49 protein-coding genes (1 of these 49 only partly in view) are annotated in these 57,671 nt (G+C 62.9%); 24 read left to right on the forward strand and 25 right to left on the reverse strand.

Features of this window, described 5'->3' with window-relative positions:
* Positions 1-258 precede the first annotated feature (258 nt).
* The 6 genes from ccoG to B7O88_RS15365 all read left to right on the forward strand — a co-directional run bounded on the left by ccoG (position 259) and on the right by B7O88_RS15365 (position 7,291).
* On the forward strand, positions 259-1,641 hold the full coding sequence (gene ccoG / locus B7O88_RS15345; protein WP_088277237.1) for a cytochrome c oxidase accessory protein CcoG: 1,383 nt from the start codon (positions 259-261) through the stop codon (positions 1,639-1,641).
* 63 nt (positions 1,642-1,704) lie between these two features.
* Positions 1,705-3,114 (forward strand): GntR family transcriptional regulator MpaR, encoded by a 1,410-nt coding sequence (mapR, locus tag B7O88_RS15350; protein ID WP_088277239.1) that lies wholly within the window; start codon positions 1,705-1,707, stop codon positions 3,112-3,114.
* A 113-nt stretch (positions 3,115-3,227) separates the two neighbouring features.
* Positions 3,228-4,400 carry a 5-demethoxyubiquinol-8 5-hydroxylase UbiM gene (gene ubiM / locus B7O88_RS15355; protein WP_088277241.1) on the forward strand — a complete coding sequence of 391 codons (1,173 nt, stop codon included), beginning with the start codon at positions 3,228-3,230 and terminating at the stop codon, positions 4,398-4,400.
* A gap of 53 nt (positions 4,401-4,453) precedes the next feature.
* A complete protein-coding gene (locus B7O88_RS18010) occupies positions 4,454-4,600 on the forward strand; it encodes a hypothetical protein (protein WP_160003199.1) in 147 nt (48 codons plus the stop codon).
* 62 nt (positions 4,601-4,662) lie between these two features.
* Entirely contained in the window at positions 4,663-5,070 is a 408-nt protein-coding gene (locus B7O88_RS15360; protein WP_088277243.1) for a DUF2946 domain-containing protein, read from the forward strand.
* A 100-nt stretch (positions 5,071-5,170) separates the two neighbouring features.
* Positions 5,171-7,291 carry a TonB-dependent copper receptor gene (locus B7O88_RS15365; protein WP_412779079.1) on the forward strand — a complete coding sequence of 707 codons (2,121 nt, stop codon included), beginning with the start codon at positions 5,171-5,173 and terminating at the stop codon, positions 7,289-7,291.
* 56 nt (positions 7,292-7,347) lie between these two features.
* Here the strand turns inward: B7O88_RS15365 and B7O88_RS15370 are convergent, their stop codons facing one another.
* The 4 genes from B7O88_RS15370 to B7O88_RS15385 all read right to left on the reverse strand — a co-directional run bounded on the left by B7O88_RS15370 (position 7,348) and on the right by B7O88_RS15385 (position 10,650).
* Entirely contained in the window at positions 7,348-7,989 is a 642-nt protein-coding gene (locus B7O88_RS15370; RefSeq protein ID WP_088277247.1) for a DUF1826 domain-containing protein, read from the reverse strand.
* The gene (gene folE2 / locus B7O88_RS15375; protein ID WP_088277249.1) at positions 7,986-8,891 is read right to left on the reverse strand and encodes a GTP cyclohydrolase FolE2; all 906 of its coding nucleotides are present in this window, start codon (positions 8,889-8,891) and stop codon (positions 7,986-7,988) included. Before folE2 ends, B7O88_RS15370 begins: the two co-directional genes overlap by 4 nt.
* A 173-nt stretch (positions 8,892-9,064) precedes the next feature.
* Entirely contained in the window at positions 9,065-9,910 is an 846-nt protein-coding gene (gene yghU, locus B7O88_RS15380; RefSeq protein WP_088277251.1) for a glutathione-dependent disulfide-bond oxidoreductase, read from the reverse strand.
* A 128-nt stretch (positions 9,911-10,038) separates the two neighbouring features.
* Positions 10,039-10,650: a LysE family translocator gene (locus B7O88_RS15385; RefSeq protein ID WP_088277253.1), complete on the reverse strand. Its 612-nt coding sequence runs from the start codon at positions 10,648-10,650 to the stop codon at positions 10,039-10,041.
* 143 nt (positions 10,651-10,793) lie between these two features.
* On the opposite strand from B7O88_RS15385, the gene B7O88_RS15390 reads away from it, so the two are divergent.
* Positions 10,794-11,279 carry an Lrp/AsnC family transcriptional regulator gene (locus B7O88_RS15390; RefSeq protein WP_235005813.1) on the forward strand — a complete coding sequence of 162 codons (486 nt, stop codon included), beginning with the start codon at positions 10,794-10,796 and terminating at the stop codon, positions 11,277-11,279.
* A gap of 9 nt (positions 11,280-11,288) precedes the next feature.
* On the opposite strand, the gene B7O88_RS15395 is transcribed toward B7O88_RS15390, so the two are convergent.
* Positions 11,289-12,275, reverse strand: coding sequence for a bile acid:sodium symporter family protein (locus tag B7O88_RS15395; RefSeq protein WP_088277257.1), 987 nt, complete (start codon positions 12,273-12,275; stop codon positions 11,289-11,291).
* A gap of 94 nt (positions 12,276-12,369) precedes the next feature.
* Between B7O88_RS15395 and B7O88_RS15400 the strand changes: the two genes are divergently transcribed.
* Entirely contained in the window at positions 12,370-13,164 is a 795-nt protein-coding gene (locus tag B7O88_RS15400; RefSeq protein ID WP_088277259.1) for an AraC family transcriptional regulator, read from the forward strand.
* Positions 13,165-13,167: 3 nt separating this feature from the next.
* Here the strand turns inward: B7O88_RS15400 and B7O88_RS15405 are convergent, their stop codons facing one another.
* Complete coding sequence (locus B7O88_RS15405; protein ID WP_065335883.1) at positions 13,168-13,566, reverse strand: nuclear transport factor 2 family protein; 399 nt, start codon at positions 13,564-13,566, stop codon at positions 13,168-13,170.
* Positions 13,567-13,743: 177 nt separating this feature from the next.
* Between B7O88_RS15405 and B7O88_RS15410 the strand changes: the two genes are divergently transcribed.
* From B7O88_RS15410 to B7O88_RS15425, 4 genes are read left to right on the forward strand one after another with little or no spacing between them, the layout of a single operon-like run.
* The gene (locus tag B7O88_RS15410; protein WP_088277262.1) at positions 13,744-14,931 is read left to right on the forward strand and encodes an ABC transporter substrate-binding protein; all 1,188 of its coding nucleotides are present in this window, start codon (positions 13,744-13,746) and stop codon (positions 14,929-14,931) included.
* A 51-nt stretch (positions 14,932-14,982) separates the two neighbouring features.
* Complete coding sequence (locus B7O88_RS15415) at positions 14,983-15,852, forward strand: branched-chain amino acid ABC transporter permease (RefSeq protein WP_088277264.1); 870 nt, start codon at positions 14,983-14,985, stop codon at positions 15,850-15,852.
* Positions 15,849-18,341, forward strand: a complete 2,493-nt coding sequence (locus B7O88_RS15420; protein WP_235005812.1) for a branched-chain amino acid ABC transporter ATP-binding protein/permease — start codon at positions 15,849-15,851, stop codon at positions 18,339-18,341. The genes B7O88_RS15415 and B7O88_RS15420 overlap by 4 nt, the downstream gene beginning before the upstream one ends.
* Positions 18,338-19,588, forward strand: coding sequence for an amidohydrolase family protein (locus B7O88_RS15425; RefSeq protein ID WP_088277266.1), 1,251 nt, complete (start codon positions 18,338-18,340; stop codon positions 19,586-19,588). The genes B7O88_RS15420 and B7O88_RS15425 overlap by 4 nt, the downstream gene beginning before the upstream one ends.
* Here B7O88_RS15425 and B7O88_RS15430 read toward each other — a convergent pair.
* Positions 19,562-20,257 carry a GntR family transcriptional regulator gene (locus B7O88_RS15430; RefSeq protein WP_088277268.1) on the reverse strand — a complete coding sequence of 232 codons (696 nt, stop codon included), beginning with the start codon at positions 20,255-20,257 and terminating at the stop codon, positions 19,562-19,564. The two genes, B7O88_RS15425 and B7O88_RS15430, sit on opposite strands and share 27 nt — an antisense overlap.
* A gap of 98 nt (positions 20,258-20,355) precedes the next feature.
* The gene (locus B7O88_RS15435) at positions 20,356-21,924 is read right to left on the reverse strand and encodes a gamma-glutamyltransferase family protein (protein WP_088277326.1); all 1,569 of its coding nucleotides are present in this window, start codon (positions 21,922-21,924) and stop codon (positions 20,356-20,358) included.
* Positions 21,925-22,231: 307 nt separating this feature from the next.
* Here B7O88_RS15435 and B7O88_RS15440 point away from each other — a divergent pair, with 307 nt between their 5' ends.
* The gene (locus tag B7O88_RS15440; protein WP_160003198.1) at positions 22,232-23,119 is read left to right on the forward strand and encodes a cache domain-containing protein; all 888 of its coding nucleotides are present in this window, start codon (positions 22,232-22,234) and stop codon (positions 23,117-23,119) included.
* Between the two features lie 41 nt (positions 23,120-23,160).
* Here the strand turns inward: B7O88_RS15440 and B7O88_RS15445 are convergent, their stop codons facing one another.
* From B7O88_RS15445 to B7O88_RS15460, 4 genes are read right to left on the reverse strand one after another with little or no spacing between them, the layout of a single operon-like run.
* The gene (locus B7O88_RS15445) at positions 23,161-23,427 is read right to left on the reverse strand and encodes a DksA/TraR family C4-type zinc finger protein (RefSeq protein WP_088277270.1); all 267 of its coding nucleotides are present in this window, start codon (positions 23,425-23,427) and stop codon (positions 23,161-23,163) included.
* Between the two features lie 13 nt (positions 23,428-23,440).
* Positions 23,441-24,202, reverse strand: a complete 762-nt coding sequence (locus B7O88_RS15450) for an SIR2 family NAD-dependent protein deacylase (RefSeq protein WP_088277272.1) — start codon at positions 24,200-24,202, stop codon at positions 23,441-23,443.
* A gap of 47 nt (positions 24,203-24,249) precedes the next feature.
* Entirely contained in the window at positions 24,250-25,062 is an 813-nt protein-coding gene (locus B7O88_RS15455) for a DODA-type extradiol aromatic ring-opening family dioxygenase (protein WP_328587512.1), read from the reverse strand.
* 22 nt (positions 25,063-25,084) lie between these two features.
* Positions 25,085-25,540, reverse strand: coding sequence for a DoxX family protein (locus B7O88_RS15460; protein ID WP_088277274.1), 456 nt, complete (start codon positions 25,538-25,540; stop codon positions 25,085-25,087).
* A gap of 86 nt (positions 25,541-25,626) precedes the next feature.
* Between B7O88_RS15460 and B7O88_RS15465 the strand changes: the two genes are divergently transcribed.
* From B7O88_RS15465 to B7O88_RS15475, 3 genes are all read left to right on the forward strand, one after another.
* A complete protein-coding gene (locus B7O88_RS15465) occupies positions 25,627-26,559 on the forward strand; it encodes a LysR family transcriptional regulator (RefSeq protein WP_088277276.1) in 933 nt (310 codons plus the stop codon).
* 64 nt (positions 26,560-26,623) lie between these two features.
* Positions 26,624-28,537, forward strand: coding sequence for a DUF294 nucleotidyltransferase-like domain-containing protein (locus B7O88_RS15470; protein WP_088277278.1), 1,914 nt, complete (start codon positions 26,624-26,626; stop codon positions 28,535-28,537).
* On the forward strand, positions 28,534-29,271 hold the full coding sequence (locus B7O88_RS15475; protein WP_088277280.1) for a 3'-5' exonuclease: 738 nt from the start codon (positions 28,534-28,536) through the stop codon (positions 29,269-29,271). Before B7O88_RS15470 ends, B7O88_RS15475 begins: the two co-directional genes overlap by 4 nt.
* 61 nt (positions 29,272-29,332) lie before the next feature.
* Here B7O88_RS15475 and B7O88_RS15480 read toward each other — a convergent pair whose 3' ends face one another.
* The 3 genes from B7O88_RS15480 to B7O88_RS15490 all read right to left on the reverse strand — a co-directional run bounded on the left by B7O88_RS15480 (position 29,333) and on the right by B7O88_RS15490 (position 32,122).
* Positions 29,333-31,000 (reverse strand): BCCT family transporter, encoded by a 1,668-nt coding sequence (locus tag B7O88_RS15480; protein WP_088277282.1) that lies wholly within the window; start codon positions 30,998-31,000, stop codon positions 29,333-29,335.
* 248 nt (positions 31,001-31,248) lie between these two features.
* Entirely contained in the window at positions 31,249-31,923 is a 675-nt protein-coding gene (locus B7O88_RS15485) for a TetR family transcriptional regulator (RefSeq protein WP_235005811.1), read from the reverse strand.
* A gap of 4 nt (positions 31,924-31,927) precedes the next feature.
* Complete coding sequence (locus B7O88_RS15490) at positions 31,928-32,122, reverse strand: hypothetical protein (RefSeq protein WP_088277286.1); 195 nt, start codon at positions 32,120-32,122, stop codon at positions 31,928-31,930.
* 105 nt (positions 32,123-32,227) lie between these two features.
* Between B7O88_RS15490 and B7O88_RS15495 the strand changes: the two genes are divergently transcribed.
* Positions 32,228-33,235, forward strand: a complete 1,008-nt coding sequence (locus tag B7O88_RS15495; RefSeq protein WP_088277288.1) for an amidoligase family protein — start codon at positions 32,228-32,230, stop codon at positions 33,233-33,235.
* Entirely contained in the window at positions 33,232-33,903 is a 672-nt protein-coding gene (locus tag B7O88_RS15500) for a gamma-glutamyl-gamma-aminobutyrate hydrolase family protein (RefSeq protein ID WP_088277290.1), read from the forward strand. Before B7O88_RS15495 ends, B7O88_RS15500 begins: the two co-directional genes overlap by 4 nt.
* Here B7O88_RS15500 and B7O88_RS15505 read toward each other — a convergent pair.
* Entirely contained in the window at positions 33,867-34,850 is a 984-nt protein-coding gene (locus B7O88_RS15505; RefSeq protein WP_088277292.1) for an AraC family transcriptional regulator ligand-binding domain-containing protein, read from the reverse strand. The two genes, B7O88_RS15500 and B7O88_RS15505, sit on opposite strands and share 37 nt — an antisense overlap.
* A gap of 70 nt (positions 34,851-34,920) precedes the next feature.
* On the opposite strand from B7O88_RS15505, the gene B7O88_RS15510 reads away from it, so the two are divergent.
* The 4 genes from B7O88_RS15510 (at position 34,921) to B7O88_RS15525 (ending at position 37,916) form a co-directional block, all read left to right on the forward strand.
* Positions 34,921-35,775, forward strand: coding sequence for a sterol desaturase family protein (locus tag B7O88_RS15510; protein WP_088277294.1), 855 nt, complete (start codon positions 34,921-34,923; stop codon positions 35,773-35,775).
* Positions 35,772-36,362, forward strand: a complete 591-nt coding sequence (locus tag B7O88_RS15515) for an NADPH-dependent FMN reductase (protein ID WP_088277296.1) — start codon at positions 35,772-35,774, stop codon at positions 36,360-36,362. The genes B7O88_RS15510 and B7O88_RS15515 overlap by 4 nt, the downstream gene beginning before the upstream one ends.
* A 97-nt stretch (positions 36,363-36,459) precedes the next feature.
* Positions 36,460-37,419 carry a hypothetical protein gene (locus B7O88_RS15520; RefSeq protein ID WP_088277298.1) on the forward strand — a complete coding sequence of 320 codons (960 nt, stop codon included), beginning with the start codon at positions 36,460-36,462 and terminating at the stop codon, positions 37,417-37,419.
* Positions 37,416-37,916: an NUDIX hydrolase gene (locus B7O88_RS15525; protein WP_088277300.1), complete on the forward strand. Its 501-nt coding sequence runs from the start codon at positions 37,416-37,418 to the stop codon at positions 37,914-37,916. Before B7O88_RS15520 ends, B7O88_RS15525 begins: the two co-directional genes overlap by 4 nt.
* Before the next feature lie 5 nt (positions 37,917-37,921).
* Here the strand turns inward: B7O88_RS15525 and recD are convergent, their stop codons facing one another.
* The 6 genes from recD to B7O88_RS15555 all read right to left on the reverse strand — a co-directional run bounded on the left by recD (position 37,922) and on the right by B7O88_RS15555 (position 51,039).
* Positions 37,922-39,976 carry an exodeoxyribonuclease V subunit alpha gene (recD, locus tag B7O88_RS15530; RefSeq protein WP_088277302.1) on the reverse strand — a complete coding sequence of 685 codons (2,055 nt, stop codon included), beginning with the start codon at positions 39,974-39,976 and terminating at the stop codon, positions 37,922-37,924.
* Complete coding sequence (gene recB / locus B7O88_RS15535) at positions 39,966-43,601, reverse strand: exodeoxyribonuclease V subunit beta (RefSeq protein ID WP_088277304.1); 3,636 nt, start codon at positions 43,599-43,601, stop codon at positions 39,966-39,968. The genes recD and recB overlap by 11 nt, the downstream gene beginning before the upstream one ends.
* Positions 43,598-47,080 (reverse strand): exodeoxyribonuclease V subunit gamma, encoded by a 3,483-nt coding sequence (gene recC / locus B7O88_RS15540; RefSeq protein ID WP_088277306.1) that lies wholly within the window; start codon positions 47,078-47,080, stop codon positions 43,598-43,600. Before recC ends, recB begins: the two co-directional genes overlap by 4 nt.
* Positions 47,081-47,151: 71 nt before the next feature.
* Positions 47,152-48,501, reverse strand: a complete 1,350-nt coding sequence (locus B7O88_RS15545; RefSeq protein ID WP_088277308.1) for a glutamine synthetase family protein — start codon at positions 48,499-48,501, stop codon at positions 47,152-47,154.
* 154 nt (positions 48,502-48,655) lie between these two features.
* The gene (locus tag B7O88_RS15550; protein ID WP_088277310.1) at positions 48,656-49,894 is read right to left on the reverse strand and encodes a saccharopine dehydrogenase family protein; all 1,239 of its coding nucleotides are present in this window, start codon (positions 49,892-49,894) and stop codon (positions 48,656-48,658) included.
* A gap of 47 nt (positions 49,895-49,941) precedes the next feature.
* Positions 49,942-51,039 carry a carboxynorspermidine decarboxylase gene (locus tag B7O88_RS15555; RefSeq protein WP_088277332.1) on the reverse strand — a complete coding sequence of 366 codons (1,098 nt, stop codon included), beginning with the start codon at positions 51,037-51,039 and terminating at the stop codon, positions 49,942-49,944.
* Positions 51,040-51,327: 288 nt separating this feature from the next.
* Between B7O88_RS15555 and B7O88_RS15560 the strand changes: the two genes are divergently transcribed.
* Positions 51,328-53,292, forward strand: coding sequence for an alkyl/aryl-sulfatase (locus tag B7O88_RS15560; protein ID WP_088277312.1), 1,965 nt, complete (start codon positions 51,328-51,330; stop codon positions 53,290-53,292).
* Positions 53,293-53,337: 45 nt separating this feature from the next.
* Here B7O88_RS15560 and B7O88_RS15565 read toward each other — a convergent pair whose 3' ends face one another.
* From B7O88_RS15565 to glnT, 3 genes are all read right to left on the reverse strand, one after another.
* On the reverse strand, positions 53,338-53,949 hold the full coding sequence (locus B7O88_RS15565) for a TetR family transcriptional regulator (RefSeq protein WP_088277314.1): 612 nt from the start codon (positions 53,947-53,949) through the stop codon (positions 53,338-53,340).
* A gap of 51 nt (positions 53,950-54,000) precedes the next feature.
* Positions 54,001-55,095: a putative urea ABC transporter substrate-binding protein gene (locus B7O88_RS15570; RefSeq protein WP_235005810.1), complete on the reverse strand. Its 1,095-nt coding sequence runs from the start codon at positions 55,093-55,095 to the stop codon at positions 54,001-54,003.
* A gap of 93 nt (positions 55,096-55,188) precedes the next feature.
* Positions 55,189-56,550 carry a type III glutamate--ammonia ligase gene (glnT, locus tag B7O88_RS15575; RefSeq protein ID WP_088277316.1) on the reverse strand — a complete coding sequence of 454 codons (1,362 nt, stop codon included), beginning with the start codon at positions 56,548-56,550 and terminating at the stop codon, positions 55,189-55,191.
* A gap of 151 nt (positions 56,551-56,701) precedes the next feature.
* On the opposite strand from glnT, the gene B7O88_RS15580 reads away from it, so the two are divergent.
* Positions 56,702-57,671, forward strand: partial view of an alpha/beta fold hydrolase gene (locus B7O88_RS15580; protein WP_088277318.1) — the 5' portion only. 56 nt of this gene lie beyond the right edge of the window; the window shows 970 of its 1,026 coding nt (coding positions 1-970); the start codon lies at positions 56,702-56,704; its stop codon lies off the right edge, out of view.

Consider the following 57,671-nt stretch of genomic DNA (forward strand, 5'->3'; position numbering starts at 1 on the left):
TAAAAGGCGAAACGCTGATCCGGCAACAGCTCAATGGACCGGTAAGCACCCTCTCCTGCTGAAAGCACACGCGGACACGCCTTTGGCTTAGTCCGCACTACGGCGACGTGCATGCGCAGAAATGGCAAACACGCCACGTCGGCCAGCGGAAAGAAATACTCCATCTGATATGGTTTTTCGCATCCAATCTGAATCTGTTACCGAAGCAGCTATCCCCGCATCATCGCCACAGCCTGAAAATCCAAGAGCCGTGATGCCATGACCAGCCATATTCCCCTGAAAGACCTGACGCCTGCCCAGCAGGGCGGACCCATTCATACCCGCAGCTTCAAGGGCCTGTACCGCAACTTGCGCCTGCTGGGAGCCGGTGGACTCATGCTGCTGTTCTTCGGTACCGCCTGGATCGACTGGAACGGTCAGCAGGCAGTGCTCTGGGACCTGAACAGCAAGCAGTTCCATATCTTCGGTGCGACTTTCTGGCCGCAGGACTTCATCCTGCTGTCGGCGATTCTGATGATTGCCGCCTTTGGCCTGTTCTTTATCACCGTGGTCGCCGGCCGGATCTGGTGCGGTTACAGCTGCCCGCAGAGCGTCTGGACCTGGATTTTCATGTGGGTGGAGAAAGTCACCGAAGGCGAGCGTCACCAGCGCATTCGTCTGGACGCCGCGCCCTGGTCACTGAACAAACTGCTGCGCCGCGGCGCCAAACACGGTCTCTGGCTGGCGATCAGCCTGGCTACCGCCATCGGCTTCATCGGTTACTTTACCCCGGTGCGCGATCTGGTCGGCGACCTGCTGAGCTGGCAGGTTGGCGCAACCACCGCGTTCTGGCTGCTGTGCTTTACCGCTGCCACCTACTTCAACGCCGGCTGGCTGCGCGAGAAGGTCTGCGTACACATGTGCCCGTATTCCCGGTTCCAGAGCGCGATGTTTGATGCCGACACTCAACTGGTGACCTACGACGCCGCACGCGGCGAAACCCGCGGCCCGCGCAAGAAAACCAGCGACCCGGCCGCCGCAGGGCTCGGCGACTGCATCGACTGTACTGTCTGTGTGCAGGTCTGCCCGACCGGCATCGACATCCGCGACGGCCTGCAAATCGACTGCATCAGCTGCGGCGCCTGCATCGACGCCTGCAACGGCGTCATGGATCAGATGGGCTATGCGCGCGGACTGATTCGCTACACCTCCGAGCGCGCGCTGGCCGGCGGCAAAACCCACTGGTTGCGCCCGCGTCTGGTCGGCTACGCCAGCGCCATGCTGCTGATGATCGGCGGACTGGTCTGGGGCCTGCAGGCGCGCCCGCTGATCGATCTGGATATCAGCCGCGACCGCAGCGTATTCCGCGCCAACAGCAATGGCGACATCGAGAACATCTACACCCTTAAGGTGCTGAACAAGACCCAGCAGCCCCGCGAATACAGCATCAACCTGGAAGGCGCCGAGCGGTTCAACACGCAAGGTCTGGACAACATCCAGGTCGCCGCTGGCGAAACCCGCACGGTTGCCGTGCGGGTCAGCCGCCGCGATCCGGCCGTTGCCGCTGGCAGCGAGCCACTGCAGTTTGTGGTGCAGGATCTGAACGATGCAACCAGCAAGGTCAGCGACGAGAGCACCTTCGTCTCGCCGCCGGTGCGTTGATATCGCATGAGCGCGCGTGATGGCCTACAGTGGCGCACACCACCATCAGAGTCGCAGGACCGGATGAAACGCTACGAAAAACTGGCCGACGACATCGCCGAGCTGATCCGCACCGGGGTCATCGCGCCGGGCGAAAAGGTCCCCTCGGTGCGGCACGCCAGCCGCACCTACGGGGTCAGCCCATCGACCGTGTTCCAGGCCTACTACCTGCTGGAGGATCGCGGCCTGATTCAGGCCAGACCCCGTTCGGGCTATTTTGTCCACGCGCTGGCCCGGCGTCAGTTGAGCGAGCCAAACATCAGCCCCTACGCCTCCAGCAGCGTCGATGTGGACGTCAGCGAACTGGTGTTCTCGGTGCTTGGCTCGCTCAAGGACCCGGAGATGGTCGCCTTCGGCTCGGCCTTCCCCAGTCCGGATCTGTTTCCGCTGGCGCGGCTGTCGCGCTCGCTGGCCAGCAGCGCACGTGACATGAAACCCCACTCGGTGATTGCCGACATGACCGCCGGCAACCCCGACCTGCGCCGCCAGATCGCCCTGCGCTATATGGTCAGCGGCATGCTGCTGCCGATGGACGAACTGGTGATCACCAATGGCGCGATGGAAGCGCTCAACCTGTGCCTGCAGTCGGTTACCCAGCCCGGCGACCTGGTCGCCATCGAAAGCCCGGCGTTTTACGCCACCTTGCAGGTGCTGGAGCGATTGCAGCTCAAGGCAGTCGAGATCCCGGTGCATCCACGCGAAGGGATCGACCTCGAAAGCCTCGCCGACAGCCTGCAACGCTTCCCGATCAAGGCCTGCTGGTTTATGAGCAGCCTGCAGAACCCGCTCGGCGCCAGTATGAGCGACGCCAAGAAAAAGCAGCTCTATACCCTGCTCAAGCAGCATCAGGTGCCGATGATCGAGGATGATGTCTACGCCGAACTGTACTTCAGCGCCAAGCCACCCAGACCGGTCAAAAGTTTCGACACCGACGGGCTGGTAATGCACTGCGGCTCGTTCTCCAAGTGCCTGGCACCCGGTTATCGGGTCGGCTGGGTAGCGGCCGGGCGCTTTGCCGAACAGGTCAGCCGTCTCAAGCTGATGACCACCATTTCCCCTTCAGTGCCTGCCCAGGCGGCCTTGGCCGACTACCTGCAGCACGGCGGCTACGACCGTCACCTGCGCAAGTTGCGCCATGCACTGGAGAGTCAGCAGCGCGCCATGCTGGCCTCGGCAGCGCGGCACTTCCCCCGTGAGACCCGGGTCAGCCGCCCCAATGGCGGGTACTTCCTGTGGTTCGAGTTTCCCGAACGGGTCGACTCGCTGCAGCTGTTCCAGCACGCGCTGGCGCAGGGCATCAGCCTGGCACCGGGGCCGATCTTCTCGGCCAACCGGCACTACCGCAACTGCGCCCGACTGAACTACGGGCACCCCTGGGATGAACCCAGCGAACAGGCCATGGCCACACTCGGGCGACTGATCGCCGCCTTCTGAGCCGCTGCGACAGCCAGCCGCAGTGCACCGGGGCGTCACACTGACCCAGAGCAATGTTCATTAAACAGGTCAGGCGCAGACTGGTGGCCTTTGTTCCCAGGGAGACGCTGCGCATGAACTGCGACATTGCCATTATCGGGGCAGGCCCAAGCGGCCTGTGCATCGCTCGCGCCTTGGCCGAAAGCGGCCTGAACATCGTGTTGATCGAGCGCCAGAGCGAGGCCAGCCTCGCCAACCCGGCGTTCGACGGCCGCGAGATTGCCCTGACCCATGCCTCCCAGGTACTGCTGGAGCAGCTCGATATCTGGCCCCGGTTGCCAGTTGAGGACGTTGCCCTGCTGCGCGATGCCAAGGTCATGAACGGCCCGTCACCCTTTGCCCTGCAGATTCAGGCACGCCACGCGGGCTCTGATCACCTCGGTCATCTGGTCGCCAACCGGGCCATCCGGCAAGCCGCCTGGCAGAGCCTGCAGGCAGCAGGCGGCGTCCACCTGATGTGCGAAACTCGACTGCGACAGGTGCATCAGCACAGCGGCGGCGTCGAACTGGTGATGAATAACGGTACCCGGCTGGAAACCCGCCTGCTGATCGCCGCCGACAGCCGCTTCTCGGAAACCCGAAGAATGCTGGGTATCGGTGCCCAGATGAAGGACTTCGGCAAAAGCATGCTGGTCTGCCGCATGAATCATGAAGCCGATCACCAGCAGGTTGCCTGGGAATGGTTCGGCTACGGTCAGACCCTCGCCCTGCTGCCGCTCAACGGCAAGCAGTCCTCGGTGGTGGTTACCCTGCCGCCAAGGGAAATCGAGCAGCTTCAGCAGCTTGATCCGCAGGCGTTTGCCCGCGAAATGGAAAGCCGTTTTGATCACCGGCTGGGCAATATGGAGCTGGTCAGCGAACGCCACGTCTATCCGCTGATCGGCGCCTACGCCCGCCGCCTGACGACTCACCGCGCCGCGCTGATCGGCGACGCCGCAGTCGGCATGCACCCGGTTACCGCCCACGGCTTCAACTTCGGCCTGGGCAGCGTGCAACGACTCAGTCGCCTGCTACTGGAAGCTCACCAGCAGAACCGCGATATCGGCTCGATCGCCCTGCTGGCACGCTACGAGCGCCGGCAGCGACTGGCAACCTGGCCGCTGTACCAGGCGACCAACCTGCTGGTCGAGTGCTACACCAACGACCAACTGCCGATGCGTCTGCTGCGCGGCGCGGCGCTGCGCGCTGCCCAGCAGCTGGCGCCGCTCAAGCGCGGCATTGCGCGACACCTGACCGCAGGCAACTGAAAAGCAGATGATCTAAGCTGTCTGCTGTCATTATCGATGAGTGGACCTGTGTCATGTTGCTGATCGAACTGGGAACACTGCTGATCGTCGTGGGTACCTATGTGGCGATCCATCTGTGTCTGGCCAACTACCGTGACAACGAGCTGGAACAGGCGGCGCAACTGCCGTTTGCCGAGGAGCCTGACCGCCTTGACGCCTGATGCGGCAATAAGCCACAGCTGCCGCAGCTCTGCGCCAGAACGTCGGTGCTAGAATTGCGCGCATGAATCTGACCCAAGACAACCGCCTTTCACTCACCCTGGTGCTCTATCTGTGCACTCTGGTGAGTCTGCTGACCTGCGGTTTCCATCAGGGTCAGATGAGCGGGCAGCATCTGAGCGGCGCCGGGGTAATGTTCTGCAACCTCGGCAGCGACAGCCTGGGGGTGGATCTGGAAGATCAGAAGCAGCACCAACTGAGTGACCTGCAGTCCGGCTGCCCGCTGTGCTCTTCCATCGGCCACGGCAGCGCGGTGGCCATGCATGGCTGGTCGCTCGACTACCTGCCCGCCAGCCCGGCCAGTGCGCCACCTAGCGGCCAATGGGCTCGCCCGCCTCCGCGCCATATCTGGCCCTCAATCAATCCCCGCGCCTCACCCTCCCCGCTCGACGCTGCGTCCCGCGCCGTCTGAGCCCCCCCTGCGGCCACCGGCCGTGCGTTGCGTCACACCCCACAACACCCTGATCTGATTTCGGCCCGGCGCCGACTGCGCCGCTTTGGCCACTGTGTGGATGACAACAATGCAACACGCCAACCGTTTTACCCGAACTCCTGTCAGCCTGCGCTGGCAAGCCGCCTTCGCCCTGCTGTTCACCAGCCTCGGCGCTACCGCCCAAAGCCACGAAGGCCATGACCATGAAAGCAGCAACGCTGCGCTGCAACTGGCGCCCGTGGTGGTGACCGCCGTTCAGCAAAGCTCGCCACTGACCATCGTTGCCGACCCCAAGGACGCCCGCCAGCCGGTGCCCGCCAGCGATGCCACCGACTATCTGAAGACCATTCCCGGGTTCTCGGCGATTCGCAGCGGCGGCAGCAACGGCGACCCGGTCCTGCGCGGCATGTTTGGCTCGCGCATCAACCTGCTGGCCAACGGCGGCCAGATGATCGGCGCCTGTCCCAACCGGATGGACGCGCCCAGCTCCTATATCGCACCGGAAACCTACGACCGCCTGACCGTCATCAAGGGTCCGCAGAGCGTACGCTGGGGGCCTGGGGCTTCGGCCGGCACCGTGCTGTTCGAACGTGAGCCGGAGCGTTTCGAGGAGCCGGGCAGCCGCGTGCATGCCAGCGTACTGGGTGGCAGCAATGGCCGCTTCGACAAGCTGCTCGATGCCGCCATCGGCAACCAGAACGGCTACCTGCGCTTCGCCGGCAACGACGCCCAGTCCGACGATTACGAAGATGGCAACGGCGATACCGTGCCGTCGCGCTGGAGCAAGTGGAACGGTGATATCGCCGCCGGCTGGACGCCCGATGCCGATACCCTGCTGGAATTCAGCGCCGGCAAGGGTGACGGTGAAGCGCGCTACGCCGGGCGCGGCATGGACGGCACCCAGTTCGCCCGCGAAAGCCTTGGCCTGCGCTTCGAGAAACTCAACCTCGGTCAGGTCAGCAAACTGGAGGCGCAGGTCTACTACAACTACGCCGACCACATCATGGACAACTTCCGCCTGCGCAGCCCCGATCCGACCAGCATGATGCCCATGCCGATGGCCTCGCAGGTGGATCGCCGTACGCTCGGCGGTCGCCTGGCGCTGAGCTTCGATTGGGACGCGGTCGAACTGGTATCCGGTATTGACGCCCAGCGCAGCGAGCACCGTGCCCGCAGGTCCAGTTACAGCATGATGACCGGCTATACCGATGCGGACGAGTTCGCCTGGGAAAAAGACGCAGTCATGCACAACTACGGACTGTTCAGCGAAGCCACCTGGCACCAGAGCGACCTGACCCGCTGGATCGGCGGCGCACGGCTGGACCGCGCCTCGGTCAAGGACTACCGGGTGGGTATTCGCAACATGATGGGCATGACCACGCCCAACCCGACCGCCGGCCAGAGCCGCAGCGACACCCTGCCAAGCGGCTTCGTCCGTTACGAACAGGATCTGACCGCCCTGCCGGCAACGGTCTACGCCGGCCTCGGCCACGCCGAACGCTTCCCCGACTACTGGGAGCTGTTCTCGGCCAGCCTGGCGCCAACCGGCGAGCTGAACGCCTTTGACGGCATCGAGCCGGAAAAAACCACCCAGCTGGACGTCGGCATCCAGTATCAGGACGCACGCCTGCAGGCATGGGCATCGGCCTACGCCGGCCAGGTCGACGACTTCATCCTGTTCCGCTACTCGACCATGATGGGCATGCGCCGCAGCCAGGCCTACAACGTCGACGCCCGCATTGCCGGTGGCGAGCTGGGCGTGGCATATGACCTGACCAGCAACTGGAAGACCGACGCCACGCTGGCCTACGCCTGGGGTGAGAACCGCAGCGACGGCCAGCCGCTGCCCCAGATGCCGCCGCTGGAAGCCCGCCTGGGTCTGAGCTACGAGCAGAACGACTGGAGTGCCGGCGCACTCTGGCGACTGGTCCGCGCGCAGAATCGGGTGGATGAAGGCGCCGGCAACGTGGTCGGCCAGGACATCGGCAGCAGCGCCGGCTTTGGCGTGTTCTCGCTCAACGGCGCCTGGCGCATGACCGAGCAGGTGAAGCTGAGCGTGGGTGTCGACAACCTGTTCGACAAGGCCTACGCCGAGCACCTGAACCTGGCCGGCAACTCGGCATTCGGCTTCCCCGCCGACCAGGTTGCCATCAACGAGCCAGGGCGCTCGCTCTGGGCCAAGGTCGATTTCGACTTCTGAACCGCGCCCGTTCTGCGCCCGGCCCAAACCGCGCGCAGAACGGCGTCCTCAGTCGCTCAAAAGCAGGGATCAAGGGTCAGCAACAGACGTTGCTGACCGTCCTTCAGGGCCGGACTGCGGTGCACGATGCCGCGCTCCTCGTTACCCAGCCAGCCGCTGCCCTTGAGCAGCGCCACATCCCCACAGCCCAACTGGCGGATTGCGCCAGGCTCGCGCACAGGATCAGGTTTGCCCACATCCGGCACCCCGAGACCGCCACGCTCAACCGCCGAATCCGGCAACCACTCGCTGCCGGGGCCGAGGTAGGTGGTCACCAGTCGCACCGGCAGGTTGTCGCAGTGAAAGCGCGGGCACATCGCCTTCTCCAGCATGCGCAAACGCACCGCCACCCGTTCGACACCAAACAGGCAAGCCGTCGCTTCTGCCAGCAGCTGCACATCCGCAACCAGTGGCCCTGCCTGGTCTGGCGCCGGCAACTGCACCGCCAGCTCACTGGCCAGCGTCTCGCCAGGAATACCTAGCCAGGCCACCTGCCAGCCACCGCTGCCGCCTTGCGCCAGCACACTGCTGCGCAGCGCCGGCCCAAGGCGTCGCTGCATCACCGCAAGACTGACGGCATCCTCAAAGATCGCTGCCAGTGCTCCGAGCTCGCTACCCATCGCCCAGTGTGCGGGCTCCGTCATCAGCGCGGCAGTCATGGGTGCGCTCCCACCGACGCGACCGCGTCATGCGGGTGCAGGCTTTCGATATGCCGAACATGGACCGCGGCATGCTGGGCACCGGCGGCACTCAATGCCGCCCCCAACCGCCGGGCGGCGTCCTCGACGAACATCAGATTGACCCCGTTAAGGGCGGCAAAGGCCTGCTCGTCCGCGCGCTTCACCGCAGTCTGTACCGGGGTCGCCAGCGCCTGCTCAATCCGGTCGATCAGCACCAGCAAACCCAGACCCTCCGCTGCTGCATTCAGGTCCACGGCAACCCGGGCTTCGCTGCGCTGGCTGTGCGGTGTTGCCAGACTCCCGTTGCGCCCGAGCCACTGGCTTACCGCGACCGGGTCGAGCCGCTGCTGACCGGCAAAGGCTCTATCGAAAGCGCTGACCAGCAGCTGCCGGCTGAGCGCGGCCGAGCACGGACAGGTCGAGGAATAGCTGACCGTCAGTTCGACGCGCGCTCTGAAACAGCCATCAACCAGCGTCGCCTCCAGCTTTACCGGGTAGGCTTTCCAGCCCGACAGCTGCGGCGTAACCAGTGCCGGTCGCCGACACAGCAGACTGAACTGCAGTACCAGCCGTGCATTGCGACTGCCGCAATCGGCATGGCTCTCGACCATTGCCTGCAACAGCGCTTGCAGCACGGTCGGCGCCAGCGCCCGATCCTGACCCAACCGGTCCAGCAAGGTGTAAAGGCGCGACATGTGGATACCCTTGACCTCGGGCCGCGGCAAGTCCACCTGCAGATCGGCACGGGCATGAACCGTCTGCCGCTGGCCGGTCTCATTCAGGGTAATCGGCAGATCAATCCCCTGCATACCAACCCAATCCAGCGCAGCAGGGTCAGCAGACAGGTCAGTCAGGGAAACATCGGGCAGCGCGGCAGTCATCGGCGAGTTCCATCAGCAGGCACATAAAAGGATGTTAAGAATGCATTATTGTTACGTTATAACAAATGAATGCACCTAACAATCCGTGCAGAGCCTGCGCGCAGGCAAAAAGAAGCCCGGCTGATGCCGGGCTTGGGATGCCAACGCGGGTGTGTGTCCCACCGGGCGCGGGATCAGACGTCGCTGATATCGCTGGCGTCGTGCCGTTCGGCCACCTGCAGGGCTTCGTCGCCCCACACGCGGTTGACCCGTCGACCACGCTGCACGGCAGGGCGTGCGGCGATCTCGGCCGCCCAGCGGCGCACATGTTCGTACTCGTGCACCGAGAGGAATTCAGCAGCGTCGTACAGAGCGCCTTCCACCAGCAGGCCGTACCACGGGTAGATCGCGATATCGGCGATGCTGTATTCGTCGCCCGCCATGTAGCGGTTGTCGGCCAGATGGCGATTGAGTACGTCCAGCTGGCGTTTCACTTCCATGGCGAAGCGATTGATCGGGTATTCGAACTTCTCCGGCGCGTAGGCGTAGAAGTGGCCAAAGCCGCCGCCCAGATACGGTGCCGAACCCATCTGCCAGAACAGCCAGTTCATTGCTTCGGTGCGCTTGCCCTGGTCAGTTGACAGCAGCGCGCCAAACTTTTCGGCCAGATACACCAGGATGGAGCCGGACTCGAATACCCGGGTCGGCGGGTTGGTGCCGTGATCCAGCAAAGCCGGAATCTTCGAGTTGGGGTTGATGGCAACAAAATCACTGCCGAACTGATCGCCTTCGTTGATGCGAATCAGCCAGGCATCGTATTCGGCATCCGCATGGCCCAGCGCCAGCAGCTCTTCGAACATGATGGTCGCCTTGACGCCGTTGGGCGTGGCCAGCGAATACAGCTGGAACGGGTGCTTGCCGACTGGCAGCGTCTTCTCGTGGGTCGGTCCGGCAATCGGGCGGTTGATGCTGGCGAACTTGCCGCCGTTCTCGCTATCCCAGGTCCAGACCTTGGGCGGTGTATAGCTGTTGTCACTCATGCGATGTCTTCCTGTGTTCTGAAACCAGACAGCAAAGGGTAGTTGACAGAGCATGTCGAGCCAGGCACACCGGGTCAATGCCGAATTCTCGCGCAGCGATGCCCGGAACTGCCGCCGCACTCCACCACCTAGAACATCAGCCGGGCACCAAAACCCACCAGCAGCGCACCAAATGTCCAGCGCTGCAGCTGTTGCAGGCGCGGCCGCTCGCGCAACATCCCCCCCATCAGCTTGCCGCCGGAGACGTAAAGCAGGTCAAAGCACACGCCCACCAACAGCACAATCAGCCCCAACAGCGTGAATTGCAGCGCGACGCTACCCGCCTGCGGGTGAATGAACTGTGGCAGCAGCACCGAACAGAACAGCAGCGCCTTGGGGTTGCTGATGTTGGTCAGCAACCCGCGCCGGAACGCCGCGAGCGCGGTCCGCGAACGCTTGGCGCAAGCGTGCTCCGGTACCAGCGATGACGCCCTCCAGATCGAGATGCCAAGCCAGATCAGATACCCGGCGCCAGACAGCCGCACCGCGTTGAAGGCCCAGGGCGCCGCCTGCAGCAGCGCCGCCAGCCCCAGCCCGGCCAGCGCCACGTGTGCCGCGCGGGCCAACGCCAGCCCGGCAATGGTTGCAGCGCTCTGCAGCCGCGAGTGGCTCGCTGCAGTCTGCAGCAACAGCAGCATGTCGGGCCCCGGCACGAGATAGGCCACCGCCAGGGCACCCACAAACATCCACAATTCGGTCATCTCAGGCGCACTCCGGCCGTGTCATCTCTCAACAACTATCCTAGGGCCGAATGGCGATACAGGTCATTGCGAGTTAGTGCGCCAAAGTTTGATTTATTGGCATAAACTGCCAGTGAAAAACCCGATAAATTGAGAATATGCCAATGCAATTGGACAACCTGGACAGACGCATCCTCGACGCCCTGCAGCGCAATGCCAAACTGAGCAACGTGCAACTGGCCGAAGAAGTCGGCCTGTCTCCTTCGCCGTGTTTACGCCGCGTGCGTCTGCTGGAAGAGGCAGGTGTGATTCGTGGCTACCACGCCGAGCTGGATCGAAGCAAAAGCGGTCTGGGGCTGACCGTGTTTGTCGGGGTCAAGGTCGAGCGGCACCACGACGCGTCGGCCAACGCCTTTCGCGCCGCAGTGATTGATCTGCCGGAGGTGATTTCCTGCCACGTGGTGTCAGGCGAGTCGGACTTTCTGCTGCAGGTGGTGCTGCCAGATCTGGCGTCCTACGAGGACTTTCTGTTCAGCACCCTGCTCAAGCTGCCCGGGGTCAGCGACATCCGCAGCAACTTCGCCATCTCGACCGTCAAGTCGCAGACGGCGCTGCCGCTCGATCATCTGCCGCAGGGCAGCCTGAGCTGACCCTCGCGCTCAGGCGACGTCTTCGATACCGGTCTCTTCGCGCCGACCGTAACGCTCGGCCAGTACCGCGCAGACCATCAGTTGAATCTGGTGGAACAGCATCAGCGGCAGGATCAGCGTACCCAGTGCGCCGCCGGCAAACAGCACCTGAGCCATCGGCACGCCGGTGGCCAGGCTCTTCTTGGAGCCGGCGAAGATAATGGTGATGCGGTCTTCGACGTTAAAGCCCAGACGGCGACCCAGCCAGGCGGTGAGCCCCAGCACCAGCGCCAGCAGCAGGCAGCAGGCAACCACCAGCCCCAGCAGGTCGTGCAGCGGCACGGTTTGCCAGATCCCCTCGACCACCGCATGGCTGAACGCGCCGAAGACCACCAACAAAATCGAGCCTTGATCCACACTCTTCAGCCAGCCCTTGTTGCGCGCCACCCAGTCGCCGATCCAGCGACGGGCAATCTGGCCGGCAATGAACGGCAGCAGCAGTTGCACGACAATCTTGCCGATCGCGTCCAGGGTGTTGGACTCACCGGCCTGTGCGCCCATCAGCAGCAGCACCAGCAGCGGCGTGACAAAAATCCCAACCAGGCTGGAAGTCGCCGCGCTGCAGACCGCCGCAGCCACGTTGCCGCGGGCAATCGAGGTAAAGGCAATCGCCGACTGCACGGTTGCCGGCAGCGCACAGAGGAACAGGATACCCAGATAGAGCTCATCCCCTACCAGCGGCACCAGCGCCGGTTTGAGCAATACGCCCAGCAGCGGAAACATGATGAAGGTGCAGGCAAATACCAGCAGGTGCAGGCGCCAGTGGGTCATGCCGGCAATGATCGCCTCACGCGACAGCTTGGCACCGTGCATAAAGAACAATAGCGCGATGGCGGCATTGGTCAGACCATCAAAGGCGACAGCAGCCTGCCCGTGCACGGGAAACAGGCTGGCGGCAATGACGACAGCGATAAGGCAGAGGGTCATGTTGTCAGGTAAAAAGCGTGGGCGTGCCATGGCAATGTCTCGTTTTTCGTTATCAATGTTGCGACGTGCAGGGGAGGAGTTTACTGTCTGGACAAACGACCGACTAACGCGATTGGATAGCACAATGTCGACAAACGGACAAAAGCGCCTGAATCACCGTGCCGTACCCGATCTGCCCGCCCTGCCGCGGCCGCTGTATGCTCGCAGCGAATCGCTGCAACGCGGCACCACCACGCTCTGGCACAGCCACCCGTGGGCACAGCTGTCCTACGCCATTTCCGGCGTGCTGTCGGTGCATACCCACAGCGGGCGTTTTCTGGCTCCGCCGCAGCGGGCGATTCTGGTGCCGCCCGACCTGCCCCACGCGGTCATCAGTTCGCCCGACACGGAGATGCGCAGCCTCTACATCGAACGCGACGCCATGCCGTGGCAGGCCGGACAGTGCGCGGTGCTGGAGATCAACCCGCTGACCCGCGAACTGATCAACCAGTTCGGTCGCATTCCGGTCGAGTACGACGAGAGCGGTGCCGACGGGCGACTGGTCGCGGTATTGCTGGACCAGTTGACCGCCGCCCGCGATACCGGCCTGTATCTGCCCTGGCCGGATGACTCACGTTTGCAGCAGGTCTGTCAGGCGCTGTTCGACAACCCGGAGCAGGGCCTGACGCTGGGCGACTGGAGTCGGCAACTGGGCTGTTCCGAGAAAACCCTGACCCGCCTGTTCCAGCGCGACACCGGCCTGAGCTTCCGGGCCTGGCGCCAGCGTTTGCGTCTGCTCAGCGCCTTGCCGATGCTGGAACGTGGCGAGCGGGTCACCGACATTGCGCTGGCCTGCGGCTACGACTCCACCTCGGCCTTTATCGCCGCCTTTCGCACGCAGATCGGCATGACACCCAGCCAGTTCGCCAGCCGTCAGTAACGTTCAGGGCTGGGCAATTTCCGGGCTGAGAATCCACTCGGCACTGTCATTCCAGACGTCCATGCGGGTGATCTTGCCGTCGCGCACCTCGAAACGGTCGAGATAACGGTTGCCACTGAAGGTGCGTCCGTCCGGCCATTCGCCGTACAGGGTGCCGTTGGAATAAACCACGGTGTGGTCGGCGTGCTCGGTCCAGTCAAACTGGCCCAGCTGCTTCTTGACCCAGTTGTAGCGACCGGCATTGAACGCGGTGATCTCATGGGCACTGGGCATCGCCCGGCCACCGGTAAAGGTGATGCGCACATCATCGGCCATAAAGGTTGCCGCCAACACCGGGTCCGGCGCCATGGATGCCGCCAGAAAATCGCTAACAATCTGTACAGCCTTATTCTCAAAACCCATTTCTCTTTCTCCAACAGAAGGTATAACCGGGTGCCTGCAATCAGTGCAAGGCGCACCCATAAAGTGCAAAACTCACCAGCATCAACCAGAAAAAGCCGCTATTTCAGCGGTCTGGAAACATGGTCTCCATTTTGCTAGCAAATATCATGCGAATGCTAGCCATCCTAGGAGAAGACCATGTTCAAGGCACTGAAACCCTTCCGGCGACTCTGGCCTCAGGCCGTCGCTGTCACCACCCTCGGTCTGCTGATGAGCAGTCCGGCACTCGCGGTCGAGCCGATCAAGATCGGTCTGGTAGCCGCGCTGTCCGGCCAGTCGGCCAAATCCGGTGAGGCGCTGACCCGCGGCCTGACCATTGCCATCGACGAGATCAACGCCGATGGCGGCATCCTCGGTCGCCCGGTCGAGCTGATCCGCCGCGACGATGAAAGCAACCCGGCCAAGGGCATGCTGGCCGCCCGCGAGCTGATTCAGCGCGAGAAGGTGACCGTGCTGTTTGGCGGCCTCGACACGCCTGTCTCACTGGCAATTGTGCCGCTGGCCAATCAGATGAAAGTGCCCTTTATGGGCGCCTGGGCCGCAGGCACCTCCATTACCCAAAATGGTGCCAGCGACAATTATGTGTTCCGCGTCTCGGCCATGGATGAAATCGTCGACGAAGCGCTGGTGCAGTACGGTATCGACGAGTACGGCATGCAAAAGCCGGGCATGCTGCTGATCAACAACCCCTGGGGTGAATCCAACGAAAAGGGCTTCCGCCACGCACTGGAACAGCGCGAGATGGAGTGGGCCGGCATCGAACGCATCGAAGGCAGCGACCTGGACGTCATCCCGCAGCTGACCCGCCTGAAGAATGCCGGTGCCGATACCCTGCTGATGGTTGGCAACGTCGGTCCCTCCGCACAGGTAGTGAAATCCCTCGACCGCATGGGTTGGGACGTGCCGGTGGTGTCCCATTGGGGCCCGGCGGGCGGCCGTTTCAGCGAGCTGGCCGGCCCCAACGCTGACCGCGTGCACTTTATCCAGACCTATGTGTTCACCGAGAACAACAGCGCCAAGGGCGATGAGGTGCTGAGCGCCCTGAAAGCCCGCTACCCGGAGATTCAGAGTCTGGCCGACATTACCCCGGCCGTGGGCATCGCCAACGCCTACGACGCCATGCACCTGAGCGCGCTCGCCATCGAGAAGGCCGGCAGCACCGACGGCACCGCGGTGCGTGACGGCTTCTATGCCATCGACAACTACGCCGGTCTGATCAAGGACTACAGCACGCCCTTCACCCCGGAGCAGCACGACGCGCTGGGCCCACAGGACTATGTATTCACCCACTTCGTGGACGGCAGCATCGTTCCGGTCAAACCCTGATCTGGCAGTAAGGCGATCCGCATCTGCGGGTCGCCGATAAGGAGTTAACGCATGATTACCGCCGCCCTGCTGACCGGCATTGGTCTAGGCAGCATGTACGCCCTGCTGGCGCTCGGTTTCCACATTACCTACGTGGTGTCGCGCACGGTCAACTTTGCCCAGGGCAGCGCCATGATGCTCGGCGCCGTGCTGGGTTACAGCTTCTGCATTACCTGGGGCTGGCCGATCTGGCTGGCGATCCCGGCGACGCTGACGCTGTCTGCTATCTATGGGCTGGCGGTAGAACGCTTTCTGGTGCGGCCCTTCAGCTCGCGCGGCTCGGACGCCTGGCTGATGGCGACCGTGGCCGCCGGGATCCTGGTCGACAACCTGGTGATGTTTACCTTCGGCAAGGAGCCGCGCCAGTTCACCAGTTCGCTGACCGAGAGTGCTTTCAGCCTGCTCGGTACGCAAGTGTCCCCGCTGCAATTGATGATTCCACTGATCGGCGCAGCCATCGCACTCGCACTGATGCTGGTGCGCCGCTACACCCGCCTCGGCAAGGTACTGGAAGCATGCGTGCAGAATCCTCGCGCAGCCATGCTGATGGGCATTCGGGTCAACTGGGTGGTCGCTATCGCCTTCGCGGTCTCGGCGGTGTTTGCCGCCATCGCCGGCATGCTGATCGCACCGCTGTTCAATGTCAGCGCCGAGATGGGCACGCTGTTCGGCCTCAAGGCCTTTGCGGTCGCCATCCTCGGCGGTATCGCCAGTGCTGGCGGCGTGTTCGCAGCCGGCCTGCTGTTCGGTCTGGTCGAGGCCATTGTCACCATCTACTTCGGCTCGGCCTTCACCCAGATATTTACCTTCGCGCTGGTCATCCTGGCGCTGGCACTACGTCCGGACGGCCTGTTCGGCAGCAAGACACTGGTGAAAGTATGATCAACAAGATGTCGCTGGCGAACCTGCTGGCTACCGCCGCACTGACCCTGGGCGGCGTGGCGCTGTCGTTTACCCTCGACAGCTATTCCCTGCTGGTGTTCAGCTTCTTCGCCCTGACCGTGGTGGTCGGCGCCGGGCTGAACATCCTGATCGGCCTGAGTGGCCAGATTTCCTTCGGTCACATCGCGTTCTATGCGATCGGCGCCTACGTCTGCGCCCTGCTGACCATGGCCGGTTGCCCGCTGGGTCTGGCGATGATCGCCGCCGCGCTGGTCAGCGGTGCGCTCGGTGCGCTGCTGGCGATCCCGGCGCTGCGGGTCGAAGGGCCCTATCTGGCCATGATTACCATCGCCTTTGCCCTGGTGGTGCATCACGGACTGGTGGAGTGGCGCGGCCTGACCGGCGGCGCCAACGGTCTGATGGGCATCCCCATGCCGCAACTGGGTGACATGGACCCGGCGGTGCTGATGGCGCTGCTCGCCAGCCTGCTGATGGGCGGCTCGCTGCTGTTCTACCAGCGCCTGCGCAGCAGCGGTTGGGGCACCGCCATGCGCGCGGTCAAGGCCTCAGACATCGCCGCCCGTTCGCTGGGTTTCAATCCGGTGCAGACCAAGACCCTGGCCTTTGGCCTGTCGGCACTGCTGACTGGTCTGGCCGGTTCGCTGGTTGCGCCACTGATGATGTTCATCAACCCGGCGTCGTTCCCGTTTTCGCAATCGATTCTGTTCGTGCTGGCGGTGATCGTTGGCGGCGCCGGCTCGGTGCTCGGCCCGGTGCTTGGCGCGCTGCTGATCGTGCTGCTGCCGGAGATGCTCTCCGACATGGCCGAATACCGCCTGCTGATGTTCTCCGGCCTGTTGCTTGGCGTGCTGTGGATTGCACCGCGGGGGCTGCTCGGCACAGCAGCCCGGCTGTGGATGCGGCCGCAAAACCTGCAGGCGCCAGCAGAACCGGACATGGCACGCATCCGCGAATTTATCGCCCGCCCGGCCAACAGCGCCGCGCTGGAGGTCAACGGCATCGGCATCAACTTCGGCGGCGTGCAGGCCGCGGCCAATGTCAGCCTGAGCGCCCGCCCCGGCAGCATTACCAGCATCATCGGCCCCAACGGCGCCGGCAAGACCACCGCGCTGAACATGATCAGCGGCTTCTACGCACCGGACAGCGGCAGCATTAGGCTGGACGGTGAACTGGCCGGCCTGCCCGCCTGGAAAGTTGCCCGAGCCGGTATTGCCCGCACCTATCAGACGACCCAGTTGTTCGGCGAACTCTCGGTACTCGACAACGTGCTAGCCGGCATGCAGCGTGGCCGACTGGGCCGCATTCTGTCAGCTGCCAGCAGCGCAGAACGCGACATCGCCATGCAGCTGCTCGCGCTTGTTGGCTATCAGGGCTCGGTCAATACCGCCGCCGATGAACTGCCCCACGTCGACCGCCGTCTGGTCGAAATTGCCCGCGCACTGGCGTCACGCCCCGCGGTGCTGCTGCTGGATGAACCGGCTGCCGGTCTCAGCCGCAGCGACACCGACCAGTTGGCCGCCCTGTTCCGCCAGTTGGCCGGATTCAACATCGCCGTGATGCTGGTGGAACACGACATGACGCTGGTCATGGGCGTCTCCGATCAGCTGCTGGTGCTGGACGCTGGCAAGCCGATCGCCTGGGGTGAGCCGGAAGAGGTACGCCAGTTACCGCACGTCATCGCCGCCTACCTCGGCGGCACCGAGTATCAGGCACCGCCGCGCGCAGAGCCGTGGGACGGCTCACGCGACGCCCGCCTGTTCATCAAGGACTTGGTACTCGACTACGGCGCGGCTCCGGTGGTCGACAAGGTCAATCTGGTGGTCAACCCCGGTGAGCTGATCGCCATTCTCGGTGCCAACGGCGCAGGCAAGTCGAGCATCTTGCAGTGTCTGGCCGGCCTGCACCCGGCGACCTCCGGCAGCATCCTGCTGGATAACGAAAGCATTCATCACAGCAACGCTGCCAGCATCGCCGCCCGCGGACTGGCACTGGTGCCGGAAGGGCGGCAGATGTTCCCGCAGCTGACGGTACGCGACAACCTGATGCTGGGCGCCTTTGCGCGCACCGACAAGGTGGATGTTGACGCCGAAATCGAAGCCATCCTGCGGCGCTTCCCGCGCTTGCGTGACCGCATCGACAGCCCGACCGGCCTGCTCTCCGGCGGCGAACAGCAGATGGTCGCCGTTGGCCGTGGCCTGATGGCCAAGCCCCGCATTCTGCTGCTTGACGAGCCGTCGCTGGGCCTGTCTCCAGCGATGATCGGCGAGTTGTACGACGCGCTCGCTGCGCTGCGCGATGAAGGCGTGACACTGCTGCTGGTCGACCAGATGGCCAACCTCGCCCTGCAGGTCGCCGACCGCGCCTACGTGCTGGAGACCGGCCGCATCGTCAAATCCGGCAGTGCCGAGGCGCTGCGTGGAGACCGCGAGCTGGAAGCCGCCTACCTGGGTGAAGGAGCGGTCGCATGAGCTGTCTGCACCTGCGCAACCTGCGTCTGCCGGGTCAAAGCGGCCTGCACGAACTGCTGATTGAAGACGGCTATTTTGTCAGCCAATTCAGCGGCCGCCAGCCGATCAGCCAGCGCGATCTGGCCGGACAGCTGGTGTTGCCGGGGCTGATTGAAACCCATATCCATCTGGACAAGGCCTGCATCATGAGCCGCTGCTGCCTGCAGCACGGTACCTTGGCCGAAGCCGTCGAGCAGACTCGTCAGGCCAAGGCCGGCTTTACCGAAGAAGACGTATACCGCCGCGGCGCACGGGTGCTGGAACAGGCCATAGTGCAGGGCACCACGCACATGCGCACCCACGTCGAGATTGACCCGCAGATCGGCCTGACCGGACTGCGTGCGGTGCAGCGCCTGCAAGCGGACTACGCCTGGGCGATCAGTCTGGAGATCTGCGTATTCCCGCAGGAGGGCATGCTGAACAACCCGGGCACCGAGGCGCTGCTGTGTCAGGCGCTGGAGTCCGGTGCTGACCTGCTGGGTGGCTGCCCCTACACCGACAGCGACCCGCAAGGGCAGATTCAGCGCCTGTTCGAGCTGGCGGTACGCTACGACTGCGACCTGGACTTTCATCTGGACTTCGACCTCAACCCCGAGGGCATGACCCTCGGCAGCGTGATCGAACAGACGCGCCTGCACAGCTGGCAAGGGCGGGTAGCCGTTGGCCACGCGACCAAGCTGTCCGCGCTGCCGCGCTCGGCGCTGGACGCCATGGCAAATGAGCTGGCCGAGGCTGGCGTCGCGGTGACCTGCCTGCCCTCGACCGACCTGTTTCTGACCGGGCGCGAGCACTTTCACAACAAGCCGCGCGGGCTGGCACCACTGGCGGCGCTGCACGCGCTCGGCGTGACCTGTTCGCTGTCGACCAATAACATCGACAACCCCTTCACGCCCTATGGTGATGCGTCGCTGATTCGCCAGGCCAACCTGTTCGCCAACGTCAGTCAGCTGGCGACCGAACAGGAGCTACTGGATTGCCTGGGCTGGGTATCGACCACCTCGGCGCAACTGCTGCGCCTGCCCGACTACGGTCTGACGCCCGGCTGCCGGGCGGACTTCGTGGTGTTTGATGCGCCGTCGGCGGCGGCGGTCGTGGCGCAGCTGAGCGCACCCTTGATGGGCTTTAAGGCAGGACAGCAGACATTTGAGCGCAGCTCTGCAAGGCTGCTGCGGGTGGCGCCGTCAGAGACCGTTCAACGCCTCGCGTAGGTCGACTTCCGGCGCGCTGTCGTCCTCCAGGTCGAGCTGGCTTTCCAGCTCGTCCAGGTGCGCGATCATCACCCGCACCGCACGGTCACGGTCACCTTCACTGAGGGCGTCGAGAATCTCTTCGTGCTCGTCTGACGCGCAGGAGGGCACATCATTACGCTGATACAGCGCGACGATCAGCGAACTGCGCACCATCAGGTTGGCGAGGATCTCGCTGAGCACCCGGTTGCCGCAGATATCCCCCAGCATCAGGTGAAACTCGCTCAGCTCACGGACAATCTCACGCCGATCCGTGGCGTTGGTGGCCTTGCGCTCATTGTGCACATGGGTGGTCACGCGCTGACGGTGACGGCGTATCGCCTCTGGAGTGATGCTCTCGACAATCCCGCGCTCAATCGCCCGACGCGCCGCAAACACATCGCGCGCCTCAGCCGCACTAGGCTGAGCCACCAGCGCGCCGCGGTTCGGCTCAATGGTGACGATACGTTGCAAAGCCAGGCGCTGCAGCGCCGCCTGAACGTGGTTGCGGTTGGCTTTCAGGGCATCAACGATCTGGGCTTCGACAAGACGGGTACCGGGACGCAGGCGATGCTGAGCAATGGCCCTGGACAGCGCGTCGATGATGCGCTGCACTTCTGCCTGCTTGCTGGTTTGCGGTTTACCGACCAAGGTGCCCTCTGCTTCGTCGTCTGGTGTGCCCACTCCGGCATGGGGTGCGGAGCAGCCGCATTATCGCTCTGCCAGCTGGCCATATACAACCGACCGGGTCACGCCTGTCCCAGTGCCACGCCCTGCCCGCGCGGATCATGCATCGCCTGCCGCCGCCCGTCCGGATGCAGCGCAATCGCCCCGGCCTGACCGGTAAACGGGCTGGCCGCCGGAATCATCTCGATATCATGCCCCATCGCTGCCAGTTGTTGCGCCACCTGCGGATCGATATCGGATTCCAGCTTGAGGTTATCGGTGCTGTCGAAAAAGCTGCGCCCAAGCAGAAAACGCGGCGTGCGCAGCGCCTGATCAATCGGCTTGGCAAAATCGACAAGCTGAGTCGCCAACACCATCTGCGTTTGCGGTTGACCGTCGCCGCCCTGGGTACCAAAAAACAGCTGGCGGCCGTCATCAGACAGATAGCAGGACGGATTGAGGGTATGCGCGGGCCGCTTGCCCGGCGCCCAGGCATTGGGGTGCGCTGGGTCGGCATTGAATCCGGCAGCGCGGTTCTGCCAGAGCACGCCGGTGTCGCCCAGCACACAGCCCGAGCCGAAATCATGAAACAGACTCTGAATCAGACAGGCCGTACGCCCTTCAGCGTCGGTTGCCGCCATCCACACGGTATCGGCCGGACGGCCCGGCTCGTTCCAGGCCGCCGCCTTGTGGTCGTCGATGATCGCGGCGTAGTCACGCCCGCAGCCTTCTGACAGGCTGGCACGGAAATCCCAGTCCGCAGAGGCCGGATCACAGAGTTCAGCGTTGCGCCGCAGCAGCCCCTGTTTAATCGCCTCGACCAGATAGTGGTAATAGCGCGCACTGCCATCGCCGCATGCACGCAGTGACTTGTTCTGCAGCGCGGCCATGGCCTGCAGGGTGTACAGCCCCTGACAGGGCGGTGCGACGTTGAACAAGGTGCCGTCCCGATAACGGATGGAGATCGGCTCGACCAGTTCGGCCCGGGTCGCCAGCAGATCGTCACGACTCAAGCCGCAGCCCAGCCGGGCAAAGGACTCGGCAAAGGCCACACCCAGTTCACCCTGATAAAAGTCCTGCACGCCATGACGCGCCAGTTGCTCCAGTGTGTCAGCCAACGCCGGCTGGCGCAGCAGGTCTCCCGTCTGCAGCCAGCGCCCCTGCTGCTGACACAGCGCCTTGAGGTCCGGCAGAGATTCGATCAGGTCGTGACGCTGCTGCTGCCAGAACAGCTGCGAGGCCGACACCTCGACACCGTCACGCGCCAGCACCGAAGCGTCTTCCAGCAGATCGCGCCAGCCGAGGCGCGAGCCCCACTGCTCGCGGCTGATCTTGCCTGCCAGCTCCCAGCTCGCCATGGCGCCAGCGGTGGTGGCCACCGACGCCGGGCCACGCAGGGTAATCCGGCCACCCTCAGGCAACTGCTGCCCGGCCTGGCCGATCCCCACAATGGTGCGTACCTGCCCGTCATGCAGCATCCAGAGTGCATCGCCGCCCAGACCGGTCATGTGCGGGTATACCGCCGCCAGCGCAGCACTGGCTGCCAGCATGGCATCAATAGCAGTGCCACCGGCCTCCAGCATGCGCATGCCGGCGGCGCTGGCATCATTGTGGGGGGTACAGATCACGCCGCGGCGGGATTCAGCCAACATGACAGGCTCCTCTTGTCTAGCCATCAGAAACAACATTGCTAGCAATGAAAGCAAGAAGTGTTCCGCCAGGCAAAACATCAGACCAATAATCATCAGCACCGAAATAGCAGCCTCACCGAGCGCTCGCAGCGGCGTCATGCCGCGCCTCAGAGCACTCGGACTTGGGTCAGCCAGTAAACTGGAGCGGCCAACTGATCTGATGTTGACCCCGGACAATATCAGCCCGCTCGACAGCCCCCAGTATCCACCTAAGCTGAGGAAGGACGATTGCGTCCAAGCGACAACAACATCCCGCAGAGGAATGCTTATGAACTTCAAGAATCCGGTCATGATTGCTGCTCTGACCATGGCAGCACTGTGCCCGCCGGCCTTCGCCACTTCACCCACTCCGCCCCCACCGTCGGCCGAACCAGGTTACGAACAGCAGGCAGCCAGCGCTGCCCAACTGCTGCAAAAGGCGATTGCTGCCTATCGCGAGGAAGGCAACGCGGCTTTTGCCCGTTTCAGCCGCCAGGGCGAATTTATCGATGGCGACCAGTACGTTTACGTGGTCGACGAGAACGGCTACATGCTGGCCAGTGGCGGCCCGTCGGCGGCCCTGATCGGTCGTGATATCACGCCGCTGCTGGACCCGGAACTGAAGGAAGCCTTCAACTCGGCTCTGCAGGCACCGGAATCAGACACGGTGTCGAGCGCCGAATACCGCTGGATGAACTGGAACGACGGCAAGGTGGAACGCAAGCAGGTGTTCTATCAGAAGGTCGACGGCAAGACCTTCGCCGTTGGCTATTACCTGCCACGCTCCAGCGAAGCTGCTGCCAAGGCACTGCTGGATGACGCGGCTGCCGCGATCGCAGACGATGCAGAGGCCACCATCACCCGAATCAACCGACTGGACCCCGAGTTCAACCGGGACGATCTCTACGTCTTCGTGGTGGATATGGACACCATGAGCATGGTGGCGCACGGCTACAGCCGGCGTTTGCTCAACATTCATTTCCCGGATCTGAAAAACCGCGACGGCCTGCGCGTCGGCCAACAGATTCTGGATGCTGTAGAGGCCGGTGAAGACAGCGTCACCTACACCTGGCCCAACCCGGTAACCGAGCGACCAGAAGAGAAGAAGACCCTGATTCGCAAGGTCGGCAACTATCTGGTTGCGGTGGGTTACTACCAGGAGCCGGTAACCGAGTAAGCCTGACAGGCTGGTGGCGCCCGCCATCAGCCTGCTTGCAGCTAGCGCAGCTGACTGTCCTTGCTGGCACTGCGGTTGTAACCGGACTCAAACCGGGCGCCTTTCTCCTGCTCTGCCTGACAGGCGAGACACAGGCGCACACCCGGCAACGCCTGACGACGACGCTCGGCAATCGGCTCCCCACAGTGTTCACAGTGACTCAGACTTTCGCCCTTGGGCAAATCCTGCCGGGCGCGCTCGACAGCGGAATCGAGTGTCGCGTCGATCTGCTCCTGTACCGCTCCGTCCTGTGCCCAGCCACTGGCCATGATGCCTCCCGCTTTACTCGTCGAAAGCCGCTTGCAACAGCGATGGCAGCACTTCGCCGGCCGCGCCAGCCAACAGCCATTCATGCTGACCACCCAACGCCTGCGGCTGCGGGTTGACGTGGACCACGGCCGCCCCGGCCTGCAGCGCAATTTCCGGCACCTGTGCCGCGGGATAAACCACGCCGGAGGTGCCAACCGAGAGCAGCAGATCACAATCAGCCGCCGCCGCAAAGGCCGCTTCGAGCGCATCGACCGGCAGGCTCTCGCCAAACCAGACCACGCCGGGCCGGACCAGACCGCCGCACTGCTTGCAACGTGGCGGCGCAAGACGCCGACCTTCGGCAGGTTCTAACGGTGGTTCGGCCGGCATGCTGAATGGCGAAGCACACCGACTGCATCGCGGCTGATGCAGGCTGCCGTGCAGGTGCAACACATCGGTAGTGCCGGCGCGCTCGTGCAGGTCGTCCACATTCTGGGTGACCAGCGTCAGCTTCGGCACCCGCTTTGCCAGCTCGGCAATCGCCAGATGGCCCGGGTTGGGCTGGGTGCTCAGCACCTGCATGCGCCGCCACTCGTACCAGCCCCAGACCAGCTCCGGGTCATCCTCGAAGGCCTCGGGCGTTGCCAGGCGCATGGGATCAAACCGCGACCAGAGCCCGCTCAGCGCATCACGGAAGGTGGCGATGCCACTTTCTGCAGACACTCCGGCACCGGTGAACACCACCACATGCTGCGCATCACGCAGCCGCGCCAGCAAGCCCTGATCAAACGTCATCACCGCGCCTCCATAACCCGTTGCCGTCATCGTGCACCAGGGCGGAGTCAGTCGGCAAATACAAAGCCGGCCAGCGGTACGCCCATCGCAACCTGATGAAAGTCAGTGCGCCCGGGGCTGTCAGCAGCAGCGCCTGCCACCACATGCAGCGGCAGCAGATGCTCGGCATCGGGGTGTGCCAGCAGTGCGCCCGGCGCCTGCTGCCAGTCAGCCAGCGCAGCATCGCGCTCGGCCTGCGGCAGCACGATCGTGTTCTGCAGCCAGCGATCAAAAGCTTCGACCGCCGGCGCCGGCGTCACCAGATTGGCGCGCATCAGCGGGATATTGTGAAAGCTCATGCCACTGCCGACGATCAGCACGCCCTGCTCGCGCAGCGGCGCCAGCGCGCGGCCCAACTCCAGATGGGCCTGCGGGTCCATATCGGCCCGCAGCGACAACTGCAGCACCGGAATATCGGCCTCGGGCCGCACCAGCTTGAGCGGGATAAAGACCCCGTGATCAAACCCTCGACGGTGGTTGAACGCGGTCTCGAAACCCGCTTTGCCCAGCAGCTCGGCGACCTCAGCTGCCAGCTCCGGCGCGCCCGGCGCGGGCCAGGTCAGCTGGTAGGTGTGCGGCGGAAAGCCGTAGTAGTCAAACAACAGGCCGGGGGCGGCCTGGGTATTGAGGGTAAAGACCGGCTCTTCCCAGTGGGCAGAGATCACCAGCAGGACGCGGGGAGCCACATTCAGGCTCGGCAACAGCGTGCGCAGCCAGGCCTCCATGCCCTGCCAGGTGTCGGCCGGCTCCCACTCCATGAAGAAGCAGGGGCCGGCGCCATGGGGAAGAAAGACCGTCGGCAGTCGATTGGCAGACATCATTCGCCCTCCATCCAGTCAATGATCAGATACGCAGACCCAGGCGGGCATCCAGCGAGAAACGATCACCACCGCGCAGGAAGATACCGAAGGCAGTCAGCGCCCACAGCAGCGGGTATTCGATTCCGCCATTGGTCCAGAAGAAGCCATTGGCCGTGTGCACAGTCAGCGCTACGCCGAGCATGAAGGTGACCGCCAGCGCTGCCGGACGGGTCAGCAGGCCAAGAACCAGTGCCAAACCACCAAAGAACTCGACCAGGCCCGCCAGCAGCGCAAACAGAATCCCGGGTGACATGCCCAGCGAACCTTCAAAGAACTGGCCGGTTGCTTCCAGACCGTAGCCGCCAAACCAGCCAAACAGTTTCTGCGCGCCGTGCGGCATCAGCATCAGGCCGGCGGTAATACGAATCAGCGGATAGCCCAGCGGGGGCAGACGTTCAAAGATGGCCAGGCCGGGGGTAGCTGTGTGTTGGTTGCTCATGATGTGTCTCCAAAGGTTGCGTTGAGTTGATGGAGAGCAGAGTATGTTGGTTTCCAAAACGAAAGAAGACTGCAAAAAAGGAACCCATGGTTAACAAATCGGAAACCTTGGGCGGATCACTCGAAGACCTGTACGCCTTTTGCGCTGTCATCGAGTTTGGCACTCTTTCCGCCGCCGCCCGTGAACGGGGAGAAACCAAAGGCAGTATCAGCCGCCGCCTGTCGCGCCTGGAGCAACGCCTCGGCGTCGCCCTGCTGGCGCGCACCCCTCGGTCGGTATCGGCAACGGAGGAAGGCACCACGTTCTATCTGAAGGCCCGCGACGCCCTGACCTTGCTGGCCGACGCCAGTGCCAGCGCCCGCGCCGCGCAGGACGTGCCAGCCGGTCATCTGCGCCTGACCGCACCGCTGGACCTGGGAGTTGGCGTGTTGCCGCTGCTTCTGACACGGTTCCGCGCGCAGTATCCGCAAATCGACATCGAGCTGCTGCTGACCGACACCCCACTCGACCTCAGCGCCCATCGTATCGATCTGGCCCTGCGCGCTACGCCGGGCAACCTGCCGGACATGAGCTATCGCGCCTCTGCGCTGGTGAACTTCCGCATCGGGCTGTATTGCTCACCAGGCTATCTTGCTGAACGCGAGCCGCCGAGCCAGCCTGCCCACCTGGCCGGGCATCAATTGCTGGCCTGTCGTGAGCGGGTCGGCGCAACAACCCTGCTGCTGAACGACAGTCGCGGGCATGGGGCCAGCCTGACCCTGAAGCCGGTCATGCGCACCAGCGACTACGCCAGTGCCCACCAACTGCTGTGCAACGGCGCTGGCATCGGCCCCCTGCCGGACCTGATTGCCCGCCAGAGTCTGGCCCGCGGCGAGCTGGTACCGATTCTTGCCGACTGGCAGGTAGCAACCGGCACCCTTTACGCAATCACTCTCAGCGGCGCTCAGGCCCCCGCCAGGGTGCGGTTGTTCCGCGAGTTTCTGCGCAAAGAGCTGACAACCCTGCAGCAACCGACCTGACCGCTGGCGCCATAGCCATTACACTGGCAACAGCTGCACTCCCCACACCCGAACCGGATGCCACATGCAGATTGAACTGATCGAGATTCGCGACCACCTGAGCCGCTTCCCGCCGTTCGACGAGCTGCCCGAGGAGCTGCTGGGCGAGATTGCCCGGCAGGTCGAGATCGGCTACTTCAAGGCGGGAACAGATATTCTTGCCTTTAATCAGGAAATCCACGAGCTGCACTACATCCGCAGCGGCGCAGTCGATATCTTTCGCCGCGGTGGCGATCTCTACAACCGCCTGGGCGAAGGCGATATTTTCGGCCATTTCGGCCTGCTGCGGCGCAACCGTGTGCGCTTTCCAGCCCGCGCTATCGAAGACACGCTGATTTACTACATCCCCGGCACGCTGTTCGACCAATTTTGTGAACAGCATGAGCATTTTGCCGACTTTGTCGAAGCCGAGGGCCAGTCACGTCTGAAAGCCGCCGTCGAAAACGGCCGCGCCAGCGAGCTGATGAAGATCAAGGTGCGCAAGCTGATATCCCGCCTGCCGGTCACCGTACCGCTGAACACCAGCGTGCAGGAGGCCGCGCAGGTCATGACGGCGCAAAGCGTGTCATCGCTGGTAGTCGTGGACCCGCACAGCCAGTGGCCCAATCCGGATCGCGTTCCGGTGGCCGATGCCCAGCACGGGGTGATGGTCGGCATCATTACCGACCGCGACTTCCGCACCCGGGTACTGGCCGAAGGCTTGCCACTGGACACGCCGGTCAGCGCGGTCATGTCACCCAACCCGATTACCGTGCAGGGTGACGACACCGTGTTTGAAGCCATGCTCAGCATGCTGCGCAACAATATCCACCATCTGCCGGTGGTCAAGCGTCGTCGCCCGATCGGGCTGATCAACCTGAGCGACATCATCAAGTACGAATCCCAGAGCAGCCTTTATCTTGTCAGTGCGATTTACAACAAGAAATCGGTAGCCGAGTTGCAGGCCCTGCTGCCCGATGTGCGCGCCACCTTCGTGCGCATGGCCCGCGATGAAGCCAGTGCACACATGATCGGCAGCGCCATGTCGGGCATTGGTCGCAGCTTCAGCCAGCGTCTGCTGGAGCTGGCCGAAGACGAGCTCGGCCCGCCGCCGGTCCCTTACGCCTTTATGGCGCTCGGCTCCATGGCGCGGGACGAGCAGCTGGTCGTATCCGATCAGGACAACGCGCTGGTACTGGACGACAGCTTCGACCCGGCCCTGCACGACGATTACTTTTTCAAACTGGCCACCTTCGTCAGCGATGGCCTGGCCGCCTGCGGCTACACCTATTGCAAGGGCGGCATCATGGCGACCAACCCGAAATGGCGCCAGCCGCTGTCGGTCTGGCGCAAATACTTTATCGACTGGATCGAGCGCCCCAAGGCAGAGGCCCTGCTCAACAGTTGCATTTTCTTCGATCTGGATGCGGTCTATGGCGAGTCAGCACTGGTGGAAGAGCTGCAGGAATTGCTGGCAGAGCGCGCCAGCAGCAACGAGCCCTTCCTCGCAGCCCTTGCCCGCAATGCGCTGAACCGCACACCACCACTGGGCATCTTTCGTACCTTCGTGATGGAAAAGGACGGCCGTCAACGCGATGTCATCAACCTCAAGCGCCGCGGCACCGCGCCACTGACCGATCTGATCCGAGTGCATGCACTGGCCTGTGGCTCACGGGCGCAGAACTCGTTCGAGCGACTGGATGCGATCGCCGCCACCAAGTTGATGCCGCCGGAATCACTGGAGCGGCTGCGCTACGCGCTGGAGTTTCTGTCGCTGGTGCGCATCCGCCACCAGGCCATGGATATCGAGGACAGCATCGAACCGGACAACGAAATTGAACCGGAAAAGGTACCCACCGTCGAGCGGCACAACCTCAAGGAAGCCTTTCAGGTGCTGAGTAACGCCCAGAAGTTCCTGCGCTTTCGCTACCCGCACCTGCCGGTCACCCGCACCCTATGATCCGCTTCAACCCCGCAGCCAACGCCGTCGACACGCGCACGCCTGAATGGCCGACCGAGCTGGCCAGACTGGCCGAACGCAGCAGCCAGCCCGGTTTGCAGGCGTACTACCGCGCCGGCTGCCCTGCTGGTGACACGCCGCTGGAAGAGGTGCAGCTGGCGGCACTGGATATCGAAACCACTGGCCTGGATGCACGCCGTGATGCCATCGTCAGCATCGGGCTGATGCCCTTTAACCTGCAGCGTATCCGCTGCCGCGAGGCCTTCTACGAGGTGGTAAAACCCGACATTCCGCTGAGCGAAGAGTCAATCACCTACCACCGTATCACCCACTCTGATATTCACCAGGCCTCAGACCCCGCCAGCACCCTGAACCGCCTGCTGGAGGCCATGGCCGGGCGCATCATGGTGGTTCACTACCGGGCACTGGAGCGCGCCTTTCTTGATCGAGCTGCCCGTCAGTATCTGGGTGAGCCGCTGTTTTTCCCGGTTATTGATACCATGCAGCTCGAAGCCCGAATGCACCGCGGCAGCGCCCAGCCCGGATGGCTGGCCCGCCTGTTCGGACGCGAGATCGAATCCATCCGCCTGGCGGACAGCCGCCAGCGCTACGGTCTGCCGCACTACCACGCCCACCACGCGCTGACCGATGCGCTGGCGACCGCCGAGCTGCTGCAGGCGCAAGTACTGACCCACTATCGGCCAGACACCCCGCTACGCGAACTCTGGTATTGAATCGGCAAACATAAAAAAGCCGCTCCCTGCCAGGGGAGCGGCCTTATCCGGCAGACGGCGATCAGCGCGGTTCGCTCATCAGCCCCTTGATGATCGCGATACAGCCAACCAGCAGCACGATGGTAAACGGCAGCCCGGTCGACACCGACATCGCCTGCAGCGCCGCCAGGCCACCGCCCAGCAGCAGCGCGATCGCAACCACGCCTTCACTGATGACCCAGAACACCCGCTGCGGCACCGGCGCATTGACCTTGCCACCGGCGGTGATGGTGTCGATCACCAACGATCCGGAGTCAGACGAGGTCACGAAGAACACAATGACCAGTACGATGCCGACAAAGGAGGTAATCGCGGTCAGTGGCAGTTCGCCAAGCATGGCGAACAGCTTCAGCTCAAGCGCGGCGTCCTGTACGCCGGTGAACCCATCGGCCACGAACTGACCGATTGCGGTACCGCCAAAGGCCGTCATCCACAGTACCGACACCAGTGAAGGTACCAGCAACACCGCAATCAGGAACTCACGCACGGTGCGACCGCGGCTGACCCGAGCGATAAACATGCCGACAAAGGGCGACCAGCTGATCCACCAGGCCCAGTAAAAGGCAGTCCAACCCTGGGTAAAGTTGGCATCTTCACGGCCAACCGGGTTTGACAGTGCCGGCAGGTTGGCAAGATACGCCAGCAGATTGTCGAAAAAGCCGGTGGCAATGGCCAGCGTCGGGCCGACAATGATGACAAAGCCCATCAGCACGATGGCCAGTACCATGTTGATCTCCGACAGGCGCTTGACCCCCTTGTCCAGACCGGCGACGACCGAAAGCAGGGCCAGACCGGTGATCCCGGTAATCAGCAGCACCTTGGTGACATTGCCGGAGCCAACGTCAAACAGGTAATGCAGACCGGCAGTTGCCTGCTCGGCACCGAAGCCTAGTGATGTCGCCAGACCAAACAGCGTCGCGAAGACCGCCAGGGTGTCAATGACGTGCCCCGGCCAGCCCCAGACCCGCTCCCCGAGAATCGGGTAGAAGATCGAGCGAATGGTCAACGGCAGCCCCTTGTTGAAGGAGAACAGCGCCAGTGCCAGCGCCACCACCGCATAGATCGCCCAGGGGTGCAGCCCCCAGTGGAAAATGGTCGCCGCCATCCCCAGGCGCGCTGCTGCCTCGGTATCGCCTGCAGCGGCACCCAGCGGCGCCCAGTCGGTGCGCAGGCCGTCCTCGCCAACTGAGACCCCGCCCAGCGATGAAGAGAAGTGCGACATCGGCTCGGATACGCCGTAAAACATCAGTCCGATCCCCATGCCGGCGGCGAACAGCATGGAAAACCAGCCGAGGTAGCCGTAATCGGGTTTGGCCTCCATACCGCCAAGACGCACTTTGCCCAGCGGCGAGACGATCAAGCCGAGGCAGAGGACGACAAATATGTTGGCGGCACCGATGAAAAACCACGCCAGGTTGCCAGTCAGCCAGTTGCGCAGTGCGGTAAACAGCGGCGCCACTTCGGTCTGCAGTGCCAGGGTCAGCACCACAAACAGCACGACCGAGAGCGCTGAAATGATGAAGACCTTGCCGTGAATATCCAGGTTCAGCACAAAGCTGCCGGAAATGTTGTCCTGACCAATTACGTAGTCGGTATCGATCAGGTTGGCATCACCGGTCGGCGCCGGGATACCGTCATTGCCGACAGGATCGGCGTTAGAGTCGTGCTCGTTCAATGGTTCTCTTGCCATCTAAAGATGCTCCGATACTTCAGTGCGGGCTATGCCCGATGACGTGTCGACGGCACCGCAATAGCGGCGCAGCGACAACAATTGACAGCCCCTAAAGGCAGTGAGGTGCACACCACAAAGGGTGTGCAGCAAAAACATCCAATCCGCCAGGCGGCCGTGTCAATGCGAAGCGCTTTCCCAACAAAAGCAGCACAATGATAGCCAGTTGACAGGAATTAGTGAAATCGGCGGGACAATCAACAGTCTGTTCAGGGGCGCAATTCACTCTGGTCAAGCAGGCTGACGGCGCCGCGGAACAGCATCAGTACCTGCTCCTCTGCCAGCGCAAGAATCTCGCCACGGCGCTCAGGATCACCCAGATAATCAAGCGACTGATAGAGCATGTTGCGGTTGACCATGCCAGCAACCCGGCGCAGCTGCGCCGGACTGACCCGCTCAGGAATCAGCCGCAGCTCGCGAATATCCTCGGCCATATCGTCGGCAAACTCGTCCATCTGCCGACGCAACTCCTCGCGCAGCAACGCCGAGGGCCCATGCAGCTCGCGCAGGGCGATCAGCACCCGATCGCGATGGGTGTGCACGTAATCGAAATACAGTCGCAGCGTCTGCCGACACACAGCCCGCCCCTTGCTTACGCCTGGCTCGCCGGTACCCTGTTCGACCTCGGTCGCTGCCTGACGACGCAGGGCTCGCAGCGCCGAGCGCAACTCGCTTTTGGACTGTCTCAGCAACTGCAGGCCGAGGTCTTCCATATCACGGAAGTGACGGTAGAAGGTATTGGGATTGAGACCCGCCTCGCGGGCAAGTTCGCGCAATCCCAGACTGGTCACACACCGGCTGCTGGCGGCCAGGCGCTCGGCGGCATCAAGCAGCGCCCGCTTGCCGGGCGGCTCGGCATGTTTCTTCGGCTCTGTGCTGGCCACCACCTCAGTTGCCCGGTGCGGACCTCAGAATCGCCAGCACCTGACGGTTGGACAGGCCATACTCATCCATGAGTGCCCGCAGGGCATCGTTAAATGCCAGCTCCTGCTGCAACCCGGAGTCCTGCTTCATCTTTTCCAGCTGGGCCAGCTGGGCGGCCAATTGACGCTCGGCGGCGCGAAACTCGGAAAGCTTGCTCATGTCATACCTGTGTGAGTGGATACAAGAGAACCAACGACGAGAATACTACACCAGTTCAGCGCAAACGCCCTGTCGCCATCGCTGAGCAACGCAAAGGAGTACGCCATGGATGACAGTCCCCCCGCAATGGTCATGCCCCCAAGACAGCAGACCGCAGAGGGAGCGCAGCGTCGCGTCGGCGTTGAGCTGGAAATGAACGGCATCGATCTGGACCGGTTGAGCACGCTGGTCGCTGCCAGAGGCGGCTATCGGATCGAACAGCCAGGCCGCTGCGAGCGACGCCTGACCGGTGACCCGGCTGGCGACTGGGTGGTTGAGCTGGACTCGCAGTGGATCAAGAAAATCGGCCGTGAGCCGCGACCGCAGGGTGACGAGTCGGCAGAACTGCTCGGTTCGGCCGAGGATGCCCTGATCTGGATGGCTGAGTCGCTGGTGCCGGTCGAGCTGGTTAGCCCGCCGTTGCCGCTGAACCGCCTGGACGAGATCAACGAGCTGATCCACCAGCTGCGCGAGGCAGGAGCCAAGGGCACCAGCGACCGCCTTACCAACGCCTTCGGCATGCAGTTCAATCCGGAAATTCCGGACGCCGACAGCCGCACCCTGTGTGCCTACCTGAAAGCCTTTCTGTGTCTCTACGACTGGATGAACGAGCGGGCGCAAGTGAACCTGACGCGCCGTATCACGACCTACGTAGATCCGTTCCCGGCCGATTACGTCAGTCTGGTTACCGACCCTGGATACTGGCCCGACCAGGCGCAGTTGATAGACGACTACCTGAAGCACAACCCGACCCGCAACCGTGCGCTGGATATGCTGCCACTGTTTCGTCATCTGGACGAGGAACGGGTGCTCGCCTGCACCCAGGACCCGCTGATCAAGGCCAGGCCGACCTTTCACTACCGGCTGCCGGACTGCCGCATTGATGAGCCCGACTGGGATATGACCGAGGCCTGGAACGACTGGCTCGAGGTCGAGAAACTGGCCGCCGATCATGAGCGCCTGCAAGGCTGCTGCAAGGCCTATCAGCAGTGGCAGCAACAGGGACTGGGCCGACTGCTGGACAGCTGGCCACGGCAGCTGGAACGTGACTGGCTGCAAAAGGATACGGCATGAAGAAGCCCGTGATCGCCATCACCGGCCCAGACCGCGGCGCCACAGGGCCACGCTTTCTGGTGGCCTGGGCGATACGCCGCTATGGCGGCATCCCGCTGCAGCTCAGGCCTGGCGACGAAGAGCGCGCACAACGCTATCAGGGCGTGGTCATTACCGGCGGGCACGACATTGACCCGGTACTCTACGCCGCCGAGCCAGAGGTCAAGCCACGCTACGACGGCGCCCGGGACCGCCTCGAGTCTGCCGTCATCGACCATGCCCTCAGCCAGGAGCTGCCGCTGCTGGGCATCTGCCGCGGCGCACAGCTGCTCAACGTGCGCTGCGGCGGCAACCTGTTTCAGGACCTCCGCTCACGACGCAAGCTGACCTCGCATCGACGTACCGTGCTGCCGCTGAAAACGCTCTGCGTGGAGCCGGACAGCCATCTGGCACGCCTGCTGGGCCGCCAGCGGGCTCGGATCAACAGCCTGCACAACCAGGCGATCAATCGGGTGGGTGATGGCCTGGTCATCAGCGCCCGGGATCTGGACCAGATTCCCCAGGCCATCGAGGCGCCGGGGCGCAGCTTTGTTATCGGCGTGCAGTGGCACCCGGAGTTTCTGCTGTTCCTGCCGCGTCAGAGACGCCTGTTTCAGGCGCTGGTGTCAGCCGCCAAGGAGCTGACCTGAGGCTGCCAGCGCTTGCGCGCGTGCAGGTAGGCGGCGGTGTCACCATAACCCAGCCGGTCCGCAATCTGCGCCCGGGTCAGCCCCTGCAGGGCCAGGTACTGATCCAGTTCGGCGCGCACCAGGTCCAGCAACTGACGAAAGTTCAGACCCTGATCCTGAAGACGTCGGCGCAATGTTCGAGTGCTCAGATGCAAAGCCGGCGCGACCTCTTCCAGCGACACCTGCACCCCGTCCAGCAGGCCACGACGAACCAGCGCCGCCACCTGCCCAGCCGTACCGCCAAATTGTTGCTGCTGCGTCAGGCGTCGGTCCAGCTCGCAACACACCAGCTCAAACATCGCCCGGTTGGCACCGGGATGGGCGTGCTGCATGTCCGCGTCACTAAACCACAACTGATTCTCGGCAGCGGCAAACTCCACGCATTCGCCCAGTACCGGCCGATAGGCCTCGTGATAGTCCGGTTTCCGGTGACGCAGACACACACGTGCCGGCGTCAGCGCGGTCTGTGCCGCTGCCCGCATCTGGGTTAACGCCATATTCATGTAGTGCTCGACCAGATAGCGCTCCAGCCCGGCTGCTGCATGCACCCGAATGCTGACCCCGGTCATGCCGTCGGCCTTCACCGACCGGATCGAGTCCATGGAGGAGGCCAATGACTGGTAGCGCACCCAGCAGTCCAGCGACTGCTGCGGGTTGGCTGCGTAGAAGCCAAGGCAGGCCAGCACATGCCAGTCCTGCGGGGTAAACAGCGAGAACAGATGCAGGCCAATAGCCGGATCATGCTCTGCCGCCCTGTGCCAGAGCTGCTCAAGCGCCACCAGATCGAAATCGTCACGGTCGCCGCGCTCGTGCAGGAAACGCTGCAAGACCTTGCCGAGTGGGCCGTGATGAAAGCGCTGAATCGACACCTTGGCCGATTCAACCCTGTTTTTGTCCTCTGCACGCATGTTGGACCGAGCCGATTTGGATTCTTATTAACTGGAAGTCGAGTCAATCAAACCGCCCGCAGAGGTTAGCATGGAAACAATAACAACAAACCTGAACCCCGCCGTCATCGTCGCCGGGATCTTTTTCTCCTTCATCCTGCTTGAGCTCATCCTCGGCCGCTTTTTCCAGCCGGCCGGTCAGCGCCGTGACGCGCTGATCGAGATCATCGGCTCGACGCTGCTGCTCGGCGTAACCGTTCCCTTCATTACCTTCGCCAGCGGCGCGATCATGGGCACACTGGCCCCCGAGTGGGAAGGCGCTCTGAGCGGGATTCCGTGGCTGGCCGGCTTCGCCCTGTTTCTGCTGTTCGATGACATGACCCAGTACTGGTGGCATCGCCTCGCACACAAGGTGCCGTTCCTGTATGACCTGCACCGAGCGCACCACTCGGCCAGGTACATGAGCATCCGCATCGTCTACCGCAACAACAGTTTCTATTACCTGCTGATGCCCGGTATCTGGTTCTCGGGCATCCTCATCTATCTGGGTCTGGCACACGTCTACTTTGTGTATCTGATTCTCAAGATGTGCGTTATCTACGGCGCCCACAGCAGCGTACCGTGGGACGCCAAGCTGTATCAGATCAAGTGGCTGAAGCCGGTCATGTGGGTCGTCGAGCGCACCATCTCCACCCCGTCCACCCACTCTGCTCACCACGGACTGAGTGCCGAAGATGGCGTAACCAACTACAAGGGCAACTTCGGCAACCTGCTGTTCTTCTGGGACATCCTGTTTGGCACTGCCAAGATCACCCGTCGCCGCCCCCCGAAGTACGGTATCGAGAACCTCGGCCCGGTCAGCTGGACGCAGGAGCTGTTCTGGCCGCTGGTACGCAAGCCCAAAGCCAAAGCCACCCCCGAACTCAACCCTGAGGTAAGCCAATGAGTCGTCATATTGCCCTGATCGCCGGCTCCAGCCAGCAAAACAGCCAGAGCGCCAAGGTGGCGCGCTGGCTGGCCGCCAGTCTGCAAGCCAGGGACTGCGAAACCAGTGTCATCGAACTCGGCCAGCAGCCACTGCCGCTGTGGCCCGAAGCTGACAGCAACGGCGTCTGGCCGGCGATTTCTGCGACCCTGCGCAGCGCCGACGCGCTGGTTGTCATCAGCCCGGAATGGCACGGCATGGCCAGCCCGGCACTGAAAAACCTGTTCATGTACGCCGGTCGCGCCGAGCTGGCGCACAAACCGGCGCTGCTGGTCGGCGTCTCCGGCGGCCAGGGCGGCAGCTATCCGCTGGCCGAACTGCGCGCCTCCAGTTACAAGAACTGTCGCATCTGCTACCTGCCGGAGCACCTGATCGTACGCAACGTGGAGCAGGTCATGAATCCGGGCGAACCGACCAGCGAAGACGACCTGCGTATCCGCGCCCGCGCCGACTGGGCCATTGGCCTGCTGCTCGACTACGCCGAGGCGCTGGCGCCGCTGCATGCGCGTCATCGCAACCCGCCGGCAGACTGGATGAACGGCATGTAAGCGTTTGAAAATCAGTTGAAAAGCGCCAGCAGCCAGATCGCTCCCGGAGACAAAGGTCGCTATGATGGCACGCGACTGTCCGAGGAGATGGAACACCGTGCTGTTCAAGGAAAAACTGCTGCTGGCCAACTGTGACTCGGTGCACGCCCACGGCCACGAAGAGTTGCGCAAACGCTTTCTGACCGGCCTGGCCTTTGCTGACGGCGTGGTGCTCCCACCCAACACCCTGATCGACAACCTTGAGCTGGCCAACGCCCTCGGCCAGATGAACGTGATCAAATACCTCAACGAAGAGGGCAAGGGCAAATTTGTTATCCGCGGCTTCGGTCTGTCGCGCTTCGCCACGTTGCAGGAGTACTACGATGCCCTGCCCGACAACTTCATTCTGTCCAGCCTGCCGGGTCGCCCGCGCAAGGGGGAGTTGGACCGGCAACAGCGCACGGTCATGGCCGAGCGCCTGCGCAAACTGCAGGCCGCGCTGAGCGAACTGCAGCCGGTGCTGGACGACGTCAGTGTGCCCCGCGAAGCATTGCAGCAGGAAGTCTTGCGTCGCCTGGACGCCCTGCCCGGCTCCGGCGGCTACTTTGAGCATGACGGCGACTACCAGCTGTTCCGGCTCGGCGGGCTGAGCAAATATTCGCGCTCGGACTGGTACCTGTATGCCGAGCAGTTTTTCCGTGAGCGCGGTCAGGCAGGGCTCGAAGCGCTGCGCTTCGAGTTGATCGACCCGGCCTACAATTCACTTTTCGCCAAGGCGTCCGAGGGCTTTTTGCAGGACAACATTCGGTTTCTGCAGGGCGTTCCCGAGCAGGTGCTCGATTCCAGCATTGCCTTCAAGGCCCTGCGCAGGGAAATCGAACTGGTTCAGTACCCGATCAAGGTGTTCAACTTTATCTCGAGTCTGGGCGCCGGCGAGGTAATCAAGTTCCTCACCGACGAGGCACTCGGCTATCTTGAGGACAAGATGATGGAAACCGGCGAGTCCTATATGACCCGCCGCAACTGGTTTGGGCTGTATCCGCGCATGCGCAGCTTCATGGGCCTGGAGATCAAATGAGCACGGTTTACGAGAACCCCTGGTTCAAGGTTGTCCGCGAGGACGGCTTTCACTGGGTTGAGGAAAGTGGCGCAAACAACGGCGCGGCGGTGCTCGCGGTGGTGGATGCACGGACGGCTCTGCTGGTCCGCGTGAAGCGCCCGGCCCAAGGCGAGCAGGTCATGCTGGAAATACCCCGTGGTTATGGCGAGTCAGGCGAAAGCAGCCTGCAATGCGCCTGCCGAGAGCTGCACGAAGAAACCGGTTACCGCGCCACACCAGAGCAATTGACACGACTTGGTCGCTATCGTCCCAACTCGGCGATTCTGGCCAGTTGCGTCGACCTCTATCTAGCCGAGCTGACCTCCACCGATCTGGTTGGCAGCCCCGACGGCGAGGTGCTCGCCGTCGAAGCGGTACCCTTGGGCGATCTGCCGGCGCTGCTGCAAGACGGCACGCTGGACGACGGCTTCACCCTGGCGGCACTGGCACACTACTTCGCCCGCGCACAGGGCTGAGACGCTCAGGCGTCCAAATCCAGCCCGCTGATCCGCCGCACCGGCGTCTGCACCGCCGCCTCAAACACGCCGGGGCGGCTTTCCAGCAGGCTGAAGTGTTTGCTCGCACGGGTAATGGCGGTGTAGACCAGTTCCTTGGTCAGCACCGGGTTGCGCGCCTCCGGCAGCACCAACACGGCGTGCTCGAACTCCGAGCCCTGCGACTTGTGTACGGTCATGGCAAACACCGTTTCCACCTCCGGCAGACGGCTGGGCAGCACAAAGCGAATGCCGCCCTTGCCATCGTTGCGCGGGAAGGCGACGCGCAGCGCCTCGGTCTCCGGCTCCCCTGCGTGCAGCGCCGGCTCGCGAATGCGCAACGCAATGCCGATGTCGCCGTTCATCAAGCCCAGACTGTAGTCGTTGCGGGTGACCAGTACCGGGCGCCCCTCGTACCAGAGCTTGTCGGCGTGCAGCAGGCCACGACGGCTCAGCAGATCAGCCACACGCTGATTGATGCCTTCGACGCCCCAGTCGCCGCGGCGCACCGCACAGAGCAGCTGAAAACGGTCGAACTCGCGCAGCACATCGCCCGCCCAGGCTTGCCAGCGGGGATCATCGGCAGCCGCATCTGCGCCCGGGCGCTGCGCCTGCAGCGTGCTCAGATAGGCGCCATAGCCCGGCAGGCCGTCCTCGCTGCCCAGCACCAGCGCGGCAAACCCGGGGTCGCGCAGGTCCGGCAGGCGCCGGCTGTGAATATCGGCAAACTGCCCCCGCTGCAGCAGATCGCGCGCGGCGGTGGCGTCGCAGCGATTAACCGCGCGGGCCAGCTCACCGATGCCGCTGTCGGCACCAAAGCGGTGGGAATGGCGCAACATGGCGGTCTGCTGCTCCAGCAGATGGGTCGTCTCGTCGCCCGGCTGCAAGCCACTTTCGGCCAGAGACTGGCCGCTGACCTGCTGCAGCCAGTCCAGCGTGGCCGGTGAGTAGCAACCGGCGTCGGCGCGTCGACACAGGTCGCCCAGCACCGCGCCGGCTTCCACCGAAGCGAGCTGATCCTTGTCACCGAGCAATACCAGGCGTGCCTGCGGTGGCAGCGCAGCCAGCACGTTGGCCATCATTTCCAGATCGATCATCGAGGCCTCATCCACCACCAGCACATCCAGCGCCAGCGGGTTACCCGCGTGATGGCGGAAGTGGCGACTGTCCGGCAGGCTGCCGAGCAGGCGGTGCAGCGTGCTGACCTCGGTCGGGATGGCAGCGCGCACCGCGCCGTCAACCGGCAGCGCGCCGACCTGCCGCCCGATCGACTCGGTAAGCCGCGCGGCGGCCTTGCCGGTCGGTGCGGCCAGGCGGATACGCAGCGGCTTGCCCGCTTCCACTGCCGGCGTCTGCAGCAGCGCCAGCAGCCGCACCACCGTGGTGGTCTTGCCAGTACCGGGGCCGCCGGTAATGATGCTGAAACGCCCGCGCGCCGCGAGCGCGCAGGCAATGCGCTGCCAGTCCGGGTTCTGCTGGCTGCCGGCAAACAGGGCATCCAGCCGCTCAGGCAGATCCCCGGCAACCTGCAGTGGGTGCTGCAGGCGCTGATGCAGGATCGAAACAACGTGCCGCTCGTGCTGCCAGTAGCGGCGCAGATACAGACGCTGGCCAACCAGCACCAGCGGGCAACGGCCCTGCTCCGGTTGCTGGCTGTCTACCACCCGGCTGGCCTGCAACGCCGCACGCCAGCTGTCCAGCGTAATGCCCGCCAGTACCGCCGACGGCAGCGGCGTATCGATCAGGCTCTCCCCTTCCGGCGGCAGCGACAGGGCAAAATCCGGCTCGGCCAGCGTGGTCGCCAGATCAAGGCAAACATGTCCATGGCCCAACTGGTGGCTGACCAACGCCGCCGCCAGCAGCACTGCCGGGCCGGTTTCCGGCGCCTGCTCCAGCAGAAACCCGGCGAAGGCCCGATCCAGCGCCCGCAGCCAGCCGTTAGCCAGCCAGTCGTCCAGCAGCTGCAGCAGCGCGGCGCTGCTGTCCAGCTGCGTTGCGGATGCGGGCAGCGCGCCCAGCAGGTCCAGTTGATCACCCTGCATGGTCAATCTCCTCAACCGGCTGGCCGGCGAACAGGCGGTCCAGCGTTTCAATCAGCTCGCGCGGCGGGCGCTGATGGCAGAGGCCGCCGTTTTCCGCGTCCACACCCCGCATGAACCAGTAAAGCGCGCCGCCGATATGACGGTCGTAGTCGTAGCCCGGCAGCCGCGCCTGCAACTGGCGGTGCAGCGCCAGCAGGTAGAAGACGTATTGCAGGTCGTAACGGTGCTCCAGCAGCGCACGGCTCATGGCCGCCTCGCTGTAATCGGCCGCCGTTGCACCCAGCCAGTTGGACTTGTAGTCGAGCACGTAATAGCGCCCCTCGTGCTCCAGCACCAGGTCGATATAGCCCTTGAACAAGCCGTTCAGGCGGTCACGCTGCAGCGCCGGACGCGGCTGCCCGTCCAGCGTCATCGCCGTGACCAGCCGATCGATCTGCTGCACGTCGACCTTGCTGGCGGCAAACATAAAGGCCATTTCGCTCTGGTAACGTGACGGCGGCAGCTCACCCAGCGCCAGCTCGGTACCCGGCACCAGCCCCGGGCGCTGCAACAATTGCCCCAGCCAGTCGCTCAGGCAATCACTCCACTCACCCCAGCCACGGCGCTGGCAGCGCGGCGCCAGCCAGCGGCGGCAACGCTCGGCATCCTGCAGCGCTCCGAAGCCTTCCTGCGCCGCCAGCTCCAGCAGACCGTGCAAAAAGGTGCCGGGCTGCGGGCCACGCGGGAACCGGTGAATGCTCGGCTGCTCGCCACGACGCAGTGGCACAAAACGGCTCTGGCGCTCGTCGTCGGCAATCCACTCGGCCAGCGCGCTGTCGGTACTCTCGCCACTGAGCGCCAGCGCACTGTAGGAGCCGATCCACCATGCATCGAAGCGACCGTGCGCCGGGCGGCGGGCATCGACCAATGCCGGGCCATCGTCCAGCAGCGGCAGCCGATCATCACGCGGCTCTGGCGCGCCCTGCAGCGCGATTACCTCGCCGTCCGGCTGCCAGCGGGCCAGCCAGTCTTTCAGTTGAATAGATGATTCCAGCGCCGCACCACCGCCCAGCAGCCAGGCAATGGCACTGCGGTGCAGCACCGACTGCTTGTTGTTGCCGCTCTTGAGGTCGGCCATGCCCAGCCAGCAGGCATGCTGCGCACGGGTCAGCGCCACATAGAGCAAGCGCAGGTCTTCACCGAGCCGCTCGCGGTCAGCCTCGGCCACCTGATCGGTGTTTGGTTTCAATACCCAGCCGTCACTGAGACGCAGCGGCTGGTCGGCCTGCACCGGGCGGCTCAGGCAGATAAAGGGCAGGAACACCAGCGGGTACTCCAGGCCCTTGGACTTGTGGATGGTCACCACCTTGACCAGCTCGGCGTCGCTTTCCAGCCGCAGTACCTGCTCATCCGCAGCCCCCTCGTCCGCCTGCCGAATCAGCTCGGCCAGGTGGCGAATCAGCGCCTGCTCGCCATCCAGCTCGCGGGCGGCGCGCTGCAAAAGCTCGGCCAGATGCAGCAGATTGGTCAGCGCGCGCTCGCCATCGTCCTGCTGTTGCAGCCGTGCCGGCAGTTCAAAGTCGTGCAGCAGACGGTGCAGCATCGGCAGCACACCCTGGCGCTGCCAGATGCGCCGGTAATCACGGAACTGGTCGACCCGCTGCTCCCACAAACGCTCGTCCTGATTCAACTGATCCAGCGCCTGCCAGTTGAGGTGCAGGCTGTGGCTGGCCAGCGCCGCGCGCAGCAGGCGGTCGTTGCCGGGCTCGGCACAGGCGCGCAACCAGCGCAGCACATCCTGCGCCTGTTGGGTTGCCAGCACCGAATCCTTGTCGGACAGATACACACTGCGCACGCCGCGGGCAGCCAGCGCATCACGAATCAGTTGCGCCTCGCGGCCGGTGCGCACCAGCACCGCCATATCAGCCGGGCGCACAGCGGCGAAGGGTTCTCCGTCACGGGCAAACCCGGCGCGCCCCTGCTGGCCCGACTGCAGCAGCGACGTCATCTCGCTGGCACAGCGCTCGGCCATCTCCCGTCGGTAGACATCGCCAGTCAATGGCTCTTCCGATTCCAGCAGCCAGGCGGTCAAGGCCGGCGCGGGCTCACCGTTGCAACACCAGACCTCCTTTCGCCCGCGTGCCTGCACCGGCAGAAACGGCATGGGGTTGTCATCACCCTTGCGAAACAGAAAGGCGCCAGCAGCAAAGTTCTGCTCGGCCTGCTCGAAGACCCGATTGACCGCCGTGACCATCGTCTGGCTGGAGCGGAAGTTGGTATCCAGATTCTCATGCCGCCCGGCGGTGTCGCCCCGGGCTCGCAGGTAGGTATGAATATCCGCCCCGCGGAAGGCGTAGATCGCCTGCTTGGGGTCACCAATCAGCAGCAGCGCACAGTCCTGATCGTTTTCCGCTACCCGATAGATGCGATCGAAGATGCGGTACTGCAGCGGGTCGGTATCCTGAAACTCGTCGATCAGCGCGACAGGAAACTGCTGACGGATAACCTCGGCCAGCCGGTCGCCATTGGGGCCCTGCAGCGCCGCATCGAGCCGGGTCAGCATGTCATCGAAGCCCATCTGCGCACGGCGGCGCTTTTCCGCCTCAAAGCGCACCGACATCCAGTCCGCCGCATGGCGCAGCGCATCGCTGTCCGGGTTCGGCAGCGCAGCCAGTGCCTCGCGCAGTTGCGGCAAGCCGCGCAACGCCGGGTGATCGGGCACGGCGCCCTTCTTCCAGGCCTCGCCGAGGCCGTCTTCGCTGAGCCGGGCCCAGGCCGCCGGTGGCAGTTCGAGCTTTATCTGCTCCGGCGTCAGCGCCCATTGGCGCAGGGTCTCGAACCAGGGCGCGTAGTAGCGCTTCTGAATCTTGCGCTTGTCGACCACGCCCTGCTCGACCGCCTGATCCAGCAACGCTTCCAGCTCATCGGCCCACTGAAGGCAGGGCACCTTGAGCGCGGCCAGTTCGGCGTCACGCTGGTTGAGTACCTGCTCCAGCAACGCCTGCAGTTCGGTAGCAGGCGCAGCGGCTGTCGGGTCGAACAACCGGCGCGCCTGCGCCAGCAAGGCGTCCGGCTGGCCCCAACCGGACTGCACCCAGGCCAGCGCACTGCCGTGCAGGTGATAGCAATGCAAGCGCCAGTAATCACGCGCGACCTCGGCCAGTAGGTCGCGTTGGTCGGTTTCCAGCGTCTGGGTAAACAGGCTGCCGCTGTCAAAGGCGTGCTCGCGCAGCATGCGCTGACACCAGCTGTGAATGGTCGATACCGCGGCCTGATCCATCCACTGGGCGGCAATATCCAGCTTGCGCGCGGCGCTGGCGTGGTCGGTTTCGGGGATATCCGCCAGCAGGCCGGCGAGAATCGGGTCCGGTTCAGTCAGTTCACCACGGAACGCCTGTGCGCCCTCTACCAGCCGCGCACGGATGCGGTCGCGCAGCTCCTGGGTGGCGGCGTCAGTAAAGGTTACCACCAGCACGTCCGGCGGCAGCAGTTCACGGCTGAAGGCACTGTCGCCCTCGCCATGCCCCAGTACCAGGCGCAGGTAGAGGGCTGAGATAGTGAAGGTCTTGCCGGTACCGGCACTGGCTTCAATCAGGCGGCTGCCGCGCAGCGGGCAGCGCAGAGCCAAGGGGCGTTGGTTGCTCATGCTGCGCCCTCCCCGGCCGGGGTAATCATCAGCCATTCATCCTCGATTGCCTGCGCCAGCGGTTGATACAGTGCCTGCGCCCAACCGATAAATTCGTCGTTCGCCTGCAGGCTGGCAAAGTCGGGATAGCTGCGCTGCAGCGCCGGGCTGCCGTCGACCTCGCCGCGGCTGAAATCATTACCCTCGTAGCAGAGCCGTGCGGCACCGAGGCGCTTTTCGTCCTTGCCCTCGGTCAGCCAGGCGAAGGCGGTTTCCACTGCCACCGGCAGCGGTCGCTTCAGGCCTTGGAGGTAGCCAAGCAACCAGTCATTCACGATGCGCTCGGCACGCACCTGCTCCAGCGGCAGCAGTTGAATGCTGGCGTCGGCGCTGATCAGGCAGGTAGTGAGTCGATGCCCCGAAGCCGCAGCCAAAACATGCTGGCACAGCTCACTCAGCAGCTTGCGCCAACGCGGCACGTCTTTCTTGCCGAGCAGTTTGCCGGTGACCAGCTGAACCCGCATCAGCCCGTCCAGCTGGGCGCAGCGGCGCACACCGGCGAGCCAACTGACCACCTCGATGCTCGCTTCTGCCGTACGCGCAGACGCCTGCAACGGCAGTGGATACTCAAGCGGCTGATCCCACAACAGCAGCTGCTCACGGAAGCGCTCCAGCTGACCACCCAAGGGCTCGACCAGCTGGGCCAGCGTCAACTCACCAAAACCGGCCAGCGGAAGGCTGCCGCGTTGCTGCAGACGGCTGGCCTGCTCAAGCAGCAGGGCCTGCCAGTCATCCTGCAAATCGGCCTGCTGCACCTGTTCCAGCAGCCACTGGCTGAGCTGGTGGCGCTGCAGGCCATCGAGTGCAAAGGGTTCGTCGTCTTCGCTGGTGCTGTGCTGCTCCTGCAGCCAGACCTTCAGCCGGGCGGCAAAAAAGTGCTCAACCGGGTTACGCAGAAAGCGCTGCAGCGCCAGCAGCTCGATGGGCGCTTCCAGCGTGACCGGAGCCAGCGGCTGGTCTGCATCATCGCTGGCACGGGAGTCGTGCAGCTGGCGCCACTCGCGGGCATAGCTGAACAGCGCGGAATCGGCGATGAAATAGGCGCGACTGAAGGGCTGCAGCGGGTGCTCGACGGTCAGTGCGTGCAACAGATCTGCGCCGTCAGCCGTATGCCAGCCGGCGACCAGATGATCGCGCAACTGGCCGATCATTACCGACGGAGGCCGTTCGCTGTTGTCGCGGATACTGCGCCCGACCCAGCTGATATGCAGGGCGTCGCGCGCCGACAGCAGCGCCTCAAGCAGCAGGTAGCGGTCGTCCTCGCGGCGCGAGCGGTCGCCCGGTCGGTAATCACGGCCCATCAGGTCGAAATCGAGCGGCGGCTGCGCGCGTGGATAGTCGCCGTCGTTCATGCCCAGCAGGCAGATGCGCTTGAAAGGAATGGCGCGCATCGGCATCAGGGTGCAAACGTTGACCGCACCGGCGAGAAAACGCTGACTGAGCTGGCTCTGGCCGACACCATCGAGCCAGGCCTCGGCCACCACGTTGAGCGGCAGCGCCACGTCCAGCGCGACGCCGTCACACAGCTCCAGCCAGTCGGCCAGCCCCTCGTGCAGCTGCGCCAGCAGCAGTTGATCCCGATCACTCTCGGCGATAAAGAAGTCATCCAGCAGCTGACGCAGGCGTTCGCCCCATTCACTCGGCACGGTCGCACTGGCCAGCTGCGTTTCGTGGCGGTCCAGCGCATCCAGCAGGCCGCTGAGCGGGCCGATCAGCGCCGCGTCCAGCCCACCAATCTCGTCATAGGGTTCGATCTGCTGCCAGGCCTCGGCACCGCCGCTGGCGTAACCCAGCAGCATCCGGCGCAGGCCGAAACGCCAGCTGTTGGCTTCCAGCCCGTCTGGCAAACCCAGAGCGGCGCGGCGCTGATGATCCAGCCCCCAGCGGATGCCTGCGCCCTCAATCCAGCGTTGCAGGGTCGGCAGGTCAGCCTCACTCAAACCAAAGCGACTGCGCAGCGCCGGCACATCGAGCAGGTCCAGCACCTCACTGACCGGCAGCCGGCTGTCAGGCAGACGCAGCAGGTGCTCCAGCGCAATCAGCAGCGGCTCTTGGCCGCGCTGGCCCTGATCGGCCAGGGTAAAGGGAATCGCCCGCGGGTCGTCGCCACTGTGCTGACCAAACACCGCCTGAATATGCGGTGCGTAGAGGTTGACGTCCGGCACCATGACGATGATGTCGCGCGGTTTGAGGTCCGGGTCGGCAGCAAAGGCGGCCAGCAGTTGATCGTGCAGCACTTCGACTTCGCGCTGCGGGCTGTGCGCCAGGTGAAAGCGGATGGACTGATCCCCTGCGGTGTCGACCGCCGGCCACTGTTCGCGGGACTCGGCCAGCGGCCGCAGCTGCAGGATGTCCTGCTGCAGTTGCTGCAGCAGCGTATTGCCGGCGGGCGCTTCGAACAGATCAACCCGGCCACCGGCAATATTGGCGAAACGGGCTTCGTAACTGGCCCGCTCGTCGTGCTGGTCGAGCAGGTTGATATAGTCACGGCCCTGCTTGCCCCAGGCGGCCAGCAGCGGATGGGCGTGCTGGTGCAGGGTGTTCTCGTCCAGTTGCAGCGGCGTACCCGGCCGCCGCTGCTGACGGCGGTACTCGTGCCGCAGCAGGTCCTGATCGGCAACGATATCGCCCCAGTGGTACTCACAGGGGTTGAGCACGCAGAGCAGCACCTGGGAGAAGCGGCCGATCACCGCCAGCGCCTCCAGCGTCTGCGCCGGCAGCGACGAGATACCGAACACGATCACCCGTCGCGGCAGGCTGGCTGGCCGGCTGTCACAGTCGAGCAGGTGCTGAACAAAACGCGGATGGATGCCCGCCCGGCTGTCGCTCAGGCGTTCCGCGCCTACGTCCGCCAGCACCGCACGCCAGAGCGCCGGCTGCCAGCGCTCCTCGTCATCCAGCGGCCGCGCGCCGGTTCGCGCCAGGCCGATATGGTCGCGCCCGGCGGCCCAGTCGTTCAGCCAGTCGGCGCGATAAACCTGATACTGGTCAAACAGATCGGCCAGCCGCACCGCCAGTTGGTAACGCTTACGGCAATCATGGTCATCGGCGAGAAAACGTTTGAGTGGGGCAAAATCGGGCTGATCCTGCAGCGCAGGCAACAAGCGCATCAGCCGCCAGGTCAGCGGCTGCTTGTCGAGCGGCGATTGCTCGGGCACGCTGTCGCGCCCCAAAACGCCGCGGTAACTGTCCCAGAGAAAGCGCGCCGGCAATTGCACATCCAGCGCCGCCGCAATGCCGCAGCCCCCCTGAGCAGGGTCGGCTGCCAGCGCCATCTGCAGCCACTGGGCAATGCCGTTGCTCTGCACCAGGATGACTTCGTTTTCCAGCGGCGCCAGCGGGTGCGCCCGCATCCAGTCCACCGCCAGCTCGCGCAGGGTCTCCAGGCGGTTGCCGTGGATGATCATCAAACCGGGGGCGAGGCCGTTGGCGTCCTGCATGGAAGCTCCTTATAGGTGAGGAGACCGCAGTCTATCACCGCACTGCGACAGGCGCGGTCGCAGCTGCTCGTCTAAACCTGGCTGCCGAGAAAGCGCCGCTCCCACGGCGTAATTTCATCCATAAAGCTCTGCAGCTCCATGCGCTTGCTGGCCAGGAAGCCGTCAACAAACTCGGCGCCGAACAGCTCACGCGCCAGCGTGCTGCGATCCAGCCGCAGGATGGCGTCGTGCAACGTGCCGGGCAGGGTCAGCTCGTCCGGCGCCTCGAACTCGCCTTGCGCCGGAGCAGATGGCTCGCACTGGTTGTCGATGCCATACAGTCCCGCAGCCAGTGAGGCTGCCACGCTCAGATAGGGGTTGGCGTCGGCGCCGGGCAGCCGGTTTTCGACACGGCGCGCTTCCGGGCCGCTGGCCGGAATGCGCAGGCCGGCAGAGCGGTTGTCGTGCGACCAGCACAGGTTGTTCGGCGATGCGTACGCGTGGCAGAAACGCTGGTAGGAGTTGATGTAGGGCGCCATCAGCAACGTCAGCTCGCCCATGCACTGCTGCAGGCCACCAATGAAGTGCCCAAAATGCGCCGTGGCCTCGCCGGTCGCCGCATCGGTAAAGATATTGTTGCCGCTCCCCTGCTCCACCACGCTCTGGTGAATGTGCATCGAGCAGCCGGGCACCCGCGCCAGCGGCTTGGCCATGCACACGGCAATCAGCCCGTGCTTGAGCGCGACTTCATGCAGCGCGTGCTTGAACAGGAAGGTCTGATCGGCAATCAGCAGCGGATCACCATGGACAAAATTGATCTCGTACTGACTGACGCCCATCTCGTGCATAAAGGTATCGCGAGGAATACCCAGCGCGGCCATGGTGTCGGCCAGCTCGTCAAAGAACGGCTTGAGGCCGTTGCTGGTGCTGACACTGAACGCGCCGTAACCGGCTTCGCGGCGGCCATCCAGCCCCACCGGCGGCTGGAACGGCTGGGTGTCGTCACGGTTGGGCTCGAACAGGAAGAATTCCAGCTCGGTCGCCACCACCGGCGCCCAGCCACGTTCGGCATAACGCTCAACAATCCGACTCAGCAGAGCGCGGGTCGACAGGCCGGAAAGCTGACCATCCAGCTCCACCGCTTCACAGATCGCCAGTGCACGAGGGCGCTCGATCCACGGCAGCACATGCACCTGATCCCGCAGCGGGCGCAACACCAGATCGCCATCGTCGCTGCCGTAATACTGCGCATCCGGATAGCCGCCCATCACGCACTGCAGCAGCACGCCGCGCGCCAGCTGCAAGCGCCGATCCGCCAGAAAGCCCTCGCCGGTCATTACCTTGCCACGGGGAATACCGTTTAGATCCGGGGTGACACACTCGACGTCGCCAACGCCGGCAAGGCGTTCGGCAAGGGAACCAAGGGATGCGGGGACGTTCATGCAGCACTACCTGTGTTTGATCTAGCCAACATGGCGATGCCGGATCATACCCCATCCGAGCCGCCACCACTCAAGCGCCCACGCGCGCCATGCCGGCCCTGAATGCAAAAAGGCCAGCGCATGCGCTGGCCTTTCCTGGTCTTTCCGGTGCGGATCAGAAGCTCAGAGCGCGATCGCCCTGCTCATCCTTGATCCGGGTAGGCAGGCCCATTTCGTTCAGCAGATTGATGAACGGCTTGGGGTCCAGCTCTTCGACGTTGACCATCTTGCCCGCATCCCAGGCGCCCTGGGCGATCAGGATGGCTGCGGCAACCGGCGGCACACCGGCAGTGTAGGAAATACCCTGGCTGCCGACTTCGGCGTAGGCTTCGGCGTGATCGGCTACGTTGTAGATGAACACTTCCTTATCCTTGCCGTCCTTCTTGCCCTTGACCACGTCACCGATGCAGGTCTTGCCGGCATAATCGGGTGCCAGTGACGATGGATCGGGCAGCACGGCCTTGACCACTTTCAGCGGAATCACTTCCAGGCCTTCAGCAGTGGTGACCGGCTGTTCGGACAGCAGACCGAGGTTCTTCAGCACGGTGAACACATTGATGTAGTGCTCGCCAAAGCCCATCCAGAAACGCACGTTCGGCACGCCCAGATTCTGCGACAGCGAGTGCACTTCATCATGGCCGGTCATGTAGCTGGTCTGCGAGCCGACAACCGGCAGGTCATCGGTACGCTTGACCTCGAACATCTTGTTGCTGGTCCACTGGCTGTTCTGCCAGGACCACACCTGCCCGGTGAACTCACGGAAGTTGATTTCCGGGTCGAAGTTGGTCGCGAAGTACTTGCCATGACTACCGGCGTTGATGTCGATGATGTCGATTTCCTCGACATCATCGAAGTACTCGTTGACCGCAACCGCAGCGTAGGCGTTAACCACGCCCGGGTCGAAGCCGACCCCCAGGATCGCGGTGATGCCCTTCTCGGCGCACAGTTCCTTGCGCTTCCACTCGTAGTTGGCGTACCACGGCGGGGTTTCACAGATCTTGTCCGGCTCTTCGTGAATGGCGGTATCCAGGTAGGCAGCACCGGTCTCGATGCAGGCCTGCAGGACCGACATATTGATGAAAGCCGATCCGACATTGATCACCAGTTGCGACTGTGTCTTGTCAATCAACGCCTTGGTGGCCTCGATATCGAGGGCATTCAGGGCATGGGCTTGCAATTCACCGGCAACCTTGAGGCTGCCCTTGTCCTTCACGCTGTCGACGATGGCCTGACACTTCTCGGCGGTACGCGACGCGATATGGATGTTACCCAGCACGTCATTGTGCTGGGCGCATTTGTGTGCGACCACCTGGGCCACACCACCGGCACCAATAATCAGAACGTTTTTCTTCATTTCTTTTCCTCGAAACGCCTCCTTGGAAAGGCTGGGTAGGTTATGCCTCAGGAGAGGCTGTCCAGGTAATCCTGGAATCCGAACTCGCGCACCAGTTTCACCGAGCCATCAAGCTCCCTGATTGCAATGGCGGGCATGTTGACGCCGTTGAACCAGTTCTTCTTGACCATGGTGTAACCGGCCGCATCAATAAAGGACAGGCGATCGCCGATCTTCAGCTCGCTGTCAAAATTGAATTCGCCGAAGATGTCGCCAGCCAGACACGACTTGCCACACACCATATACTGGTGCGGGCCATCGCAGGGCTCCATCTTGGCCTCCTGACGGTAGATCAGCAGATCGAGCATATGCGCTTCGATCGAACTGTCGACCACGGCCAGCTGCTTGCCGTTGTAGAGGGTGTCGAGCACAGTCACTTCGAGGGAAGTGCTCAAGGTAATGGCGGCCTCGCCGGGCTCCAGGTAAACCTGAACGCCGTAGCGCTCGGAGAATGCCTTGAGGCGGGCACAGAAACGATCCAGCGGGTAACCCTCGCCGGTAAAGTGGATACCGCCGCCCAGACTGACCCAGCTCACCTGCTCAAGCAGGTGGCCGAAACGCTCTTCGATCTGTCCGAGCATCTGGTCGAACAGTTCAAAGTCGCTGTTCTCACAGTTGTTGTGAATCATGAAGCCGGAAATCAGCGGCAGCACCGCCTCGATCTTGGCGGCGTCCCACTCGCCCAGGCGGCTGAACGGACGGGCCGGATCAGCAATCAGGAAGTCCGAGCTGCTGACCCCGGGGTTCAGGCGCAAGCCGCGAACCTTGTCGGCCGAGGCCTCGCTGAAGCGGGTCAGCTGACTGATGGAGTTGAAGATGATCTTGTCCGAATGGGCCAGGACTTCGTCGATCTCGTCATCGGCATAGGCCACGCTGTAGGCATGCGTCTCCCCCGGGAACTTGAGCTTGCCAAGTTTCACTTCATTCAGGGAGGAAGAGGTAGTGCCATCCATGTACTGACTCATAAAGTCGAACACGGACCAGGTAGCAAAGCATTTCAGTGCGAGCAGCGCCTTGGCGCCGGAGTGCTCACGCACATAGGCGATCTTCTCCATGTTGCGTTCGAGCTTGCTCTTGTCGATGAGATAGTACGGCGTCTTGATCAATTCGTTCATACCCTCCAGCTGTCAGAACCCGGTACCGGGCGAGTAAAAGCGCGAAATTATAAATTAACGCGCCAACAGTCGATAGGAAAAATCACCCCCTCAAGCCTAGCCGCCGATTACTGCAGTTTCACTTCAACACAACAAAACATGCAAAAAAAGCATCGATTTTAAAATAAAAATGCATTGGCCATATATTCGCAGTAACTCCTATAGTGTCTGCATGCCGGCGTCGCCGGTTACCAACAACAACTGCGCCGCATGTACGGCGACGACACACGGAGACACCCCATGCGCTCACGCACTGTCATCCTCGGTCTTGGAGCCCTTGCCGCCGGTATCAGCCTGGTGGTCAGCGCAGCCCCCAACCCGGCGACCGAACTCACCGCCGCCAGCAACCATGCGATCCTGGAGCAACTTCCCTTTGCCGACCAGCAGGCCTTCGCCGACGCTCAGCGCGGATTCATCGCCCAGCTACCTGATGGAAAAGTCCTCAACGCCGACGGCTCAGTTGCCTGGGACATGAGCGAGTATGCGTTCCTGAACAACGAGAGCGCACCCGATACCGTTAACCCCAGCCTCTGGCGTCAGGCTCGACTGAACGCCATTCACGGCCTGTTCAAGGTAACCGACGGCATGTATCAGATTCGCGGTATGGATCTGGCCAACATGACCATCATCGAAGGTGACACCGGTCTGATCATCATCGATCCGCTGCTGTCTCCCTCCACTGCCAGGGCTGGCCTGGAACTGTACTACCAGAACCGCCCGCAAAAGCCGGTTGTTGCTGTGCTCTACACCCATAACCACGTTGACCACTGGGGCGGCGTAAAGGGCGTGACCAGCAATGAAGATGTGGCATCCGGCAAAACGCGTGTCTATGCGCCGGCCGGCTTTATGGAGCACGCGGTCTCCGAGAACGTGATTGCCGGGCCAGCGATGAGCCGCCGTGCCATTTACCAGTTCGGCGCCATGCTGCCGCCGGGCGAACGCGGCCATGTGGATACGGGCCTGGGCAAGGCGCTGTCGAAGGGTGATCGCTCCCTGATTGCACCAACCAATACCGTGCCGGATAACGGTAACCTGACCATCGATGGTGTAGAGATCGAGTTTCAGATGGCCCACGGCACCGAAGCAGAATCGGAAATGATGATGTACTTCCCTGCGTTCAAGGTCCTGAACACCGCGGAAATCACCAGCCAGCACATGCACAACGTGTACACCATTCGCGGCGCTGCCGTGCGTGACGCCAGCGCATGGGCCCACTACATCGATCTGGCGCTGGAGCGCTTCGGTGATCGCGCCGACATCGTGGTGGGACAGCACCATTGGCCAATCTGGACCCAAGAGGATGCCAAGCGCTTCCTGTCGGTACAGCGGGACATGTACAAGTACCTGCACGATCAGTCCGTACGCATGATCAACAAGGGCTACCTGCCGGGCGATATCGCCGAGCAGCTGAAACTGCCAGCCAGCCTTGACCAGCAATGGTACGCCCGCGGCTACTACGGCACCCTGCGCCACAACGCCAAGGCCATTTACCAGCGCTACATGGGCTGGTACGACGCCAACCCGGCCAACCTGAACCCGCTGCCACCGGTACAGAACGCCGCCAAAACCATCGAATACATGGGCGGCGCCGACAAGGTGATCGAGCAGGCGCGCAAGGATTACGACAACGGCGAGTATCGCTGGGTCGCCAGCGTAATGAATCAGGTGGTGTTTGCCGACCCGAGCAATCAGGCCGCCCGCGAGCTGGGTGCCAATGCACTGGAGCAACTCGGTTATCAGGCCGAAGCCGGCACCTGGCGCGGAGCTTACCTGATGGGCGCTCAGGAACTGCGTAACGGCACGCTACCGCCAACCGTGGGTTCGCTGTCACCGGACGTACTGCAGGCGCTGGACACCGGCATGTTCTTCGACCTGATGGGGGTACGACTGGATGCCGCCAAGGCTGAGGGCAAGCATCTGGTAATCAACTGGCAGCTGACAGACACCAACGAGAACTACCGTCTGAACCTGGAGCACTCGACGCTGACCTATCGCGCCGATACTCAGGATGACAACGCCCAGGCAACGGTCAGCATGAACCGCGACACGCTGGACCAGATCCTGCTGCGCCGCACCACCTTCCCGGACGCGGTCAAGGCTGGGCTAATCAAAATCAGCGGCGAACCCAATGCGTTCTTCGGCTTGCTGCAAATGCTGGAAGTACCCTCCGGTGACTTCCCGATCGTGACTCCGGTCAGTAACTGACCTTTTTAGCCCCGTTCGTACCTTGGCGGACGGGGCTCTTTTTCTTCAGGACTGCTGCAGCGAACGCAGCAACCGCTCGGCAAAAAATCCCCGCTGTTCATTCAGGTCAAACAAGCCCGGTGCAAACAACCAGGTCTGGGTCACGCCCATCAACTGGGTGTAAATCATCAACGCCAATTGCCCCGCCGTCTGACCTTGCGGAATCTGGCCCTGCGCCTGTGCGGCGCAAACCAGCGCTTCCAGCGTTTCTATCATGCTCTGGGTCAGCCGCCGCTCACGCTCAAGCGTTGTCAGCATCGCCTCGGTCAGCTCGGTCTTGTTGAGCAGAATCTCGAAGGACTGGCGAAACCAGGCGTCCTCGACCAGCAGCGCAAACCAGCTGCGGACAAAACCGTCGATTCGCTCCAGCGGAGACAAACCAGCGCTGCGCGCCTGCGCTACCAACTGCTCGAGAGGTTCCTGCGAATAGGCCAGTACCGCCTCGAACAGGTCGTCCTTGTTCTTGAAGTGCCAGTAGATGGGGCCACGACTGAAACCGGCTTCGGTGCCGATCATGGCCAGCGTGGTGTTGGAGTAGCCGTTGCGGCTAAATAATGTCAGCGCCGCCTCTATGATTTTCAGACGGGTTTTTTCCGCGTCTTCTTTGGTTCTGCGCATGGGTGTTCCAGCAGGTGCAGCGGGAGCTTGCTCCCGCTGCAGTCAGACTCCTCAGAGGGCGCCGTCGGCAGCCATCTGCATATACTCGGTATCAAACCGCAGCTTGATGTTAGCGGTATCACCCAGGGTCTTGCCATCGGGCATCGCGATGCCGACAAAGTCAGGCGAGTCTGCGCCTTCGCCAAGCAACCCCTTCTCGAACGAGAACTGGCGAACGCTGTCCATCGCCTCGTAGGCCTCATCACTGCCAATAAAGGCGACGGCGTCAGCCGGTTGCCAGAACATCTTCATGCCGGCCAGCTGTGCTTCATACCCGGCCTGATCGGTCGCAGACGCTTCGCCGAGGAACGCTCTGGCCTTCTGCCCCGCTTCGCTGTCAGTACCCATTTCCGCCATCAGCTCAAACCAGGCACCGACCAGCGCCTTGCCCAACGCCGGGTTGTCGCGCAGTGTCTCGGTGTTAACGATGGTCAGATCCTTGATATGGCCCGGAATCTGGCTGGAATCAAATACCCGGTTGGCGCCCGGCTGGCTGAGAATTTCGTCAAGCAACGGATTCCAGGTCACTACATTGCGCACGTCGTCGGTATTGAAGGCGGCGACCATATCGGCATCGCTGGTATTGACCACGGTAACATCGCTCTCGCTCAGACCGACCGAGTCCAGCGCGCGGGCCAGCAAATAGTGGGATACCGACAGCTCGACCAGATTGACCTGCTGTCCCTTGAGATCAGCAACACTGGCGCTGTCCTTCATCACCATGCCGTCGTTGCCGTTGGAGTAGTCACCAACGATCAAGGCCGTAGTATCTACGCCGCCAGCGGCGGGGATCGACAGCGCGTCCATACTGGTCGCTACCACACCATCAAACTGACCGGCACTGTACTGGTTGATCGACTCGATGTAATCGTTTATCTGCACTATCTCGACGCTGATGCCGTACTTGTCGGCCCACTTTTTCATCAACCCGGACTCGTCGATGTACTTCCACGGAATCCAGCCGGCGTAAATGCTCCAGGCCAGTTTGAAGCTGTCTTTCTCTTCGGCTTGAGCTGCGGGAATCACGGCGACCGATGCCGCCAGTGCAATCATGGCGCCTGAAACAACCTGCTTGAAACGTCGTGCAAATGGAACGGACTTTTTCATGGTTCAACTCCAGATGGTTCTCGTTGGCAATGATGTGAAGTCTTGGCAGTAACTGAGCAGCAAGAACCGCGCCGTATTCGGCGCGGAACCGACTTAAAAGAACTTCAGGTAGCGTTGCAGCTCCCAGTCGGAGACGTGGGTGTGATACTCGGTCCACTCCTGACGCTTGAAGCTGACAAAGCTGTCGAACATCGCGTCGCCGAATACCGCGCGCGACAGCGGGTCTGCTTCGAAGGCATCGACAGCCTCGCCGAGGTTTTGCGGCAGCAATTCGATATTCATGTCACGCACCTGCTGGTCGGTGTAGTTGTACATGTTCTCGCGATGGGGATTACCCGGGTCCATGGCTTCGCGAATGCCTTCAAGACCGGCAGCCAGCATCATCGCGGCACCAAGATAGGGGTTGCAGGCGATATCTGCCGCACGGCACTCGACCCGACCGCCTTGCGACGGGATACGCAGCATGTTGGTGCGGTTGTTGTTGCCGTAGCAAACGAATACTGGCGCCCAGGTAGAGCCGGACATGCTGCCCTTGCGTACCAGACGTTTGTAGCTGTTTACCGTCGGCGCGATGACTGCGCTGATTGCCTTGGCGTGCTTCATTACGCCGGCGATGAAGTGATATGCCATCTGGGTCACCCCGCAGCCGTAGGGATCTTCGCCATTGGCAGGATCAAACAGATTGCGGCCGGTCTCGCGATCAGCCAGCGACATGTTGTAGTGCGCGCCACTGCCGGTGCGGTTGGCCGACGGCTTGGGCATAAAGCTGGCAAAGCCACCGTGCTTGCGCGCAATCTCGTTGGCCATCAAACGAAAGAACACCAAGCGGTCAGCCATGCCGAGGGCGTCGGTGTAGGTGAAGTCGGTTTCAAACTGGCCGTTAGCGTCTTCGTGGTCGAAGGAGTACACATCCCAGCCCATGGCATTCATGGCTTCGACCAGCTCGCCCACAATCGGCATGTTGTCCATCAGGCCGCGCGGGTCGTAGCAGGGTTTGGCGAGGGTATCGCGGGCACTGATCGGCTCGAACCCGCCATCCTCTGAGTCACGAAACAGGAAGAACTCGGTCTCGATACCCAGATTGAAGGTAAGCCCCATATCCGCTGCCTGCGCAACCTGCCGCTTGAGGATATTGCGCGAGCACGCTTCAAAAGGCGCACCATCCAGGTACAGATCGCTGGCGAACCAGGCCAGTTCGCGATTCCAGGGACAGATGGTGGCAGTCGCGGGATCGGGCATGGTCGCGACTTCATTGTCACTGATGTCCTGGGGAACACCGTCCAGCGCAGCCCCGGTGTATAGCTCGGACCCCTTCATCATCCGCCCCAAGTGGTTGAGCGGAACAAACTTACCCTTGATCACACCATGCAGGTCCACATAACCACCCAATGCATATTTAACGCCTTTGTCCTGCAGGGACTGCTTCAGTTGTTCGGTGCTCACTTGCTGACTCATGTTGGTACTCCGCTGATTCTGTCCGCAACCACTGCGGCGCTTGGTACGAATCTTTCATTCAACATACATGCCAGCATGCATATTTAATCCATAAGTAGATTCAATCAACTCCCAAACATCACCTCGATGGCACCAACCAAGAGATTGCTATATGTCGATATATCAAGCAGTTAAGAAGCAATTCAGCGTTGGAGACTGGCCACTTCAGAGCGGCAACATACTGCGCGATGCGCATGTCTGCTATCTGCAACTGGGCCAGCTCAACGCAGCGTGCGACAACCTGATCATCCTGCCGACGTACTACGGCGGAACACACGAAGGGAATCTGCCCCTGATTGGTGCAGACGGACCACTGGATCCGGAACGTTACTGCATCCTAATCCCGAACTTGCTTGGCAACGGCCAATCCAGCTCGCCGTCCAACGCACATCACAGTCAACGCGGCGCGGATTTTCCGATAGTTAGCTTGTACGACAACGTCGCTCTGCAGCACAGACTGGTTGAGGAGCACTTTGCAGGCGCTGAAGTTGCACTGGTAGCCGGCTGGTCAATGGGCGGCATGCAGGCTCTGCAGTGGGGCTGCCTGTACCCGGACCAGGTAAAACGCGTAGCCAGTATTTGTGCGACAGCTCGTTGCTGGCCACACAACCAGGTGTTTCTGGAAGGAGTCAAGGCAGCACTGACGTGTGACAAAGACTGGGATGGAGGGCGCTACCAATCCACGCCCAAAGCCGGCCTGAAGGCCTTTGGTCGAGTTTACGCCGGGTGGGCCTACAGCCAGGCGTTCTTTCGTCAAGAACGATACAAAGAACTGGGCTTCGACTCGATAGAGTCGCTGCTACGGTACTGGGAAGAGGACCACGTCGAGCAGGACGCCAACAATCTGCTTGCCGTGTTGCATACCTGGCAACAGGGAGACATCAGCGCCAACCCTGTATGGAACAACGATTTCAGCGCCGCCCTGAAGGGGATTAAAGCCAGGTGCCTGATAATGCCAGGCAGCACTGATCTCTACTTCACCAGCGAGGACGCCTTGAGCGAAGCACAGCAAATACCAAACGCATGTTTTCGGGCACTTGAATCTGACTGGGGGCATTGTGCCGGAGCACCTGGGCGCAATC

Origin of the sequence: Halopseudomonas aestusnigri, assembly GCF_002197985.1 — a bacterium.
Lineage (GTDB): Bacteria > Pseudomonadota > Gammaproteobacteria > Pseudomonadales > Pseudomonadaceae > Halopseudomonas > Halopseudomonas aestusnigri.

Bases quoted from the DNA above. Each gene is read 5' to 3' on its own strand.
- ccoG (WP_088277237.1), top strand. From the start codon at position 259: ATGACCAGCCATATTCCCCTGAAAGACCTGACGCCTGCCCAGCAGGGC.
- mapR (WP_088277239.1), top strand. From the start codon at position 1,705: ATGAAACGCTACGAAAAACTGGCCGACGACATCGCCGAGCTGATCCGC.
- ubiM (WP_088277241.1), top strand. From the start codon at position 3,228: ATGAACTGCGACATTGCCATTATCGGGGCAGGCCCAAGCGGCCTGTGC.
- B7O88_RS18010 (WP_160003199.1), top strand. From the start codon at position 4,454: ATGTTGCTGATCGAACTGGGAACACTGCTGATCGTCGTGGGTACCTAT.
- B7O88_RS15360 (WP_088277243.1), top strand. From the start codon at position 4,663: ATGAATCTGACCCAAGACAACCGCCTTTCACTCACCCTGGTGCTCTAT.
- B7O88_RS15365 (WP_412779079.1), top strand. From the start codon at position 5,171: ATGACAACAATGCAACACGCCAACCGTTTTACCCGAACTCCTGTCAGC.
- B7O88_RS15370 (WP_088277247.1), bottom strand. From the start codon at position 7,989: ATGACTGCCGCGCTGATGACGGAGCCCGCACACTGGGCGATGGGTAGC.
- folE2 (WP_088277249.1), bottom strand. From the start codon at position 8,891: ATGACTGCCGCGCTGCCCGATGTTTCCCTGACTGACCTGTCTGCTGAC.
- yghU (WP_088277251.1), bottom strand. From the start codon at position 9,910: ATGAGTGACAACAGCTATACACCGCCCAAGGTCTGGACCTGGGATAGC.
- B7O88_RS15385 (WP_088277253.1), bottom strand. From the start codon at position 10,650: ATGACCGAATTGTGGATGTTTGTGGGTGCCCTGGCGGTGGCCTATCTC.
- B7O88_RS15390 (WP_235005813.1), top strand. From the start codon at position 10,794: ATGCAATTGGACAACCTGGACAGACGCATCCTCGACGCCCTGCAGCGC.
- B7O88_RS15395 (WP_088277257.1), bottom strand. From the start codon at position 12,275: ATGGCACGCCCACGCTTTTTACCTGACAACATGACCCTCTGCCTTATC.
- B7O88_RS15400 (WP_088277259.1), top strand. From the start codon at position 12,370: ATGTCGACAAACGGACAAAAGCGCCTGAATCACCGTGCCGTACCCGAT.
- B7O88_RS15405 (WP_065335883.1), bottom strand. From the start codon at position 13,566: ATGGGTTTTGAGAATAAGGCTGTACAGATTGTTAGCGATTTTCTGGCG.
- B7O88_RS15410 (WP_088277262.1), top strand. From the start codon at position 13,744: ATGTTCAAGGCACTGAAACCCTTCCGGCGACTCTGGCCTCAGGCCGTC.
- B7O88_RS15415 (WP_088277264.1), top strand. From the start codon at position 14,983: ATGATTACCGCCGCCCTGCTGACCGGCATTGGTCTAGGCAGCATGTAC.
- B7O88_RS15420 (WP_235005812.1), top strand. From the start codon at position 15,849: ATGATCAACAAGATGTCGCTGGCGAACCTGCTGGCTACCGCCGCACTG.
- B7O88_RS15425 (WP_088277266.1), top strand. From the start codon at position 18,338: ATGAGCTGTCTGCACCTGCGCAACCTGCGTCTGCCGGGTCAAAGCGGC.
- B7O88_RS15435 (WP_088277326.1), bottom strand. From the start codon at position 21,924: ATGTTGGCTGAATCCCGCCGCGGCGTGATCTGTACCCCCCACAATGAT.
- B7O88_RS15440 (WP_160003198.1), top strand. From the start codon at position 22,232: ATGAACTTCAAGAATCCGGTCATGATTGCTGCTCTGACCATGGCAGCA.
- B7O88_RS15445 (WP_088277270.1), bottom strand. From the start codon at position 23,427: ATGGCCAGTGGCTGGGCACAGGACGGAGCGGTACAGGAGCAGATCGAC.
- B7O88_RS15450 (WP_088277272.1), bottom strand. From the start codon at position 24,202: ATGACGTTTGATCAGGGCTTGCTGGCGCGGCTGCGTGATGCGCAGCAT.
- B7O88_RS15455 (WP_328587512.1), bottom strand. From the start codon at position 25,062: ATGATGTCTGCCAATCGACTGCCGACGGTCTTTCTTCCCCATGGCGCC.
- B7O88_RS15460 (WP_088277274.1), bottom strand. From the start codon at position 25,540: ATGAGCAACCAACACACAGCTACCCCCGGCCTGGCCATCTTTGAACGT.
- B7O88_RS15465 (WP_088277276.1), top strand. From the start codon at position 25,627: ATGGTTAACAAATCGGAAACCTTGGGCGGATCACTCGAAGACCTGTAC.
- B7O88_RS15470 (WP_088277278.1), top strand. From the start codon at position 26,624: ATGCAGATTGAACTGATCGAGATTCGCGACCACCTGAGCCGCTTCCCG.
- B7O88_RS15475 (WP_088277280.1), top strand. From the start codon at position 28,534: ATGATCCGCTTCAACCCCGCAGCCAACGCCGTCGACACGCGCACGCCT.
- B7O88_RS15480 (WP_088277282.1), bottom strand. From the start codon at position 31,000: ATGGCAAGAGAACCATTGAACGAGCACGACTCTAACGCCGATCCTGTC.
- B7O88_RS15490 (WP_088277286.1), bottom strand. From the start codon at position 32,122: ATGAGCAAGCTTTCCGAGTTTCGCGCCGCCGAGCGTCAATTGGCCGCC.
- B7O88_RS15495 (WP_088277288.1), top strand. From the start codon at position 32,228: ATGGATGACAGTCCCCCCGCAATGGTCATGCCCCCAAGACAGCAGACC.
- B7O88_RS15500 (WP_088277290.1), top strand. From the start codon at position 33,232: ATGAAGAAGCCCGTGATCGCCATCACCGGCCCAGACCGCGGCGCCACA.
- B7O88_RS15505 (WP_088277292.1), bottom strand. From the start codon at position 34,850: ATGCGTGCAGAGGACAAAAACAGGGTTGAATCGGCCAAGGTGTCGATT.
- B7O88_RS15510 (WP_088277294.1), top strand. From the start codon at position 34,921: ATGGAAACAATAACAACAAACCTGAACCCCGCCGTCATCGTCGCCGGG.
- B7O88_RS15515 (WP_088277296.1), top strand. From the start codon at position 35,772: ATGAGTCGTCATATTGCCCTGATCGCCGGCTCCAGCCAGCAAAACAGC.
- B7O88_RS15525 (WP_088277300.1), top strand. From the start codon at position 37,416: ATGAGCACGGTTTACGAGAACCCCTGGTTCAAGGTTGTCCGCGAGGAC.
- recD (WP_088277302.1), bottom strand. From the start codon at position 39,976: ATGCAGGGTGATCAACTGGACCTGCTGGGCGCGCTGCCCGCATCCGCA.
- recB (WP_088277304.1), bottom strand. From the start codon at position 43,601: ATGAGCAACCAACGCCCCTTGGCTCTGCGCTGCCCGCTGCGCGGCAGC.
- recC (WP_088277306.1), bottom strand. From the start codon at position 47,080: ATGCAGGACGCCAACGGCCTCGCCCCCGGTTTGATGATCATCCACGGC.
- B7O88_RS15545 (WP_088277308.1), bottom strand. From the start codon at position 48,501: ATGAACGTCCCCGCATCCCTTGGTTCCCTTGCCGAACGCCTTGCCGGC.
- B7O88_RS15550 (WP_088277310.1), bottom strand. From the start codon at position 49,894: ATGAAGAAAAACGTTCTGATTATTGGTGCCGGTGGTGTGGCCCAGGTG.
- B7O88_RS15560 (WP_088277312.1), top strand. From the start codon at position 51,328: ATGCGCTCACGCACTGTCATCCTCGGTCTTGGAGCCCTTGCCGCCGGT.
- B7O88_RS15565 (WP_088277314.1), bottom strand. From the start codon at position 53,949: ATGCGCAGAACCAAAGAAGACGCGGAAAAAACCCGTCTGAAAATCATA.
- B7O88_RS15570 (WP_235005810.1), bottom strand. From the start codon at position 55,095: ATGAAAAAGTCCGTTCCATTTGCACGACGTTTCAAGCAGGTTGTTTCA.
- glnT (WP_088277316.1), bottom strand. From the start codon at position 56,550: ATGAGTCAGCAAGTGAGCACCGAACAACTGAAGCAGTCCCTGCAGGAC.